Source organism: Synechococcus sp. MW101C3 (assembly GCF_002252635.1).
Taxonomy (GTDB): domain Bacteria; phylum Cyanobacteriota; class Cyanobacteriia; order PCC-6307; family Cyanobiaceae; genus MW101C3.
In genome coordinates, this window is record NZ_NQKX01000001.1 from 111,959 (window position 1) to 167,171 (window position 55,213).

At 64.5% G+C, this 55,213-nt stretch carries 56 protein-coding genes and 3 tRNA genes (2 of these 59 cut by a window edge); 32 read left to right on the plus strand and 27 right to left on the minus strand.

Features of this window, described 5'->3' with window-relative positions; genetic code table 11:
* Both CJZ80_RS00520 and CJZ80_RS00525 read right to left on the minus strand, forming a co-directional pair.
* Positions 1-1,428, minus strand: the 5' portion of a protein-coding gene (locus CJZ80_RS00520; protein WP_094510135.1) for a NuoF family protein. 222 nt of this gene lie to the left of the window's left edge; the window shows 1,428 of its 1,650 coding nt (coding positions 1-1,428); the start codon lies at positions 1,426-1,428; the stop codon falls past the left edge of the window.
* Positions 1,425-1,949, minus strand: a complete 525-nt coding sequence (locus CJZ80_RS00525; RefSeq protein WP_094510137.1) for an NAD(P)H-dependent oxidoreductase subunit E — start codon at positions 1,947-1,949, stop codon at positions 1,425-1,427. The genes CJZ80_RS00520 and CJZ80_RS00525 overlap by 4 nt, the downstream gene beginning before the upstream one ends.
* Before the next feature lie 244 nt (positions 1,950-2,193).
* Here CJZ80_RS00525 and CJZ80_RS00530 point away from each other — a divergent pair, with 244 nt between their 5' ends.
* Entirely contained in the window at positions 2,194-2,949 is a 756-nt protein-coding gene (locus CJZ80_RS00530; RefSeq protein ID WP_233132676.1) for an acyl-CoA desaturase, read from the plus strand.
* A 59-nt stretch (positions 2,950-3,008) separates the two neighbouring features.
* Here CJZ80_RS00530 and CJZ80_RS00535 read toward each other — a convergent pair.
* A tRNA-Arg gene (locus CJZ80_RS00535) sits at positions 3,009-3,082 on the minus strand.
* 40 nt (positions 3,083-3,122) lie between these two features.
* Here CJZ80_RS00535 and CJZ80_RS00540 point away from each other — a divergent pair.
* Positions 3,123-4,076 carry a hypothetical protein gene (locus CJZ80_RS00540; RefSeq protein WP_094510142.1) on the plus strand — a complete coding sequence of 318 codons (954 nt, stop codon included), beginning with the start codon at positions 3,123-3,125 and terminating at the stop codon, positions 4,074-4,076.
* Here CJZ80_RS00540 and CJZ80_RS00545 read toward each other — a convergent pair.
* The 6 genes from CJZ80_RS00545 to rseP all read right to left on the minus strand — a co-directional run bounded on the left by CJZ80_RS00545 (position 4,055) and on the right by rseP (position 9,729).
* Complete coding sequence (locus tag CJZ80_RS00545) at positions 4,055-4,297, minus strand: hypothetical protein (protein ID WP_094510144.1); 243 nt, start codon at positions 4,295-4,297, stop codon at positions 4,055-4,057. The two genes, CJZ80_RS00540 and CJZ80_RS00545, sit on opposite strands and share 22 nt — an antisense overlap.
* A 69-nt stretch (positions 4,298-4,366) precedes the next feature.
* Positions 4,367-5,293 carry a 16S rRNA (cytidine(1402)-2'-O)-methyltransferase gene (gene rsmI, locus CJZ80_RS00550; protein ID WP_094510147.1) on the minus strand — a complete coding sequence of 309 codons (927 nt, stop codon included), beginning with the start codon at positions 5,291-5,293 and terminating at the stop codon, positions 4,367-4,369.
* A 102-nt stretch (positions 5,294-5,395) separates the two neighbouring features.
* Positions 5,396-7,516 carry a polyribonucleotide nucleotidyltransferase gene (locus CJZ80_RS00555; protein ID WP_094510149.1) on the minus strand — a complete coding sequence of 707 codons (2,121 nt, stop codon included), beginning with the start codon at positions 7,514-7,516 and terminating at the stop codon, positions 5,396-5,398.
* 102 nt (positions 7,517-7,618) lie between these two features.
* Complete coding sequence (rpsN, locus tag CJZ80_RS00560) at positions 7,619-7,921, minus strand: 30S ribosomal protein S14 (protein WP_094510152.1); 303 nt, start codon at positions 7,919-7,921, stop codon at positions 7,619-7,621.
* Between the two features lie 34 nt (positions 7,922-7,955).
* Entirely contained in the window at positions 7,956-8,639 is a 684-nt protein-coding gene (nth, locus tag CJZ80_RS00565; protein ID WP_094510153.1) for an endonuclease III, read from the minus strand.
* Between the two features lies 1 nt (position 8,640).
* The gene (rseP, locus tag CJZ80_RS00570; protein WP_094510154.1) at positions 8,641-9,729 is read right to left on the minus strand and encodes an RIP metalloprotease RseP; all 1,089 of its coding nucleotides are present in this window, start codon (positions 9,727-9,729) and stop codon (positions 8,641-8,643) included.
* 427 nt (positions 9,730-10,156) lie between these two features.
* On the opposite strand from rseP, the gene CJZ80_RS14805 reads away from it, so the two are divergent.
* Genes CJZ80_RS14805 through CJZ80_RS00590 form a run of 5 tightly spaced genes read left to right on the plus strand, consistent with a single transcriptional unit; the run spans position 10,157 to position 16,495 of the window.
* The gene (locus CJZ80_RS14805) at positions 10,157-13,018 is read left to right on the plus strand and encodes a hypothetical protein (protein WP_144036860.1); all 2,862 of its coding nucleotides are present in this window, start codon (positions 10,157-10,159) and stop codon (positions 13,016-13,018) included.
* A gap of 4 nt (positions 13,019-13,022) precedes the next feature.
* The gene (locus CJZ80_RS00575; protein WP_144036861.1) at positions 13,023-13,655 is read left to right on the plus strand and encodes a hypothetical protein; all 633 of its coding nucleotides are present in this window, start codon (positions 13,023-13,025) and stop codon (positions 13,653-13,655) included.
* Positions 13,652-14,221 carry a Tfp pilus assembly protein FimT/FimU gene (locus tag CJZ80_RS00580; RefSeq protein WP_094510156.1) on the plus strand — a complete coding sequence of 190 codons (570 nt, stop codon included), beginning with the start codon at positions 13,652-13,654 and terminating at the stop codon, positions 14,219-14,221. The genes CJZ80_RS00575 and CJZ80_RS00580 overlap by 4 nt, the downstream gene beginning before the upstream one ends.
* A complete protein-coding gene (locus CJZ80_RS00585) occupies positions 14,218-14,844 on the plus strand; it encodes a hypothetical protein (protein WP_094510157.1) in 627 nt (208 codons plus the stop codon). Before CJZ80_RS00580 ends, CJZ80_RS00585 begins: the two co-directional genes overlap by 4 nt.
* A 1-nt stretch (position 14,845) precedes the next feature.
* Complete coding sequence (locus tag CJZ80_RS00590) at positions 14,846-16,495, plus strand: class I SAM-dependent methyltransferase (RefSeq protein ID WP_094510158.1); 1,650 nt, start codon at positions 14,846-14,848, stop codon at positions 16,493-16,495.
* On the opposite strand, the gene serS is transcribed toward CJZ80_RS00590, so the two are convergent.
* Complete coding sequence (gene serS, locus CJZ80_RS00595; RefSeq protein ID WP_094510159.1) at positions 16,437-17,723, minus strand: serine--tRNA ligase; 1,287 nt, start codon at positions 17,721-17,723, stop codon at positions 16,437-16,439. The genes CJZ80_RS00590 and serS overlap by 59 nt on opposite strands.
* A 48-nt stretch (positions 17,724-17,771) precedes the next feature.
* The gene (locus CJZ80_RS00600) at positions 17,772-18,053 is read right to left on the minus strand and encodes a NifU family protein (protein ID WP_094510160.1); all 282 of its coding nucleotides are present in this window, start codon (positions 18,051-18,053) and stop codon (positions 17,772-17,774) included.
* 141 nt (positions 18,054-18,194) lie between these two features.
* On the opposite strand from CJZ80_RS00600, the gene lepA reads away from it, so the two are divergent.
* Entirely contained in the window at positions 18,195-20,003 is a 1,809-nt protein-coding gene (gene lepA / locus CJZ80_RS00605; RefSeq protein ID WP_094510161.1) for a translation elongation factor 4, read from the plus strand.
* Position 20,004: 1 nt separating this feature from the next.
* On the opposite strand, the gene CJZ80_RS00610 is transcribed toward lepA, so the two are convergent.
* Complete coding sequence (locus CJZ80_RS00610; protein ID WP_094510162.1) at positions 20,005-21,594, minus strand: methyltransferase regulatory domain-containing protein; 1,590 nt, start codon at positions 21,592-21,594, stop codon at positions 20,005-20,007.
* Positions 21,595-21,801: 207 nt separating this feature from the next.
* On the opposite strand from CJZ80_RS00610, the gene CJZ80_RS00615 reads away from it, so the two are divergent.
* From CJZ80_RS00615 to CJZ80_RS00635, 5 genes are all read left to right on the plus strand, one after another.
* Entirely contained in the window at positions 21,802-22,242 is a 441-nt protein-coding gene (locus CJZ80_RS00615) for a hypothetical protein (protein ID WP_094510163.1), read from the plus strand.
* The gene (locus CJZ80_RS00620) at positions 22,239-22,676 is read left to right on the plus strand and encodes a hypothetical protein (RefSeq protein WP_094510164.1); all 438 of its coding nucleotides are present in this window, start codon (positions 22,239-22,241) and stop codon (positions 22,674-22,676) included. The genes CJZ80_RS00615 and CJZ80_RS00620 overlap by 4 nt, the downstream gene beginning before the upstream one ends.
* 40 nt (positions 22,677-22,716) lie before the next feature.
* On the plus strand, positions 22,717-23,193 hold the full coding sequence (locus tag CJZ80_RS00625; RefSeq protein WP_233132677.1) for a GspH/FimT family protein: 477 nt from the start codon (positions 22,717-22,719) through the stop codon (positions 23,191-23,193).
* A 5-nt stretch (positions 23,194-23,198) separates the two neighbouring features.
* Positions 23,199-23,891: a hypothetical protein gene (locus CJZ80_RS00630; RefSeq protein ID WP_144036862.1), complete on the plus strand. Its 693-nt coding sequence runs from the start codon at positions 23,199-23,201 to the stop codon at positions 23,889-23,891.
* Between the two features lie 148 nt (positions 23,892-24,039).
* Positions 24,040-24,393, plus strand: a complete 354-nt coding sequence (locus tag CJZ80_RS00635) for a PilZ domain-containing protein (RefSeq protein ID WP_233132678.1) — start codon at positions 24,040-24,042, stop codon at positions 24,391-24,393.
* A gap of 29 nt (positions 24,394-24,422) precedes the next feature.
* Here the strand turns inward: CJZ80_RS00635 and CJZ80_RS00640 are convergent, their stop codons facing one another.
* The gene (locus tag CJZ80_RS00640) at positions 24,423-25,007 is read right to left on the minus strand and encodes a hypothetical protein (RefSeq protein ID WP_094510168.1); all 585 of its coding nucleotides are present in this window, start codon (positions 25,005-25,007) and stop codon (positions 24,423-24,425) included.
* Positions 25,008-25,335: 328 nt separating this feature from the next.
* On the opposite strand from CJZ80_RS00640, the gene CJZ80_RS00645 reads away from it, so the two are divergent.
* On the plus strand, positions 25,336-26,805 hold the full coding sequence (locus CJZ80_RS00645; RefSeq protein ID WP_094510169.1) for a sensor histidine kinase KdpD: 1,470 nt from the start codon (positions 25,336-25,338) through the stop codon (positions 26,803-26,805).
* Here CJZ80_RS00645 and CJZ80_RS00650 read toward each other — a convergent pair.
* Positions 26,768-27,502, minus strand: coding sequence for a response regulator transcription factor (locus CJZ80_RS00650; protein ID WP_094510170.1), 735 nt, complete (start codon positions 27,500-27,502; stop codon positions 26,768-26,770). The two genes, CJZ80_RS00645 and CJZ80_RS00650, sit on opposite strands and share 38 nt — an antisense overlap.
* Before the next feature lie 272 nt (positions 27,503-27,774).
* Between CJZ80_RS00650 and CJZ80_RS00655 the strand changes: the two genes are divergently transcribed.
* The 3 genes from CJZ80_RS00655 to CJZ80_RS15855 all read left to right on the plus strand — a co-directional run bounded on the left by CJZ80_RS00655 (position 27,775) and on the right by CJZ80_RS15855 (position 29,377).
* A complete protein-coding gene (locus CJZ80_RS00655) occupies positions 27,775-28,581 on the plus strand; it encodes an ABC transporter permease (RefSeq protein WP_369802971.1) in 807 nt (268 codons plus the stop codon).
* 255 nt (positions 28,582-28,836) lie between these two features.
* Positions 28,837-29,271 (plus strand): type IV pilin protein, encoded by a 435-nt coding sequence (locus CJZ80_RS00660; RefSeq protein WP_094510172.1) that lies wholly within the window; start codon positions 28,837-28,839, stop codon positions 29,269-29,271.
* Positions 29,192-29,377 carry a pentapeptide repeat-containing protein gene (locus tag CJZ80_RS15855; RefSeq protein ID WP_158217391.1) on the plus strand — a complete coding sequence of 62 codons (186 nt, stop codon included), beginning with the start codon at positions 29,192-29,194 and terminating at the stop codon, positions 29,375-29,377. Before CJZ80_RS00660 ends, CJZ80_RS15855 begins: the two co-directional genes overlap by 80 nt.
* A gap of 14 nt (positions 29,378-29,391) precedes the next feature.
* Here the strand turns inward: CJZ80_RS15855 and CJZ80_RS00670 are convergent, their stop codons facing one another.
* Positions 29,392-30,918 (minus strand): tetratricopeptide repeat protein, encoded by a 1,527-nt coding sequence (locus CJZ80_RS00670; protein ID WP_094510173.1) that lies wholly within the window; start codon positions 30,916-30,918, stop codon positions 29,392-29,394.
* 319 nt (positions 30,919-31,237) lie between these two features.
* Here CJZ80_RS00670 and CJZ80_RS14810 point away from each other — a divergent pair, with 319 nt between their 5' ends.
* Positions 31,238-31,957 carry a hypothetical protein gene (locus CJZ80_RS14810; protein ID WP_144036863.1) on the plus strand — a complete coding sequence of 240 codons (720 nt, stop codon included), beginning with the start codon at positions 31,238-31,240 and terminating at the stop codon, positions 31,955-31,957.
* 174 nt (positions 31,958-32,131) lie between these two features.
* Here the strand turns inward: CJZ80_RS14810 and CJZ80_RS00675 are convergent, their stop codons facing one another.
* The gene (locus CJZ80_RS00675) at positions 32,132-33,589 is read right to left on the minus strand and encodes an FkbM family methyltransferase (protein WP_158217392.1); all 1,458 of its coding nucleotides are present in this window, start codon (positions 33,587-33,589) and stop codon (positions 32,132-32,134) included.
* A gap of 968 nt (positions 33,590-34,557) precedes the next feature.
* Here CJZ80_RS00675 and CJZ80_RS00680 point away from each other — a divergent pair.
* On the plus strand, positions 34,558-34,815 hold the full coding sequence (locus CJZ80_RS00680; RefSeq protein WP_094510175.1) for a hypothetical protein: 258 nt from the start codon (positions 34,558-34,560) through the stop codon (positions 34,813-34,815).
* Positions 34,816-34,851: 36 nt separating this feature from the next.
* Here the strand turns inward: CJZ80_RS00680 and trmH are convergent, their stop codons facing one another.
* Complete coding sequence (gene trmH / locus CJZ80_RS00685; RefSeq protein ID WP_094510176.1) at positions 34,852-35,541, minus strand: tRNA (guanosine(18)-2'-O)-methyltransferase TrmH; 690 nt, start codon at positions 35,539-35,541, stop codon at positions 34,852-34,854.
* Between the two features lie 252 nt (positions 35,542-35,793).
* On the opposite strand from trmH, the gene CJZ80_RS00690 reads away from it, so the two are divergent.
* A complete protein-coding gene (locus tag CJZ80_RS00690; RefSeq protein ID WP_094510177.1) occupies positions 35,794-36,219 on the plus strand; it encodes a type IV pilin protein in 426 nt (141 codons plus the stop codon).
* Between the two features lie 148 nt (positions 36,220-36,367).
* Here CJZ80_RS00690 and CJZ80_RS15535 read toward each other — a convergent pair whose 3' ends face one another.
* Both CJZ80_RS15535 and CJZ80_RS00700 read right to left on the minus strand, forming a co-directional pair.
* Positions 36,368-36,562, minus strand: a complete 195-nt coding sequence (locus CJZ80_RS15535) for a hypothetical protein (protein WP_233132680.1) — start codon at positions 36,560-36,562, stop codon at positions 36,368-36,370.
* Positions 36,563-36,594: 32 nt separating this feature from the next.
* The gene (locus CJZ80_RS00700; protein WP_094510179.1) at positions 36,595-37,734 is read right to left on the minus strand and encodes a S1C family serine protease; all 1,140 of its coding nucleotides are present in this window, start codon (positions 37,732-37,734) and stop codon (positions 36,595-36,597) included.
* Between the two features lie 167 nt (positions 37,735-37,901).
* On the opposite strand from CJZ80_RS00700, the gene CJZ80_RS00705 reads away from it, so the two are divergent.
* Positions 37,902-38,231 carry an MGMT family protein gene (locus tag CJZ80_RS00705; RefSeq protein WP_094510180.1) on the plus strand — a complete coding sequence of 110 codons (330 nt, stop codon included), beginning with the start codon at positions 37,902-37,904 and terminating at the stop codon, positions 38,229-38,231.
* Positions 38,228-39,565: a 16S rRNA (cytosine(967)-C(5))-methyltransferase gene (locus tag CJZ80_RS00710; protein WP_094510181.1), complete on the plus strand. Its 1,338-nt coding sequence runs from the start codon at positions 38,228-38,230 to the stop codon at positions 39,563-39,565. Before CJZ80_RS00705 ends, CJZ80_RS00710 begins: the two co-directional genes overlap by 4 nt.
* On the opposite strand, the gene CJZ80_RS00715 is transcribed toward CJZ80_RS00710, so the two are convergent.
* From CJZ80_RS00715 to CJZ80_RS00725, 3 genes are all read right to left on the minus strand, one after another.
* Positions 39,562-41,709: a transglycosylase domain-containing protein gene (locus CJZ80_RS00715; protein ID WP_094510182.1), complete on the minus strand. Its 2,148-nt coding sequence runs from the start codon at positions 41,707-41,709 to the stop codon at positions 39,562-39,564. The two genes, CJZ80_RS00710 and CJZ80_RS00715, sit on opposite strands and share 4 nt — an antisense overlap.
* Positions 41,706-42,632: a chlorophyll synthase ChlG gene (gene chlG, locus CJZ80_RS00720; RefSeq protein ID WP_233132732.1), complete on the minus strand. Its 927-nt coding sequence runs from the start codon at positions 42,630-42,632 to the stop codon at positions 41,706-41,708. The genes CJZ80_RS00715 and chlG overlap by 4 nt, the downstream gene beginning before the upstream one ends.
* A gap of 94 nt (positions 42,633-42,726) precedes the next feature.
* Positions 42,727-42,939: a DUF2862 domain-containing protein gene (locus CJZ80_RS00725; RefSeq protein WP_094510184.1), complete on the minus strand. Its 213-nt coding sequence runs from the start codon at positions 42,937-42,939 to the stop codon at positions 42,727-42,729.
* 112 nt (positions 42,940-43,051) lie between these two features.
* On the opposite strand from CJZ80_RS00725, the gene hisF reads away from it, so the two are divergent.
* The 9 genes from hisF (at position 43,052) to CJZ80_RS00770 (ending at position 51,583) form a co-directional block, all read left to right on the plus strand.
* The gene (hisF, locus tag CJZ80_RS00730; protein WP_094510185.1) at positions 43,052-43,897 is read left to right on the plus strand and encodes an imidazole glycerol phosphate synthase subunit HisF; all 846 of its coding nucleotides are present in this window, start codon (positions 43,052-43,054) and stop codon (positions 43,895-43,897) included.
* Between the two features lie 32 nt (positions 43,898-43,929).
* Positions 43,930-44,295: a hypothetical protein gene (locus tag CJZ80_RS00735; protein WP_233132681.1), complete on the plus strand. Its 366-nt coding sequence runs from the start codon at positions 43,930-43,932 to the stop codon at positions 44,293-44,295.
* Positions 44,296-44,319: 24 nt separating this feature from the next.
* Complete coding sequence (gene ubiE, locus CJZ80_RS00740; RefSeq protein ID WP_094510186.1) at positions 44,320-45,033, plus strand: bifunctional demethylmenaquinone methyltransferase/2-methoxy-6-polyprenyl-1,4-benzoquinol methylase UbiE; 714 nt, start codon at positions 44,320-44,322, stop codon at positions 45,031-45,033.
* An 89-nt stretch (positions 45,034-45,122) separates the two neighbouring features.
* Entirely contained in the window at positions 45,123-46,037 is a 915-nt protein-coding gene (gene glyQ, locus CJZ80_RS00745) for a glycine--tRNA ligase subunit alpha (protein WP_094510417.1), read from the plus strand.
* A gap of 3 nt (positions 46,038-46,040) precedes the next feature.
* Positions 46,041-46,223 (plus strand): hypothetical protein, encoded by a 183-nt coding sequence (locus tag CJZ80_RS00750; RefSeq protein ID WP_094510187.1) that lies wholly within the window; start codon positions 46,041-46,043, stop codon positions 46,221-46,223.
* Between the two features lie 66 nt (positions 46,224-46,289).
* Positions 46,290-48,374, plus strand: a complete 2,085-nt coding sequence (locus tag CJZ80_RS00755; protein ID WP_094510418.1) for a ComEC/Rec2 family competence protein — start codon at positions 46,290-46,292, stop codon at positions 48,372-48,374.
* A 129-nt stretch (positions 48,375-48,503) separates the two neighbouring features.
* A tRNA-Ser gene (locus CJZ80_RS00760) sits at positions 48,504-48,588 on the plus strand.
* Positions 48,589-48,993: 405 nt separating this feature from the next.
* Positions 48,994-51,267 carry an EAL domain-containing protein gene (locus CJZ80_RS00765; protein ID WP_094510188.1) on the plus strand — a complete coding sequence of 758 codons (2,274 nt, stop codon included), beginning with the start codon at positions 48,994-48,996 and terminating at the stop codon, positions 51,265-51,267.
* A gap of 1 nt (position 51,268) precedes the next feature.
* Positions 51,269-51,583: a YciI family protein gene (locus CJZ80_RS00770; RefSeq protein ID WP_094510189.1), complete on the plus strand. Its 315-nt coding sequence runs from the start codon at positions 51,269-51,271 to the stop codon at positions 51,581-51,583.
* 40 nt (positions 51,584-51,623) lie between these two features.
* On the opposite strand, the gene CJZ80_RS00775 is transcribed toward CJZ80_RS00770, so the two are convergent.
* From CJZ80_RS00775 to CJZ80_RS00785, 3 genes are all read right to left on the minus strand, one after another.
* On the minus strand, positions 51,624-51,944 hold the full coding sequence (locus tag CJZ80_RS00775) for a hypothetical protein (RefSeq protein ID WP_198948188.1): 321 nt from the start codon (positions 51,942-51,944) through the stop codon (positions 51,624-51,626).
* Between the two features lie 109 nt (positions 51,945-52,053).
* Entirely contained in the window at positions 52,054-52,917 is an 864-nt protein-coding gene (locus CJZ80_RS00780) for a fatty acid desaturase (protein ID WP_233132682.1), read from the minus strand.
* Between the two features lie 440 nt (positions 52,918-53,357).
* Positions 53,358-54,317 carry an orange carotenoid-binding protein gene (locus CJZ80_RS00785; RefSeq protein WP_094510192.1) on the minus strand — a complete coding sequence of 320 codons (960 nt, stop codon included), beginning with the start codon at positions 54,315-54,317 and terminating at the stop codon, positions 53,358-53,360.
* A gap of 248 nt (positions 54,318-54,565) precedes the next feature.
* Between CJZ80_RS00785 and CJZ80_RS00790 the strand changes: the two genes are divergently transcribed.
* On the plus strand, positions 54,566-54,790 hold the full coding sequence (locus CJZ80_RS00790; RefSeq protein WP_094510193.1) for a hypothetical protein: 225 nt from the start codon (positions 54,566-54,568) through the stop codon (positions 54,788-54,790).
* 49 nt (positions 54,791-54,839) lie between these two features.
* On the opposite strand, the gene CJZ80_RS00795 is transcribed toward CJZ80_RS00790, so the two are convergent.
* Both CJZ80_RS00795 and CJZ80_RS00800 read right to left on the minus strand, forming a co-directional pair.
* A tRNA-Ser gene (locus CJZ80_RS00795) sits at positions 54,840-54,924 on the minus strand.
* Between the two features lie 89 nt (positions 54,925-55,013).
* On the minus strand, positions 55,014-55,213 hold the final stretch of the coding sequence (locus tag CJZ80_RS00800) for a DUF1643 domain-containing protein (RefSeq protein WP_094510194.1). 268 nt of this gene lie beyond the right edge of the window; 200 of the gene's 468 nt are visible here — the last part of the coding sequence; its start codon lies beyond the right edge, outside the window; its stop codon occupies positions 55,014-55,016.

Genomic DNA, 55,213 nt, shown 5'->3' on the forward strand with positions numbered 1-55,213 from the left:
CAGCTGCACGGTGCCGGCGCGGCAGGGCACGCACTTGCCGCAGGATTCCTCGCGGCAGAAGGCCATGAAGAAGGCCGCCAGGGCCACCATGTCGGTGGCGTGATCGAGCACCACCATGCCGCCGGAGCCCATGATCGTGCCCAGTGCCTGCAGGCTCTCGTAATCCACCGGGGTGTCGAGATGGGCGGCGGGCACACAGCCGCCTGAGGGGCCGCCGGTCTGCACCGCCTTGATGCCTGCCCCGTCCGGGGTGCCCTCGCCCATCTCCACCACGATCGTGGCCAGGCTGGTGCCCATCGGTACCTCCACCAGCCCGCCGCGGCGCACGTTGCCGGTGAGGCTGAACACCTTGGTGCCCGAGCTGCCGGTCGTGCCGATGGCGGCGAACCAGTCGGCGCCTTCCCGCAGGATCGGCACCACGTTGGCGAAGGTCTCCACGTTGTTGATCAGCGTCGGCAGGCCGCCCACCCCCCGTTCAGCGGGGTAGGGGGGGCGGGGGCGGGGCGTGCCGCGTCCACCTTCGATCGAGCGGATCAGTGCCGTTTCCTCGCCGCACACATAGGCCCCGGCGCCCACCCGCAGCTCCACCGTGAAGCTGAAGCGGGTGCCAAAGAGCTGCTGGCCGAGCCGTTGCCACTGGTGGGCCTGCTCGATCGCCTGGCGCAGACGGGCAATCGCCAGCTGGTACTCGGCACGTACGTAGATGAACCCCTGATCTGCTCCCACCGCATGGGCCGCGATCGCCATTCCTTCCAGCACGCGGTGGGGGTCGCCTTCCAGCACGCTGCGGTCCATGAAGGCGCCGGGGTCGCCTTCATCGGCATTGCACACCACCACCTTGTGCTCGCCCGGCATGGCGGCCACCGTGGCCCACTTCAGCCCGGTGGGGTAGCCGGCGCCGCCGCGCCCGCGCAGGCCGCTGCGGCGCAGCGTGTCCACCACCTCGGCGGGGCTGAGGGTCTGCACCACGCGGCGCAGCTGGGTGTAGGCGCCGCAGGCGATCGCCGCCTCGATCCGCTCCGGGTCGATCCGGCCGCACTGCTCCAGCACGATGCGCCGCTGCCGCGCAAAGAAGGGGGCGCCCGTGTCGAGCCGTGCGCCGCGGGCCGGCTGCCACTGGAGCGGTCCGTCCTGTTCGGGTGCCGCCACCTGCGAGCGCCGGGCCAGGGCGACGATCAGCCCGTCGGCCTCAGCCGCCTCGACGCCGCTGAACAGGGCGCCCTCAGGGTCCACCGCCAGCAGCGGGCCTTGGCTGCACGGGCCCAGGCAGCCCACAGGGGTGATCACGAGCCGCTGCTCCAGGCCATGGCGGGCCACGGCCGCTTCCAGCGCCTCGCGCAAGGGGCCCGCCCCGCTCACCAGACAGCCGGCAGCGCTGCAGCAGCGCACCTGCTGCAGCGCTTCACCGCCGGGGCTGATGGCGCTCATGGCGTCAGCGCTTGCAGGGCCGTTAGGGCGCGGGCCGGGCTCTGGTGCGGCAACGCCACGCCATCGATCACCAGCACCGGCGCGGCGCCGCAGGTGCCCAGGCAGCGCACGCCCTCCAGGCTCACCAGCCCGTCGCCGCTGCGTCCACCGAGGCGGAGCCGCAGGGCGCCCTCCAAGGCCGCCACCAGCTCAGACGCGCCATTCACTTCACAGGCCGTACCGGTGCACACCACGCAGCTGTGACGCGCCGGGGGCTGGAAGCGGAACAGGTGGTAGAAGCTTGCGGTGCCGAACACCTGGCTGTCCGGCAACGCCAGGCTGCGGGCCACATGGCGCAGCAGCGGCTCGCTGAGGTGGCCGTAGATCTCCTGCGCCCAGTTCAGCACCTCGATCAGGCCACCGGCGCTGTGGTGATGGCGACGCAGCAGCGGCTCCAGCGCGGCGAACGGCTGCGGGGGCTGGTCGACTTGCCCTGAACCGGGTTCGAGCCGGTTGCCCTCAGGCCCGGGTGCTGGGCTCATGGGACCACCGCTCCGCCGGCTTCAACGTAGGCAGCCCCGGCCCGGTGGCCCACGGCTGGGGGATTTCTTCGCGAACAGCGCGCAAGGGCGCCCACTAGCTTGAAGCCAGCGCTCACCTTTCCTTCTGAACTCCGGCCTGCACCGTTCCCTGTACCTGCTGGGACCGATCTTCATTGTTTCCTTTCACATCGGTTGCCTGCTGCTGCTGGTCACGGGCCTGAGCCTCGGAGCCCTGCTCTGGGCGGTGGGGCTGTATCTGGTGCGCATGCTGGCGATCACGTCGGTGTATCACCGCCTGCTGGTGCACCGCAGCTACCGCGCCCCGCGTGCCGTGCTCTGGATCGGCTGCGCTGTGGCGGCTTCTGCCGGCCAGATGGGCCCGAGCTGGTGGAAGGCCCACCACCTGCAGCATCACAGCCACGTGGACACCGCCGCCGACCCCCACACCCCGCTGATGCCGCTGCAGGGCTGGCGGGGGCTGTGGAACTCCCAGGCCGGCTGGTTGCTGCGCTCGAGCTTCTTCCCCGATGAGCTGCCGGCGGACGTGGAAGCGGATCCGGTGCTGCGCGGCCTCGATCGGCTCCATTTCCTGCCCCTGCTGGCCCTGGCCGGGCTGTCGTATCTGGTGGGCGGCTGGATGTATCTGGGCGCCTTCTTCCTCAGCACCATCGTGCTGTTCCACGGCGTGGCCACGGTGAACTCGGTGGCGCATGTGTGGGGCGATCAGCCCTTCCGCACCGACGACCACAGCCGCAACAACGCCCTGGTGGCACTGATCACGCTCGGTGAGGGCTGGCACAACCTGCACCACGCCTTCCCCTTCGCGGTGCGTCAGGGCTACACCGTGCGCGACGGCCAGCTGCAGCTGCGGCCCGACCCCACCTTCCGCTTCATCCGGCTGCTGCAACGCTTCGGCCTCGCCGACCAGCTGCGCCAGCCTTCCGACGACACCCTGCTGCAGCGCGCCCGCGGCGGCGCTCCGCTGGCCGTTGCGACTTAAGCGCGACACACTGCTCGCCGTTGCCCCCTGAGCTCAGGAGTCGGCGAACGGCGGACAAACGGGCCGTGCTGGATTCGAACCAGCGACCGTGCGATTAGAAGTCGCATGCTCTATCCAACTGAGCTAACGGCCCACCGGCACAGCCTAAGGTGGTCTGCTGTGAAACCTTCCCAATGGCGTCCACCCGGCTCAGCGACGCTCATCGGCAGGAGCTCGTCGCCCGCTATCAGCAGGGGGACACTGCCCAGGCGCTGGCCGCTGCCTTCGGCTGCAGCGCCGCCACCGCCACCCGGGTGGTGAAGGCCGCCATCGGCGCCGAGCGCTACGAGCAGATCAAGCTGGAGCGCGGCAAGGGGCCGGCAATGCGCAGGGCCGCCATTGCTCACCCGCTCGACGCCACCGCGATCCCCGCCGGGCCCCTGTTCGAGCAGGCCGAGGTCCAGGCTGAAGGGCCAGCCGCAGAGCCTGCCGCCAGCGGCGACGCCGCAGACCAGGCCGGCGCCACTGCCTGCGTTGCGGACGCCGGGGATGTCCTTCCCCAAGCCTCAGATACTGCGGAGCCCGGCAGTGAGCCCCTTGCTCCCTTCGGCTCCGGATTCGCCCCTGCCACCCTTGGCGATCCCGCCGGGCAGGATCCGGCCGCCGACGGCGATGACGATGACGATGCCCAGGTGCTGGCGATTGACGATGCGGATGATTTCGGCGATGACGCCGACGACAACGATGCCGACAGCGACAGCGAAGACGCTGACGATGAGCCCGACCTGTTCACGCCCGTGCCGATCGGCGAAACCCTGCTCGACCGCCCTGCCGCCACCTGCCTGCCGTTCGAGGCGGCGCCCCTGCCTGACAGCCTCTACATGCTGGTCGACAAAACCGTGGAGCTGCAGGACCGGCCCCTCAGCGATTTCCCCGAACTCGGCCTGCTGCCGGAGGAGGAATCCCGGCGCCGTGCCCTGGTGGTGTTCAGCAACCCACGCCAGGCCAAACGCCACTGTGGCCGCACCCAGCGGGTGATCCAGGTGCCTGACAGCCAGGTGATCCGCCGCACCGCCCCCTACCTGCTGCGCAAGGGCATCACCCGTGTGGTGCTCGAAGGGGCGCTTTACTCCCTGCCCGGATCCTGATCATCGCCCGGCATCAGCAGCGCCGTGGCGGCCCCGCCGCTGATCACCCCCACCACCAGCGCCAGGCCCACCAGAAAGCCGCTGGGTAGCGGGGCGCTGCGTCCAAAGCCGAGCCGCAGCTGGGGCCGGTCGTTGAGGTTCTGCCCGCCCAGGCACAGCACCACAAGCAGCAGCAGGCCGCCGGCCACACTGCCGGCCAGGAGTCGAAGGCGCACCAGCATGGCGGCGGCGGTGGTTGAAAGGGTCGCCCCCTGAGTGTGACGCGCCGGCAGCCTGAGGGTCAGCAGCGCTCAGGCGTGCGAGCTCCCTTCGTGGTCGCCACTGGCGCTGTCGCGCTCCTCGGCTTCCGGTCCGTCGCGGTGCAGCAGGGCGTAGAGGTCGCGGCGGCTGTGACCGGTGCGTTCTGCCAGGTTGCGGGCGGCTTCCCGCTTGCTGAGCCCATCCACCAGCAGGCTCTCCAGCTCGGCCCGCAGCGCAGCCTCGTTCCAGGCGGGTTGCGCCGCTGGGGGCGCGCCGCCCAGCACCAAGGTGCACTCCCCGAGCGGGGGCACCCGGCGGAAGTGCTCGAGGGCGGCGGCCACCGTGGGCCCCACCTGCTGCTCATGCCGCTTGGTGAGCTCCCGTGCCACCCGCAGGGGGCGATCGCCCAGCAGCTCCAGCAGATCCTCCAGCAGGGCGATCAGCCGGTGGGGCGCCTCGAACAGCACCAGGGTGCGCGGCTCGGCCGCCAGTTCCTGCAGCTGACGCCGGCGCTGGCTGGGCTTGGCGGCCAGAAATCCCTCGAAGCAGAAGCGGCCACTGGGCAGGCCGCTGCTCACCAGCGCGGTGGTGACGGCGCAGGGGCCAGGAATGCACACCACCTCCAGCCCCGCCTGCCGCGCGGCGGCCACCAGCGGTTCGCCGGGATCGGAAATGCCTGGCAGGCCGGCGTCGCTGATCACTGCCAGCCGCTCACCGCGCTGCAGCGCCTGCAGCAGTTCGGGCAGGCGGGTGGCCTGGTTGTGCTGGTGAAAGCTCAGCAGCGGCCGGCGAATGCCAAGCCGCGCCAGCAACTGACCGCTGTGGCGGGTGTCTTCACAGGCGATGCGATCGACCTGCTCCAGCACCAGCCGGGCCCGGGGGGAGAGATCAGCGAGGTTGCCGATCGGCGTGCCCACCAGATAGAGCACGCCCGCCGCAGGTTCGGCGCCAAGCGCGCCCCTTGAGGATGCCGCCATTGCCTCAGGAGCGCCGAGAGGAAGCGGTTCATCACCCGATGGTGCGGCCATGGCTGGCGGTGGGTTGGGGGCAGTGGGCTGCCAGGGGCAGCCGCGTTGACCTCAGACCGCCACCGGTTCCTGGGACACGCCCCGCAGGGTGAGGTTGATGCGGCCGCGGTTGTCGATCTCACGCACGCGCACGGTGACGGGATCACCCACCTTCACCACGTCTTCGACCTTCTCGACCCGGGCTTCCGAGAGCTGGGAGATGTGGATCATGCCTTCCTTGCCGGGAAGGATCTCCACGAAGGCGCCGATCGGGATGATGCGGGTGACGGTGCCACTGAACTGCTCCCCTTCGCTGATGCGACGGGTGAGACCTTCCACGATGCGCTGGGCCTCTTCGGCGGCGGCGCCGTCATGGCTGGCGATCGTGACGATGCCGCCGTCCTCGATGTCGATCTTGGTGTTGGTGCGCTCGGTGATGCCCTTGATGGTGCGGCCGCCAGGACCGATCACGGTGCCGATCAGTTCCGGATCGATGCGGAAGCTGAGCAGGCGGGGCGCATGGGGCGACATGGTGTCGCGGGGCTTCTCGATCGCCTCCAGCATCTTCTCGAGGATGTGCAGACGGGCGGGGCGAGCCTGGTTCACGGCCTCGGCCACGGTGGTCACCGCCAGGCCGGTGATCTTCATGTCCATCTGCAGGGCGGTGATGCCCTTCTCGGTGCCGGCCACCTTGAAGTCCATGTCGCCGAGGAAATCCTCGATGCCCTGGATATCGGTGAGGATCCGCACCTCATCGCCTTCCTTGATCAGGCCCATGGCGGCGCCGCTCACGGGAGCCTGCAGCGGCACGCCGGCATCCATCAGCGCCAGGGTGCTGCCGCACACCGAGCCCATCGAGGTGGAGCCGTTGGAGCTGAGGCACTCCGACACCACCCGCAGCACGTACGGGAATTTCTCTTTCGGGGGCAGCACGGGGGTGATGGCCCGTTCCGCCAGGGCGCCATGGCCGATCTCGCGGCGACCGGGGGAGCGCATCGGCCGGGTCTCGCCCACCGAGTAGGGGGGGAAGTTGTAGTGGTGCAGGTAGGTCTTCTCGCTCGACGGGTTGAGGTCGTCGAGCTCCTGGGCATCGCTGGGGGTGCCGAGGGTGGCGCAGGAGAGCACCTGGGTGAGCCCACGCTGGAACAGGCCCGAGCCATGCACCCGCTTGGGCAGCACACCCACAGCGGCGGTGATCGGGCGCACCTCGTCGAGGTTGCGGCCATCCACCCGCTTGCCTTCGCTGAGAATCTGGGCGCGCATCAGCTTCTTGGTGATGCCCTTGTAGGTGTTGCCCAGGGCCTTGCCGGCGGCGGCCACGCGGATCGGGTCGTCGTCGCTGAGGGCGCCGATCTTGACGGCCACCTCCGCCTTGATGGCATCGAGATGGGCATCACGCTCCGCCTTGGTGAGCGTGAACTGCTTGAGCACCTCACCGATGCCCTTGCCGCATTCCTGCTCGAGGAAGGCCGGCAGGGCGGGATCTTCCACCTTCGGCTCGGGGATCACCTGCTCGATGCCCAGGTCGCTCAGCAGGGTGAGCTGGGCCTTGATCAATTCACCCACCGCTTCGTAGCCGAAGTCGATGGCCTCGATCACATCCTGTTCGGGCAGCTGGTTGGCGCCCGCTTCCACCATCACCACACCGGCAGGGGTGCCGGCCACCACCAGATCGAGGTCGCTGCGTTCGATCTCGCGGAAGCTGGGGTTCAGCACGAAATCGTCGCCCAGCAGGCCCACGCGCACAGCCGCCATCGGGCCGTAGAAGGGCATGCGCGCCAGCAGGGTGGCGATCGAAGCGCCCGTGACTGCCAGCACATCGGGCGGCACCCGCTCATCCAGCGAGAGGGTGGTGGCCACCACCTGAATGTCGTCGCGCAGCCAGGAGGGGAACAGGGGCCGCAGCGGGCGGTCGATCAGGCGGGTGGTGAGGATGGCCCGCTCGGGGGGGCGTGCTTCCCGGCGAAAGAAGCTGCCGGGGATGCGCCCGGCGGCATACAGCCGTTCTTCGTAATCGCAGGTGAGGGGCAGGAAATCGATGCCTTCGCGGCCTTTGGCGCGGGTGGCCGTGACCAGCACGGACGTATCACCGCATTCAATCAACACCGATCCCCCAGCTTGGGGGGCATACAGCCCTGTGGTCAGCCGGATCTCCCGACCATCGAAGGAGACCGACTGAATTTTTCCTGGCACGTCGTCTTATGTCCGTTTTGTTGTCGAAAGGCAGTCTCGCATCCGGCCCTCCCTTAACCCCGTGGAGCGGGGGTGCAGGAGAGCCGGCGCAGGTTCAGCGGCTCACCAGCTGGACTTGGTGACACCCGGCAGCAGGCCCTTGTGGGCGCGCTCGCGCAGCTGGTTGCGGCACAGGCCGAAATCGCGGTAGTAGCCGCGGGGCTTGCCGGTGGCCCAGCAGCGGTTGCGCACCCGGTTGGGGGCGCTGTTGCGGGGCAGGCCCTGGATCTGGCGGTGAATCTCCAGCCGTTCCATGGGATCGGCGGCGGCTTCAAACGCGGCCTTCAGAGCGGCGCGCTTGACAGCGAAACGAGCCACGATTTTTTTGCGCTTCACGTCACGCGCGATCATCGACTTCTTCGCCATGCGGCTGCTTTGCTGTTGCGGATGAGGACCAACCCTACCCTGCGGCAGGAACGGTGCGTCTGCCGCCCGGTCCGTGGTCGGGATGGCTGGGGCAGAGATCAGCCATCGGGCAGCTGCCGCAGCCGGGGTTGCGGGCCCGGCACACGGCGCGGCCATGGAAGATCAGCCGGATTGAGAGGTTTTCCCACTCCGGTTGCGGAAACAGCTTCATCAAGTCGGGCTCGATCTTCACCGGTTCGCTCTGGCGGGTGAGGCCGAGCCGGTTGCTGAGGCGCCGCACATGGGTGTCCACCGTGACGCCGGCGTGAATGCCGAAGGCATGGGCCAGCACCACGTTGGCCGTCTTACGGGCCACGCCCGGCAGCTCCAGCAGCTCCGGCATCGAGGCCGGCACCTGGCCGCCGTGGCGTTCCAGCAGCAGCCGGGAGGCGGCCACGATGTTCTTGGCCTTGTTGCGGAAGAAGCCGGTGGATTTCACGTAGGGCTCCACCGCCTCGCTGTCCACGGCTGCAGCGGCGGCCGCGTCGGGGAAGCGCTCAAACAAGGCCGGCGTCACCTTGTTGACTCGCTCGTCGGTGCACTGGGCCGAGAGCATGGTGGCCACCAGCAGCTCCCAGGGGGTGCGCCAGTCGAGCGAGCAGGTGGCTTCCGGGTAAAGCGTGGCCAGGCGCTCCAGGATCAGTGGCGCCCGCTGGCGGGCGGTGGGGAAGCGGGGCACGTCAGCGGCCCAGCAGCTGCTGCACCGCGGAGAGCTGGCTGGTGTCCTTGACGATCAGCACCAGGCTGAGGCCTACCAGCAGCAGGAAGCCCGACTGCATGAAGGCCAGTTGCAGGCGCTGCGGCAGCGGCCGGCCGCGCAGGCCCTCCAGCAGCAGCAGCACGAACTGGCCGCCATCGAGCAGGGGCAGCGGCAGGGCGTTGAGCACGGCCAGGTTGATCGAGATCAGCGCCGTGAACAGAAAAAGGCTGCCGCCGCCGTCGCGGGCGAGGGAGGCGCCCATCTCCACGATCTTCACCGGCCCCGATACCTGGGGTGCCGTCTCACCGAAGTGGGTGACGAGGGAAACGAAGCCATCCACGGTGCGGCGGATCAGCTTGAGGCAGGTGCGGTTGGCATGGCCGATCACCTCCAGCGGGCTGCGGGCAGGCCGGAAGGCCTCGCTGCCGCTGGGTTGCAGTTGGGCGCCGATGCGCCCGATGCCGTTCTGGGCATCGGGCGTGAGCGTGAGCGTCACGGTGCTGCCGGCGCGTTCAGCCACCAGCTGCAGCGAGCGCTGTGGAGCGGCCTTGATGTCGGCCACCAGGCCCTCCACGGCGCTCTGGCCGCCGCCCAGGGAGGTGCCCGCCAGGCTGAGGATGCGGTCGCCGGGGCGCAGGCCGGAGGCCGCCGCCGGCAGGCCGGGTTGCACCGCCGCCACCACCACACCGGGGGTGGCGCTGAAGCCGGCGGGGATGCCGACCACGGCCCCCTGGGCCACCAGCACGGCCCAGGCCACCAGCAGGTTGGCCAGCACGCCGGCGGCGATCACCAGGGCCCGCTGCGGCAGCGGGCGGTTGCGCAGCAGATCCGGATCGTCGGCCGGGATGTCACTGTCTTCGTCGTCGTCGGGAAAGGCCACGTAGCCGCCCAGGGGGATGGCCCGCAGGGCGAACTGCACGCCACGGCGTCGCCGCTCCACCAGCACCGGGCCGAAGCCGATCGAGAAGCCGCTGACCCTGATCCCTTGCCAGGTGGCTGCAAAGAAGTGCCCCGCTTCGTGGACGACGATCAGGCCGGCAAGGATGGCCAGGGCCGCGAGGACACCCATTCCGTTGGCTTCAGGCAATTTGTCCATTGTGCGGGGTGCGCCGGGCTGCGTGCGTGCCGGAAACCCCTCCCCCGGCTCCCCCCACACCCTCTTGATCCCCTACGCCTGCCCACCAGTTCCAAGGCGGCTGTCGGGCTTGTGGACCAGGGAACAGACTGTGTTGCGGGCGATCTTATGAAATGGTGAGAGATCCCCCAGAGCTTTGCTAGAGTTTTTCGATTGAGTCGGTCGTTACGGGATGCCAGGTAGGAATTCGCGCTGCGGCGTGCGTACTGTCATCCCCCCCCATGCTCGGGTTCTCAAGGCCCGCTTGCTGTTTCATCTCCTCAGTGGCTCCGCCCGGGCGGAGAGGCAAACGGGCTCCGTCATGGTGGCGGGGATGCTTGTGATCCTGGCGCTTATGGTGGGTTCGCTGGGTCTTGTGGCGGTGGTCACCGGCTCCAATCTGGCGTCATTGGGGAGTGGTGAAAGCCGAGATGCCCAGCAGGTGGCGGAGGCAGGCGCCGATCAGATCATTGCCACCTTCAACCAACCGGAAAACCGTCAGTTGCTGGTGGCGGGGAGCACGCCTCCGAACCAATGGACCACAACCAACGCGGCCCTTCAAAGCCCCTGCATCTCCACCAGCAATGCGCGCCCCGGTGGCACCGGCTTTCCCTCTGCCCGAGCGGTTGGATTGGCCAATGGCCAGTTCCGCAACCTTGAAGACCTTGCCCAGGTGAATCAGGGCAATCGCCGCTTTGCCCTTCAGTCGGTTCGTTACTCCGCTGGTAACGCTGGCAGCACCGACCGCCGCGGCGTTTTCCGCACATTCACCGCCAATGGAACGGCCTTGAGCCAAGGCGGAATCATTCCTGCGGGAACCACCTTCAACTCTTTGTTGAATCTGGATGATCCCGATGGGGGCGGCGCACTGCGGCCGGGAACGAACACGGGTTTCATTGCGGTGACAGTGGAAGGCCGTTTGTACCGTCCAGATGGCACTTTTTCCACCTCTACCATCACAAAAGAGTTTGAGGTGGTGCCGAAGTGCTGCGGGGGGTCGTTCGGGAGCAATGCCTCCGGCGGATCCACATCAGGCACGGCTACGCCAGGCGACCTTGGTGCGGATAGCCGCTTCTGTGGCATTGATTTCGGCATGATTACTGGAATCAACAATGGCAGGATCTACTCCTATGCCGCTAACGATCGCTACACCAGGAGAAATCTGCAAGGACAAGTGGTTGATATCAGGTCAATTTTGGGGGTAATCAATGATCAGAGCTATGTTTGGGACCGCACTACTAATCGAGTCGTTGGCGGTATACAAGTGGGGTGCCGCACAATCCCCAGCGCTTGTAATACCGATACAGAATTGGAACCCCAGACTGCAAACAGCCTAAGGGGGCAATATCTTTCACTTGGCACCCCGCAAGCATGCTTGGGAGGAAACGGCGACGCTGCTTCGATTGCGGGCAGAGCTGCCTCATGCGTTCCGATCGTCCCGCTCTTCCTTTCCACAGGGCTCCCTAGTATTGCAAGTAGATACACTTATAATTGGACATCAGGGCAAAATACGGACACGGTCAGTAAGCAGACTGTTTCTTCAGGGAATGAACAAGGTTATCCAATCATCCGTGCTTCATCGGGAGAGAATGTTAATGTTTGGCTTCGCGCAAATGGGGCTACGGGAGTTAACCAAGTTACGACTGGGCCATTTCTGGAGTACTGCAACACACGCTATCTGCCTGGCAATGTCTGCGGATCAGTGTTCAATGGATCGCAGATCCATACATGGGCAGTGGTATCTGAGCCCGGCCCTGTAACCGGGGGAATTGGCGATGATTTCTCGCAATATGCAAATTTCTCCCAATTCACCACGAGGGGTGGCTTTAGGCCAAATAGCACTCCTCGATGGCCGTCACTCTGGACGACATCAGGAAGTTCCGGTACCATAGAACGTATATCCACTGGACCAGCCACTGGACGGATAAGATTTTTCCACCCCGGCAACGGCAATGCCAACTGGGGCAATGGGCTTGAAAATGCTCCGGCCGTCGCAAGGGCTGTCAATCTTCATGCACTGAAAAATCCAGTCTTGGAGTTTCAGTTCACCAGAAATCTCCGAAACGGTGCTACCGCAGGCAATAGCCCTGCCCTGGCTCTTGATTATAGTTTCGCTGCTGGCGTTACCACCGACGCAGCAGTTGGAACCAATGGTGGTGATTGGACTCGGCTATCAACAATTTCAGCCAATGGAGTTGTAACTGCTCTTTCCGGCGGTGCGACTGGTCTCAATTGCGAGCCAAATACACCGACAACAGGGGTCTATAGATGTCGCATCGGCTTCCCTCCCGGTGCGTATGGCTCTTCCAATAGGTTTAATCATTACGTTAAATTCAGGCTAAAGGCTAATAGTAACTTCAGCAACAATACAAATGCCAATGCGATTCAGGACGTTACCTTGAACAACGTCTCGATCCTCTCTGGTCAAGCAACCCCACCTACTAATCCATCAACGGCTGCTGCTAGCGCTCCCGAATACCTGAATACGTGCGAGTACAGCGGAACCTTTCCGGCTACGGCCTCGTTTACTGGCGGGTTCCATTGCTTGGGCCCCACCGTTGATATGCGTGGGCTCGGCAACAATCTCTGGATTGACACTACCGATCATTCCGTCACCTTTTACTACAACCGCTCAACGGACTCACGGGGTATAAGTATTAACAGTCCATTGATCAATCTGACTCAAGGTGGGTTGATGGCCAACGTGTCTTGCCCAAGAGGTGCGAATCCCCTGGGCACGGTGCCAGCGGAAAACTGCAAGACCCTAGTATCAGAAAACATCTTTAATCCTGTAGGCGAATACGATCGTTTCAATATCTTCGGAAGGGATACTACTCCTGCGAATACATGCTTTGATTCCGGTCTAAGCAACCAGCCTTGCAATCAGTTCATTGCGATTGGCGCTGACGCATCCGCTACGGCCGCCAATCGTTCCCGTATTGCGGGTGCATGGTTCTACTTGCCTTGGGGCTATGTTTCCATCTGCGCCAATGGTTGCGGGGACATTCCAAATGCCGGTTTCGATATTAGCCAGAATGACAGTTGGAACTTTGGTGGGCGCATTTGGGTTAGAACCATTCATAACGGTGGCCAAACCCATTTCAGAGTTCCACCTTCGACATCATCAACCCTGACCCAATTGGTTGGAGCGGCGAACTCGGCTGAAGTTTCTTACATCGGCTGGGAAGGAGTCGACTGGGTGGCGCGTTCCTCAACGGCTGCACGCAAAGGATCCCTGGATTGAGCTGATGCGCAAACTACTCAATCACAGAGGCCATCGCCCAAGCCATGGCCCTTCATCTGCAGCACAGGGATCCGCCATCGTGGAGGTGTTGGTTTTCACCGTGATGATCACGATTGTGTTGGTCTCCACGGGTGCCATCTTCAACGGCATCAGCCGCAGAACCGTTTCCACGCGGCAGCAGGTGGTGATGCAATCGAGAATCGACGACAACCTGCGTGAAATCAAGACATTGGCCCGTCGCTACACCTGCTGTTCTGGTGTTTGCACCACGACCTCCCCCACCACCTTTGGGGTGATCTCGGGAGTGACCCAGCCCTGTGCCACCAACAATCCTTTGGATGATCGTTACTACTTCCCTCAGGTTGATCTCGCTTCCACCACCGCAAACTTTCCGAATACCACTACCCCTTCTGAACCCATCGCTGTGGAGCAGCTCTGTGCGGCGAACAACAACACAGCCTTCTTGACCCCGTTTCAAACGGCGGTGAACGCTCTGCCGCAGCCTGCTAACGCCACCCGCACCACATCCATCCAACCCGAGCGCATCTTGCGGGTTACCTTTACAGATAACAACCTCAACAACCGCGTTGTTCGTGTTGAAAACATCATCCCCCAGATGGCGTATTTCTGCCCATGAAGTTCAACGTTGCTGGTTCCCACCGTAAATCCCGCAGGCAGGCCTTTACGCTCGCCGAGCTGATGATCACCGTGGCAGTGATCGGTGTGATCGCCTTGGGTGGTGTGTATGCCTCCTCCCAGGTGATCGCCCGCCGGGATTTTGCCAACACAGCCGCCGCAGAGTTGGTTGGCTGGTTGGAGGCCATTTCTGCACGCTCGGGATCCGTTGGGCCCTGCCGCGTGCAATTCACAACGGGCAATGCGCTAGAACCAGGAGCCACGTTTGCTTCCCTACAGACCAGCGATGCCAGGTGCACCCCAGAGCCGAACCTGAGGCTTCCCTCCGTCTACGGCAATCGCGTCTACGACGTTGCCGTTACCTACACTCCCGTAGGCACAACATCGTTAGCCTTCACTTCCAGGGGTGGGGTTGTGGCCGGCAATGTGGAAGCCACCGTGAAGATCGCTGTGAGCAATCAATTGCCCTTGCGTTGTGTAAGGATTTCATTCGGCTCGATCAGCACCGGCATCAACAACGCCACAGGCAATGTAGCTCAAACCTGCACCGTTTGGGAGCGCACATGATCAGATCTGCAGCTGCCAAACCCAGGCACGCGAATGGCTTCACCCTGGTTGAACTGCTGATCGGAGGGGTGCTTTCCATCCTGGCGATGGGATCGGTGGCCTTCCTCGCTGTCCAACAGATCCGCATCGCTGACAACGTCTATGCCTCCTCCACCATCGATCGCAGCTTCAGGCGCGTATCCGATCTGTTGAAAGTGGAGGTGGGTGAAGCCTGCCTTCTGCGCGGCGGGGCCAATCCACGCACAACGGCCACCCTGCCCGATACCCCCTGCAAACCTCAGAATCCTTCTGTGTGCGCGCCTGCTGCGGCCGCTGCGGATCTCCGTCTGCTGGTTCCGGTTCAGGCCCCAGGCTCTAACGCCATCACCTACACCGTGATCAGGTATTACCGCACCGGAACCGAGTTGCTTCGCGATGGCCCCCAGGTGGGAGCCAATGGCCTGCTAACGGCAACAGCCGCCACTGGCAGCCGGGTTCTTACCAACGTTTCCGCTTTCTCAGCCACCGTTTCAGCTGACTGCACCTGGGTGAGGTTGAACGTAGGGCTCACCGTGCCGGGTTCTGCAAACGTGGTCACACGCACGCTCGATCTCTATTCTGGAGCCTCCCTGAGCATTCACTGAATTGGCTCAAGCTGGCTGGGATCACGGCTATCACTCCTCAAGTTCTTATACGAGTGTGTTTTACCGTGAGCTAACGCCAAGTTGGCTTGATTTTGCAGCCTTGCTCAAGGGCCACTTGCCGCCCAGAGAATCTGAAGGTGAGCCCTTCGTTTTTCTCGATCTAGGTTGCGGCACAGGATTCTCCCTGGTGGTGCTGGCCTCGCTTTATCCAGAAGGCCGCTTTTTTGGGGTGGATTTTCATCCTGATCATGTGGCCCACGGCCTGGATCTGGCCCGCCGCGCCGGGCTGAAGAACGTGGAGATCATCGAAGCTGATTTTCTGGGCTTGGCTGCTCCAGGTGCGCTCCTTCCTTGGTCTGTTGGAGGCTGCCATTACGTGGTAGCCCATGGCATCGCCACCTGGGTCACCGAGCCCGTTCAACAGGCCCTGCTGGCTGTGGCGGCCGCTTCTTTGCGTTCTGGCGGGTTGTTTTATTGCTCTTACAACACCTATCCCGGCTGGCTGGCAAGGAGCAGTTTTCAGCAGCTTCTTACGCTCGAGGTTCCTGCAGCGCACCAGGGGGGCAAAGGGCTCCACTTCCATGCAGCAGCGCGCGTGCTCACCCAACTGCTTGGCGATGAATCGCAACCTTCCCAGTTAGGCGCCTCGTATCCAAACCTGAGAAGAGAGCTGCAATCCGTTGAGTTTGCACCTGTCGACTATCTCTTTGGTGAGTATGCCAATGCGGGTTGGTCTCCGCTGTATTTCACGCAGATGAGTGCGCGGTGCAAGCAGCACAAGTTGTCTTTTCTGGGTTCGGCCACCTATTCCGAATCGTTCATTGAACTGCTGCCAGCTCCGATGCGCGAGGTGGTGATGAAGGAGCCAAGAACAGAGGCCCGTGAATTGCTGGCTGATCTCGCCACCAATAAGGCATTCCGCAGGGATCTCTTCACCAAGGGCCATGTTCGGCTCACGCCACAGGAATGGAGCCAGCGCCTCGGCACGCTGTCGTTTCGTCTGCTGCAGCCGCCGGAGGGGTGGTTGACGCACCCGCTGGAGGCCCTGCGCTTCAGAGCCTGCTTTGGCGAGATCCAGGGAGATCCGCAGGCTTACGGACCCGTTCTCTCCGCTCTCTCGGCTTCACCGGCATCGATTGAGTCCCTCTTGCCCATCTGCCAGCAACCACACGGTGAGCTCGTCGTGATGCTTTCGCTCTTGCTTGAGGCCGGAGCCATCGGCTTCGAGCGTGGGCCCGCCGGTGCCAAGGCTGCTGCGCAGGTTCAGCGCCTCAATCTGTTGCTGCTGGGTCGCATGCAGGAGGGGCGTTCCTACACGCAGCTGGCCTTGCCCGCCGTGGGTTCCGCCGTTCCCTTTTCCGTGCTGGAGGCCTTGATCTACCGGGCCCAGCGCGAACAGCTTCAGGAGCCCATGCTCAGCAGCTGTGTGCTCCTGGGGCTCAAGGATCTCGATGTGCAGTTGCTTGGCCGTGATCATCAGGTGGTTGTGGAAACACCCGCTCAGATCGCGAGGATCCAAGAGATCGCTGCCGTGGTGATGGGCAGCAAAGTGCCCCTGCTCCAGCGTTTGGGTGGCCTGCCAACCGCGCCGCTCACGGCTTCCCGATCCACTCGGAGCCGAAGTAAGGCACCAACGCGTAAGGAATCCTGACGCTGCCGTCGCTCTGCTGTCCCGCCTCCAGGAGCGCGGCCATGGTGCGTCCCACGGCCAGGCCGCTGCCATTGAGGGTGTGCAGCAGGCGCGTGTGCTTGCCCTCCCGGTAGCGGATCGAGGCGCGGCGCGCCTGGAAATCACCGCAGGTGCTGCAGCTGGAAATTTCGCGGTAGGTGCCGGCTCCCGCCAGCCACACTTCCAGGTCGTAGGTGCGGGCGGCCGAAAAGCCCAGATCGCCACTGCACAGTTCCAGGCGCCGGTAAGGCAGCTCCAGCGCTTCCAGAATCGCCTCGGCATCCCGGGTGAGCTGCTCGTGGGCCTGCTCTGATTGCTCGGGCAGGCAAAACCAGTAGAGCTCCACCTTGTTGAACTGGTGCAGGCGGATCAGTCCACGCGTGTCGCGGCCGTAGGAGCCGGCCTCCCGGCGGAAGCAGGGGGTGTAAGCCGCATACTTCAGCGGCAACTGCTCGGCGTTGATCACCTCGCTGCGATGCAGGGAGGTGATGGGCACTTCAGCTGTGGGAGTGAGCCAGAGGTCGTCCTCTGCGCAGCGGAAGCTTTCCTCGGCGAACTTCGGCAGCTGGCCGGAGCCGGTGAGGCTGGCCGTGTTCACCAGGATCGGCGGCAACACTTCGGTGTAACCCCTGGAGGAGTGGCGATCCAGCATGAAGCTGATCAGCGCCCGCTCCAGCCGCGCACCCTGGCCCATCAGAGTCACAAAGCGGCTCTGGGCAATCCGCACCGAGCGTTCGGTGTCAACGATGCCGAGCCGTTCGGCAATCTGCCAGTGCTCTTCGAGCTGCTCTCCCTCGGCGGCCAGCCGCGGGGTGCCCCAGCGCTTCACCTCCACGTTGTCGGCCTCGCTGCAGCCCGTTGGGCAGAGGGGCGAGGGCAGGTTGGGCAGCACCATCAGCTGCTGCATCAACTGCGCTTCGAGGCCCTTCTCCTGCTCCTCGATCTCCCCCACCCGCTGCTTGATCTGCGCGCCCTGCTGGCGCAGCTCCTTCACCTCCGCGCCGCCGGGGGCGGCGCCGGCCTTGATCAGCTCTCCCACCTCACGGCCGATGCGGTTGCCGTCTGCTTGCAGCTCACTGCGTTGCTGTTCCAGATCACGCGTTTCAAGGGCGAGCTGGTGGCAGCCATCGAGATCAGCCACCGCGCCCCGGCGGCTAAGGCCTTCGGCGATCTGCGCAGGGTTGTCGCGCAGGAGGCGCTGATCCAGCACGGCGGGGATTGCAGATGGGGCGCAGGTTAGTTCTGCGCGGTCCCCCGCTCAGAGCACCTGCACCACTTCGCTCACCTCGGGAATCGATTCGCGCAGCTTGCGCTCGATGCCCATCTTGAGCGTCATGGTGCTGCTGGGGCAGGAGCCGCAGGCGCCCTGCAGGCGCACCTTCACGATCGGCCCGTCGATTTCCACGATTTCCACGTTGCCGCCATCGGCCATCAGGTAAGGGCGCAGCTCATCGAGCACACGCTCCACGTTCTCGACCGTGAGGGCTCGGGGATCGGCGGCTGGGGCCTCAGCGGTGGGGGCGGTGGTTTCGCTGGACATGGATCGGGTTCGAGGATGCGATCAGCTTAGGCAGGGCAGCCGAAGGCAGGGCTGTTCGGCACGGCCGGCGTGGTGTCCCGGCGACGCAGGGACCGCTTTCTAAGATTCGGACACTTCCTCTGAACGGGCTGACCCGCTGCGATGACCGACGTTCCCGTTCAGCGGATCCGCAACTTCTGCATCATTGCCCACATCGACCACGGCAAATCCACCCTGGCCGACCGCCTGCTGCAGGAAACCGGAACGGTGGCGGAGCGCGACATGCAGGCCCAGTTCCTCGACAACATGGAGCTGGAGCGGGAACGGGGCATCACGATCAAGCTGCAGGCGGCGCGGATGGAGTTCCGTGCGGCCGATGGCGAGCTCTACATCCTCAACCTGATCGACACGCCGGGGCACGTCGACTTCTCCTACGAGGTGAGCCGCAGCCTGCAGGCCTGCGAAGGGGCCCTGCTGGTGGTGGATGCCAGCCAGGGGGTGGAGGCCCAGACCCTGGCCAACGTGTACCTGGCCCTGGAGAACGATCTCGAGATCATCCCGGTGCTCAACAAGATCGACCTGCCCGGCGCCGATCCCGCCCGGATCAAGGAGGAGATCGAGGCGATCATCGGCCTCGACACCTCCAAGGCGATCGACTGCTCCGCGAAGACCGGCCTGGGAGTGCCCGACATCCTGCAGGCGGTGGTGGACCGGGTGCCGGCGCCGGCCGACCGGGTGAGCGAGCCGCTGCGGGCGTTGATCTTCGACTCCTACTACGACCCCTACCGGGGCGTGATCGTGTACTTCCGGGTGATCAGCGGCGTGATCGCCCGCAAGGACAAGGTGCTGCTGATGGCCAGCGGCAAGACGGTGGAGCTCGATGAGGTGGGCGTGATGGCGCCCGACCAGCGGCAGGTGGACAGCCTCCACGCCGGCGAGGTGGGCTACATGGCGGCCTCGATCAAGGCGGTGGCCGATGCGCGCGTGGGCGACACGATCACCCTGGCGGCCAATCCAGCCGCCGAGCCGCTGCCTGGCTATGCCGAGGCCAAGCCGATGGTGTTCTGCGGCCTCTTCCCCACCGATGCCGATCAATACCCGGATCTGCGGGAAGCGCTCGACAAGCTGCAGCTCTCCGATGCGGCCTTGAAGTACGAGCCGGAAACCAGCAGCGCCATGGGCTTCGGTTTCCGCTGCGGCTTTCTGGGGCTGCTGCACATGGAGATCGTGCAGGAGCGCCTCGAGCGCGAATACGACCTCGACCTGATCGTGACGGCGCCCTCGGTGATCTATCAGGTGAACATGGTGGACGGCAGTGTTCAGATGGTGGACAATCCCGCCACCCTGCCGGATCCGCAGAAACGGGAATCGATCGAGGAGCCCTACGTGAAGCTGGAGATTTACACCCCCAACAGCTTCAACGGCGCCCTGATGGAGCTGTGCCAGGAGCGGCGCGGTGAGTTCATCGACATGAAGTACATCACCACCGATCGGGTCACCCTGCACTACGAAATGCCGCTGGCTGAGGTGGTGACGGATTTCTTCGATGTGATGAAGAGCCGCACCAAGGGCTACGCCTCGATGGAATACAGCCTGATCGGCTACCGCAAGAACGAGCTGGTGCGCCTCGATGTGCTGATCAACAGTGAGAAGGCCGATCCGCTCACCACGATCGTGCACCGCGACAAGGCCTACAACGTGGGCAAGGGGCTGGTGGAGAAGCTCAAGGAGCTGATTCCACGCCAGCAGTTCAAGATTCCGATCCAGGCCTCGATCGGTAGCCGCATCATTGCCAGCGAAAGCATCAGCGCCATCCGCAAGGATGTGCTGGCCAAGTGCTACGGCGGTGACATCTCTCGCAAGAAGAAGCTGCTCAAGAAGCAGGCCAAGGGCAAGAAACGCATGAAGGCGATGGGCCGCGTGGACGTGCCCCAGGAGGCCTTCATGGCGGTGCTCAAGCTCAATCAGTAGCTCAGGTCATCACCCCGAGGCGGCGCAGCATCGGCAGCACGGTGGTCTGAAGATCCGCGGCCAGCTTCTGGAAGGCCTCCAGCTGGGCGGCAGGATCTTCCAGAAGCTGGCCTTTGGCATCCTTGATATCAGCGGCGCCCATGGAGGCCAGGCCCGCCTGCACGCACATCGCGAGCAATTCTCCTTCCATGCCTTGCTCCAGGCCTTGGGTCGCCATGGCCTGGATGGTGGTGAAGCTCACGGCGTTGCCGAGCAGCGGGCTTGCAAGGTTGGCGAGCTGGGCGCCTTCCAGCATCAGTTCAATCACCGCCACATTGAACGGCTGGCAGCTGGCGCGGGCGGCCTCGCAGGCGGCCCCTCGGTGCAGGCCGATGCGGTTGGCATGCAGCAGCAGTGTCACCACTCGGATGGCTTCCTCTGGCGGCAGGTTGGTGCTTGTTGCGAGGTCTTCCAGACTGCAGGGGCCAGCTTCGGTCAGGCGCGCCTCCATGCCGGCGCAGGAGGCATGGCTGGCGGTGAGGGTGCCGAAGCTGGTGGTGAAGGTGTAGTCGTCCATGGGAGGCGCGGCCTGCAGCGTCAAGAACAAGCGGCCAAGGGCCTGGTGGCGCTGGGCCCGGTTGAGGTGGAGCTGGCCGTTCACGAAGATGTCACGGCGGAAGGATTTGTTGCTGCCCAGATCCAGAAGCGTTTCGCGCACCAGCGGATCCTGCTCGGCCTTCACCACGGCCTGAAGCGGCGCGGGCAGTAGATCGTCGAACAGTTCCGGCAGGGTGGCGCTGGCCAGGGGCCGCAGCTTGTGCGCCATCAGGCGCTGATGCATGTCGGCCACATAGAGCGGTTGCCAGCCGTCGTTGGCGTACTCGTGGGGGAGATAACGCTGATCCTGTTTGATCGCTTGCTCCACTTCCGCCCGCAAAGTGGGCAAGGCCATTCCCAGAACAGCGGGGTCGTTTGCCGGGCCCACCAGGGCGAGTAGGCGTTGGCTAGCACGTTGCATCGCGCCCTTCGCATCGCAGCCAGCCCCCTGCTTGAGCTCCACTTTGAGTAACTGATGGAAGGCTAGGCGTGGTAACCAGCCAGGAAAGGTGTTGTAGGAGCAATAGAACAGGCCGCCGGGCCGCAGTGCCGCCGCCGCCACTGCGAACAGTGCCTGCTGCACCGGTTCGATCACCCAGGTGGCGATGCCATGGGCGGCCACATAGTGGAACTGGGCCGCTCCCCCTGGGGTGGTGGCTGCCGTAGCGGGGGGGCGCAGCGCGGAGGGATCGCGCTGGAGATCAAGGAAATCGGTTTCCAGGAAGGTGATGTTGGCGAGCCCCAGGCGGCGGGCCAACCACTGGCCGTGGGCGATGTGATCGGGCAGGAAATCCACGCCGGTGAACTCCCCTTCGGGATAGAGCGCCGCCAGGATGCAGAGCCCAAAGCCCATGCCGCAACCGAGATCCAGATAGCTGAAGGGTTCGCCCTCCACGGAGCGGGGCGGGCGGTGCCCTTTCACGAGCGCAGCGAAATCGAGCCAGTTCGGCGCCATCTCCCGGTAGTAGCCGATGGTGTAGTAATCACTGGAGTAGTAGCCCTGATCCCAGCCCATTCGGTGGCGCCCGGTTGCGTGATTGTTGGGTAGCGGGCGAAGCCTACCGGGTGTTTCCTGCGCTGCCGGGGAGCAAATCAGCCACGGCCGGGAACACTCCCAGGGTCGTGATCATCCATGCCCATGGAGCCGAGGAGAACACGCTGCGGCAGACGGCAACTGACGCTGCAACGGGCCCAGCGGCGCGCACCCTCGCAGGGCTTTCTGATGCCGTTCAGCTTTGCCGCCTCGTTGGTGCTGCTGCTCAGCGGTCTGTCGGTGCAGACGGCTGCGCTGCAGGCGCGGGCAAGGCTGGAGGCCGACCTCAAGCGCGACCGGGCCGAAGATGCCCTGGCTTCCGCCGCCCAGCAGGTGGTGGCCCAGCTCAGCGGGCCGTTTGCCTGCCTGCTCCACCTGCCCTCGGAGCGCTGGTCGGGGCAGGTGTGCGCTGAAGGTGTCACAACCTCTGCGCTCGTGGCCGGATCGGTGGCGGGGCTGTCCTATCGGGTGGTGGCCTGGAAACCCGCCGCTGCTGCGGAGCCCGCCCAGCTGCTGCTGCAGCTCGTCGGCGAGCAGGGTGCCGATGGCCTGCAACGTCGTTTTGCCGTGAGCCTGGCCGAGGAGGCCGGCGCGGCTCCGATCAGCGCCGTGCGGGGCATGGGGCTGTGACGCTCACCGAAGCGATCATGGCTGTGGCGGTGTTCAGCCTTTCTGCCACCAGCTCGGTGCGGCTATGGGGCTCCAGTGCCGTCTGGAGCCAGGCCGCCGCCGCACGCGAGGCCTTGGCCAGCGGCATCGAGGCGGATCTGCTGCGACGCACCCACCACCTGCGGGCGAGCGTGGCGCGCGACCAGCCCGCTCCCGCCTCTTGCGAAGTGGCGGCGGCATGGATGGTCTCCCGCCTGGCGAGCGGCGCCTCATCCCTGCCGCAGGGCGTGCGCAAGCAGCTGGAGCTGGTTCCGGATGGCGGTGCCGTGTGGCTGATCTACACCGCTGCCGAGGGGCAGTTGGAACGGCGGCGGTTGTTCAGTGCCGCAGCCCATGGCCTTTGCCCGGTGGTTCCCGAGCTGCCAGCGATGACGGATCTGGAGGTGGGGGCATGACCCCGCAACGGCCGCAGGGGGGGACACGGTGCTGGAGGGGGTGATCACGGCGCTGATCCTCGCTCTGCTGGCGGCGCTGGCCCTGCGCGACAGCGGCGAAACGCTGGCCCGCCAGCGGCTGGAGGCGGCGACCCGGCGGATCGCCCTGGCGATCGAGCACGGCCGGGCGGCTGCTGAGGCCAGCGGCCAACCCTGTGCTCTGGAGCTGGGCGAGCTGGGCTGGCAGGCGCCCACGGGGGGCGAGCTGCCCGGTTGCGCGCAGCCGATCACGGGCCTCGATGACGGTGGGCAAGCGGCCGGTGTGGAGCTGAGCCACAACCTGCCCGCCGCCCTGCGCTTCAGCAGCACCGGGCTGGTGCTCGATGGGGGAACGGTGGTGCTGAGCAGCGAGGGCACGGAGTTGCGTCGCTGCCTGGTGATTGCCCTTCCCCTGGGGTTCGTGCGCCTTGGCCGTTATGTGGGCCCGGGCCAGGCCCCTCCCGACAGTGCCGCCTGCGGCCCCGACCCCACGCTTTGAGCCCAATGACGCTGCGTTTGACTCTCTCCTGCGCCCGCCGCCCTGCCGCGACGCGCAGGGGGTTCGGGCTGGTGGAGATGCTGCTGGCGATGACCCTGGGCCTGGGCTTCTGCGGGGTGGTGATCCAGGCCCTGGTGGGAGAAGGGCGCCATGCCCAGCAGTTCACCCGTGCCCTGCGCGAACGCGGCAACCAACAGCGGGCGCTGGCGTTGATCCGCAGCGACCTCGTGCGGGCCCTCTCGGTTGCCGACGACCCTGCCAAGGGCACCAGCCGTTGTGGCCTGGCTGGACGTACCGCAGTGTTGCGTCTGCACACGCCCGAGGGCACGATTGATTACAGCGTGGGAGCCGCGCCGAGTGGCATCTGGCAGGGGCGGGTGCTGGTGCGCTGCGGACCCGCCTATGGCCTCCATGGCCAGGTGAACCCCGGCAGCGTGTTCCAGAGCCGAGTGGTGCTCGACCGTCTTGCTGCTGAAGCCACGCCATGGAAGGGATGCGCCGCCCTGCTGGGGAGACCGGCGGCGCCAGCCGGGGGCCTCCATCCCCACGACCTTGCCGGTTCTTCGCGGTTGCCGTTCTCTGCCTGCCTGGATCGCGAGAGCGAGGTGGTTGGCCTGCGGCTGGAGCAGAGCTTTCCGGGCGGAGCGGGGCGCAGCGAGCAGCGCCTGAGCACGGAGGCGGCGGCCGGAGCGGGGTGATTGATCTAATGTTGCGGTATTAATAGCCGGCAATGCTGTGGGAGGAGACAGCAACAATCCTCTCCACAGCGAGTCTGCTGGCGAGGGGCTTTCCGACCAGGTGCCACCTCCCCAGCCAGAGGGGTATCTCCCGTCTGACCGCGCCAATGTGCGCCGCGTCTTGCCGGAGCCATTGAGCGCCATCATCAGCTTCCCGTCCCTGGAGGGCCAGCCCTGGTTCAACGTGGATGTGCTGGATTTGAGCGAAGGTGGCCTGCGCCTTCAGATCGCCCTGCCTCCTGGCCTCAACCTCGAGAAAGGCCAAGAGGGCGTTATCAGCCTGATCCTTCGGCGTTCAGACCCACCGTGCATTTCCAATTTCACAGTGCGCTGGGTCGAGATCAATTCGCTGATCTCGGTGGCAGGTGTGGCCTTTGAGCAGCCGTTGACCCTGCCGGTCTTGCCCTCAGGGGGCAGCGGCGAAGCGATCCCTGCGGCGAAGCTCTCTGAGCAAACACCCTGAGCCCCGGCCGGGTTCATGGGCCACTCGCTTCAGCGGCAACCCGTAGCTGCATCGGGAATCAGGTTCACCACCCTTGACATCATGGTGACGCCGTCCACCGAGACCGTATAGGTCCACTGCAGTCGGTTGAGGTCGGTGTCGGAGACGGTGGGGCCCGTGCGGGTGAGGGAAACACCCGGCGGGGCGGTGGGCGGCTCCGGGAAGGCAGCAATCATGCGTTCCGCCATGCCCCCGTCCGGGCAGGCGTCGCGCTGGTTTTCGGCCGCTGCAAGGGCGGCGCTGCGGCAGGCGCCAGGGGTACCGCCGGGAATGGCCGCCTCGCCACACTCCTCGCCACAGCAGCTGAAGCGACTGTTGAGCTCGCGGATCAAGGCCAGATCCTGAGCGATGAGGCGCTCCAGCTCATCAGCGTTGTCTATGGGGCGACCAGAGCGGTTGTTCGCCATCAACGTGACGGTGGTGCCGCTGACCACGATGGTGATCAGAATGGCTGCCAGCAGAAACTCCATCAGGCTGAAGCCTTCGTTGGCGGTGTCCGCTCCATGACCTGCCGCGTCAATGAGCCGCTGGCGCCGCATCCTCAGGAGCCGCAACCGCAGGAGGTCTGTGGTCATACCGGGCCGAAACGTATGAACCTGAAAGATCGGGAAGAAAGGCGGCAGGAGGGGAGCAGAGATTGGAAATAGCTGAGAGTTGGGCATTGAATGGCTAAGCCCTCCTCAACATAAGCGCGAAAACTTGGTGATGTGTTCAGCTTGATGTGTTCCGGACACGCAAGCCATCGTGCGCTGATGACGTTGTCGGGCCGGCTTGGATGCCACCAGAATCCTGGCGTCTTCCTTGCTGAGCGCCATAGCGGGCCCGTAGAGGGACACTTACACTCTCTTCATACTTGGCAGCTAGGCCCGTCCGGCATGAGACGCCCCTCGCCCGGTCCGCGCGTTGGCTGAGAACCCAGCACCAAGGCGGCGGCGCTCGCGGGCCTCGATCCGCCGCCAGCTGCAGATCACAAGCCTGCTCGCCATCCTGGTGGGGTACGCGGTGTTGGTTTTTTCCAACGGGCTGATCGCCAGCAAGGTACGGCGTGACCGCCACCGCCAGACGGTGTTTGAAGTGCATCAGGCGCTGCTGCGCGCGCCGGTGCCCCGCAGTGCGGCCGAGATCCAGGCGCGGCTGGATCAGTTGCTCACACCAGGACTGCTGATCTGGGTGGAGACGGCCGCCGGAAAGCCCTACAAAGTGACGCAGCGCGAGAACACCTTCGGGCTGGGCCCACTTGGGCCCTTGGCGGCCCAGCTGGCGCTCATCGCTCGGGGGAAGCCCAATGCGATGACGTTGCGGCTGAGCGGCAACACCTTTCTGCTCTCCACCCAGCCGGTGCGCCTGTCTGGCGGTGGCGCCCTGCTGCGCTACATGGAGGATTTCACCGCCGATGTGAGGCGGCAGATCAATGCCCAGGACCTGCTGATCGCGGTGGCGGTGCTCACGGCTCTGCTCACCAGTGCGCTGATGCGGCTGGCGTTGGATCGGGGCCTCAGCCCGCTGGGCCGGCTCAGCGCCCGGCTGGAAGACGTGACGTTGCCGAACCAGAGCCTCTCGGCGGAGGGCCTGAAGGTGGACGAGCAACCTCGGGAACTGCAGCAGATCGCCGCCTCCTTCAACGACCTGCTCGACCGGCTGGCCACCTCCTGGGAGCGGCAGACCTCGTTTGCAGATGGCGTGGCTCACGAATTGCGCACGCCGATCACGCTGATCAGTGGGTATGCGCAGCGTCTGCGGCGCCAGATCCCTACCAGCGCCCCGGAGAGCCGGCCTCTGGCTTTGATCGAGAGCGAATCCGCCCGCATGGGACGCCTGGTGACCGACCTGCTCGACATCGCCAGAGACGATGCCGGCCGTTTGGATCTGGCCTTGCGGGAACTGGATCTCGACCAGGAGCTGTTGGAAGCCTATGAACGCCTCACCCTCTACACCACCGGTCGCCTGCGGCTGATCCCCTCAGAAGAGCGGGAGCCGCTGCGGGCCTGGGGTGACGCCGATCGGCTGCAGCAGTGCCTCACCAACCTGGTGGAGAACGCGCTCAAGCACACACCGGTGGGCTGCCCGATCGAGCTGTTCGCCGACGGCAGCCAGCGCGAGGTGGTGGTGCATGTGCGCGACCACGGCCCGGGGGTGCATCCCGGCGACCGACGCCGCATCTTCGATCGGTTCGTGCGAGGGGCACCGGCGAGCGGAGTGCCAGCCAACCTGGTGGGCAGCGGCAGTGGCCTGGGACTCTCGGTGGTGAAGCTGCTGATGGAACGCATGGACGGCACAGCGCGGGTGGCGGAAACCCCGGGCGGCGGCGCCGATTTTCAGCTGAAGTTGCGGCGGATCAGCCCGCACCTGCAGGAGGACCCTCCTTCAGCATGAACCCCACACCTCGCACCGTCTGAATCAAGGTGGGCTGGCCCTCCTGCTCAAGCTTGCGACGCAGGTAACGGATGTAGACGTCGAGCAGGTTGTCGTCGCCGTAGTGGTTGTCGCCCCACACGGTCTGCAGGATCGTTTCGCGCTTGAGCACGCGGTTGGGCTCCGAGAGCAGGCAGAGCAACAGGTCGTACTCACGAACGGTGAGGTTGATCGGGATGCCGTTGCGGGACACCTCGCGGCTGCCGGTGTCGACGCTGAGGTTGCCGAGGCTCACCACCGCGGCGTCGTCGTTGGTGGCTTCTTCGTTGGGGATGGAACGGCGGATCAGGGCCCGCACCCGGGCGAGCAGTTCCTCAAGCGAAAATGGCTTGGTGACGTAGTCGTCGGCGCCGGAATCGAGCGCCTCCACCCGCTCGCGCACGTCATCGCGGGCGGTGAGCATCAGCACGGGGGTTTTGATGCCGCTGCGGCGGATGCGACGGCACACCTCCACGCCTGAAAAATCTGGCAGGGTCCAGTCGAGCATCACCAGATCGAACACCTGGTCGCGAAGCAGCGAGAGGGCGTTCTGACCGCTGTCGGCCTGCTCGAGGCTATAGCCCTCCACCTTCAGCTCCTGGCTGAGAAAGCGGCGCAGTTCGGGATCGTCATCGACGATCAGGACACGATGGTTTTTGGGGTCCACCAGGTCGGTCATCGCAAACAATCCCGTGTTGGTCAGTGTGCCCTGCAAAGGCCTGGCCGGGAGCTCGGCGCTCCACCACGGAAACGTAATGGGTAGCGGCCGCTGCAGTTTGCCGCTGACCGGTGGCTCTCACCCCTTCCTCACCCTATACTCAGTGCATCTTCTCAGTCAGATGCCCTGGCGCTTGTGCTGCTGCTGCCGATGAGCCGGTTGTGATCCCCCTCTCCTTCCCACCCTTGAGCCTGCGGCTGTTCAACGGGCGGCCAGCCGGGCTGTCGGGGCGCATTGCCCGCTGGGGCCTGGTGGTGGTGCTGGCGTACGCGCTCGTGGCCTTGCTCACGCCGCTGCTGGTGCAGGCGGGGATGCTGCCGGATCCAAACGCCGGCCTGGAGAACCCGATCTATGCGGGCCCTTCCCTGGCCCATTGGTGTGGCACCGACCGCCTCGGCCGCGATGTGTGCAGCCGCACCCTGGCAGGCAGCGGCGTGGCCCTGCAGGTGGTGCTGCTGGCGCTGGTGGTGGCGCTCACGATCGGTGTGCCGCTGGGCATGGTGAGCGGCTATCTGGGTGGCCCGATCGATCGGCTGCTGGTGCTGCTGATGGACACGCTCTACACCCTGCCGGTGCTGTTGCTCTCGGTGGTGCTGGCTTTTCTGCTGGGCCGCGGCCTGCCCAATGCAGCGGCGGCGTTGTGTGTGGTGTATGTGCCGCAGTATTTCCGTGTGGTGCGCAACCAAACGGCCCAGGTGAAAGCCGAGCTGTATGTGGAGGCGGCGCGTTCGCTGGGGGCTGGCCCGTTATGGATCCTGCGCCACTATCTGCTGCGCAATGTGATCACCTCGGTGCCGGTGTTGCTCACCCTCAATGCAGCCGATGCAGTGCTGGTGCTGGGCGGGCTTGGATTTCTTGGCCTGGGGTTGCCCGAATCCATTCCCGAGTGGGGCGGTGATCTGCAGCAGGCACTCACTGCAGTGCCTACAGGGATCTGGTGGACGGCGCTTTACCCCGGCTTGGCAATGTTTTTGCTGGTGCTGGGCTTGTCGTTTCTGGGTGAAGGGCTGGAGAGCTGGTTGAGCGGCGAAACCGCCTGATTTTTCCAGTTGTCATCGCCATTTGATGGCGATCAAGGTTTCAGCTCATCCAGGCAAGTTTGAGGGGCAGGACACAGCTGAAACTCTGCAGATCGTGGGCCTGCCTGCTTCGTGTCATGCTGGCATTTTCTGGGGTGTTCCTTCGTGTGAAGATCTCCACATCAAGCCACCAGCCCTCTGCAAGACTCCCCTTTTGGTCGATCCTTTGCTAAGATAAGCATGGTTATTCACCAGCTCAACGCCCCATCCAGGCCCATGAAACTCTCTTCCAAAACCCAGCTTCAGCTGATCCGCTCCCTCAATACCCGCCGCGGCATCGCTCGCGCCTTCACGCTCGTTGAGCTGATGATTGTTGTGGCGATCGTGGGCATTCTTTCCGCGGTGGCTCTGCCTACCTATCTGAACGCCCGGAACGCCGCTGCCGCCGGCGCCCGCATCGGCGAAGCCATCGGCATTGCCAAGGAATGTGCCACTGCTGCAGCCTCTGATATTGAAACTGGTGTTACAACTCCTAGCTCTGCAGTGACCCTTGTACAGACTTCAGGATGCACCGGCGGTGGTTCCGTCACAGCCAGTTTTACCGCTGGCGCTGCAGGTATCAGCTGCTTGGATGACACTTCTGACAGTAAGAGTGCCTCAGCCAAGATCACAGTTTCACCAGCAGGCGCAATCAGCTGCACCTTCACTTGATGATCAACAGGCCTGCTTACACCAGGCCTGCTTACACCAGGCCTGCTTACACCAGGCCTGCTTACACCAGGCCTGCTTACACCAGGCCTGCTTACACCAGGCCTGATTTCTTCTCTTGCTCTACCCCGCCTTTGGTGGGGTTTTTCTTTGGAGACGTTCTGCCAGAGCAGCATGCACCTCGCAGACTACTCCGTCCCAGGAATTGATTGTTTGCTGACGAAAGAGCCGTGCAGTGGGGTAGAATGGGGAATAGGAAATGTTGCAATGCCAATACCAGATCAGGCCACGGCCTGCGGGCAAGAGCACCCAGCATTCCTTGCCTAGAGCGCAGGCCAGATGGGCTGTCACATTGCTGATCGTGATCACCAGATCGCAACAATCGATCACACTCGCAAGGGAATTGATGTCCTGGCGCTTGTTGATCGCTGGGTCAATCATCGGGAGAACAGCCTGCTTGTTGAAGCCCTCAATCTCTTCAGCGGTTGTATCGTATTGAAGGTTGATGAGCTGAAGGCGAGAATCTCTCGCCATAGGCAGAAACAGCGAAAGCTCGATGGATTTGAAAGCACCTACACGTGGCCGGATGCTTTTCCATGCCAATCCAATGCGTAGCGGTGAAAGGCCTGCGCTAGAGGAGGTGAGCTGGTGCGCGAATCTGGCCGTAGTGGCAGGTTCGCTCTGCAGATAGCGGGGGGGGAATGCTGGTGTGCTGCGGTACGCGCCTACGAATTCGCCAAGAGAGCCCATCGGCAACGCGTGGGTCACGCCGAAATCGTTGGGCGACTCACCCAGGGGGATAATGATGGCTCCAGGTAGGCTGCGACGGCATAGTGCTAATAATCTTGGCTCCACTTCGGCCACGAAGGGCTGCCCGGTGGCCATCAGGCAGCGAAGCCAGCCGAAGTAGAGAATCTCATCGCCTAGGCCCTGTTCTCGCCAGATCAATACAGGTGTCGAGATCGGCTCGCCAGTCCAGAGTGGCAAATCCTGATGGCGCTCAACGTCTCCAGTGTCACTAGCAAATCGCCAGGCAAAATCTTGCCATGCCTCTTGATAGTACATGCAGGCTAACTTCGCCATGCCGCGATAGGCAAGTTGGTTGGCATTGGAGGGATCCAACCGAAGCCCGTCTGTGAAGGCGGTGATGGCATCACCCATGCGTCCAAGCTGAGCTAGCACTAAGCCGTGAATTTCGTGGGTGCGCGGCTGCTGGGGATCCTGCTGTACCGCACGCTCCGCGTGCAAGAGTGCTTCATTCATGCGGCCTTGGTCACTCAAAGCCTGTGCAAGGCCTACCAATCCGTTGCTGAGCTCTGGGGCTAAGGTGATCACCTGGGAATACGCTGCTTCGGCGGAATCAGGTTCACCTGCTTTGATCAATAGATCACCCAAGCGGATCAACATGGAGATATTGGTGCCATCCAGCAGCACTGCAAACTGCATGGATTCGATGGCCCGATCCAGTTGTCCCTTGGCTTCCAACAAGTGGGACATGGCCACGAGCAAATCAGGAGTGGCCCCACTTGCAGCCAACTGAGCATCTAGGGCCACAAGTGTTGCATCGATCTGCTCAGGATCGGTTAGATCAACATCAATCTTGTGCGTGTATTCAATGGAGGGATCTACTTGGTACTGGGGAGAACTCATCGTGTAGTGGCTGCTGTGAAGCGATTGTACTTGTCGTGTCCTGATCTGATGGCTGATGCTGGAACGGTGCTCCCCGCTCTGTGTAGAGAGCCTCCAAGCCGCATGCCACTCAAAAGTACTGCTGCAGGGACTCTCAAAATCTCATTCTTGCTCTGGATGCTCTCTTCGCATCCAATCAGGCAACGAAGGCACATTGATAGGCTGTAACCTGATTTGTCTGATTGCCCCATCTTGGTCTTGCTGGCCAACAGCCTGGAATTGTTGAGGGCATCAAGAGGTAACCAGATAGTGACGCCAGCTTGGCTGAAAGGTCGCTGGCGTGACACCTAAGATCGCTGCACCATTATTGAATGGCCACTGCGAGTATGTTGTAGGATCATTAGAGGTTGTGATTTCTGGCGTGGCAACAGACAAGCAGCTTGAGCTTACTGCCATGTATGCGGTGATGGCGCGTGAAGGAGTTAACCGCGGGCAAGGGGCCGGCATCGCTAGTGACTTTTCCTTGATGAATATCCGCTTGTTCAAGGAGATGGTCGCTCCTTTGTTCCTGCAGCATCGAATCAAATCTGTCTTGGATTATGGGTCCGGGAATACGAGTTGGGATGCGGAGGGATTCAGCGGTAACCAATCAGCTAAAGAATTCTTTGGCGTTGAAACGGTGTGGCGTTTTGAGCCGGGTCTTGGCGTGGATGAACGGCAGCCAGCAGAAGCGGTGGTTTGTTTCGATGTTTTAGAGCATGTTTTCTTGGCTGATGTCTCGAGCGTAGTGTGGGATCTTTTCTCCTATGCGCAGAAGCTCCTTGTTGTGAATGTTGCTTGCTATTCTGCTCGATCGCTACTTCCCAACGGTGAGAATACTCACATCACAGTACGGCCTCCGCTTTGGTGGAAGGGTGTGTTTGATGCGGTTGCGCCAGCATTCCCAGATGTGGTTGTGTGTTTGTATGCATCAACTGAATTCGCAAAGGCTCAGCTTTTCGCGCCCGCTTCGCCGGCTGATTGGCTTTCAGCGCCAGGGTTTACGAGGCCGCTTTCTTAGTGGGGAATGGCGATTATCTTTTCGATGAGTTTAGAATGTGGATGTCTATTCTGCTGTGGCGATGATGAGGAAGCTTTCAGTGATTACAACGTAGATCGATGCCATGCCCATCTCTGCATCCGTGCAACGTTGCTATTTCCGATTTTCGTTCAAATAGCTCCATTGCATCGAGTCTTACTTGGTCAGGCGAATATTGTTGATCAGCAAGTTTCGTTCGGGGCTCCCATCCCGTATCGGTTCCACTCCGTGAAAGGAAGAGTCGGTTTTAGGAATGAGAACAAGGCGATTTGGAATGTAATCGATAGTTGCAACTCGCTCAAAGTCATCATGGCTGTGGTGCTTAAGTCCAGAGCAAGACATTCCTTCGTATTTTGGCTTATAGAGAGACGTTCCGAGATGACGCATTGAATCATCACTCGGAAGGTAGAAGAGGAATGATATCAGCCTGTGAGGTGCATCTGTGTGAGGACCAATCGCGTAGCTTGTTTGATCTGAAACAATCAGTGCATCGCTACTAAGTAGCACCGAGCTTTGTGTTTCGGTATAAAGTGCCTCAAGCCGGGGGCGCACGTAAGGCTCTAGATAGTCAATGGATGAACTGATGAATTCCGGATGATAGAGCCATGCAGCAAACTCGCTCCAGAAGTCAAACTGCTTCTGGCTTAGCCGTGAGAATCCCAGTTTGTTAAACAGCACGATATGCCTCTTTTCGTAAGATCCACCTATTGTTCTTCCCGTAGAAGACAGTGGTATTAGTTGCTCTGGCAGTGGAAAGTTGTTGAGGATTTCTTGGTAGTAATCTTCTGGAAACACGTTGTCAACAATGCTAACTGGAAAGGGATCGGTCTTAATGTTAGTGAGCCTAATCTGCTTTAGCACATACTCCCTCACCTGTTTGCCACGGTTGGTTTGGGTGCATAGAACTGGCGCTTCATCGACAGTTTGGATTAACTGCTGAATGTGAACACTCTCCTTGCTTCGAGTGAAGATCCATTCGCCAACCCCCTGAAAAGGCCCTTCCTTTCGGCTGGCCTGCTTCACCTGCGCTTCGTCGATTTCAAAGCCAAGCGCTGAGAGAGCAAAAACAATTTCCAGATGTTCTGGGAGATTTGGATTGATCTCAACGATCAACGAACGAACACTGGAATCGTTGAGTGTTTTTGAAGCTCCTAGTAGAACTTTGTGTTCAAACCCATCAACGTCAATCTTAATGTGATTAGGTGTGGGGATGGCGCCTGATTCGACTGCCTGATCGATGGTTATCGCATAGGCGCCTTGGGTAAAGCCTGACTGTCTTGGTCGCAGGTCAAACCCAACTTCTTCTCCGAGTGAGTGGCAGGAGCCGCCAGTCTCAAATCTTGAAAGATAGAGCGGATTGAACCCACTTTGATCCGAGCAGGCGAGACAATAGGCTTGAATGCGATCGCTTGCTTGATTTTCGAAGATGTTCCAGTTTAGCAATGCGTAATTCTGTGATTCAGGCTCAAATGAGTAGACTCTGGCTTCTTGGTAAATCGCAGCAAACAATGAATACATTCCAATGTTTGCCCCAACATCAAACAAAATCTCATTCTGTTTTATCTGGCAAAGCCACTTGATCGTGGAAGGCTCTTTGGATAAGAGCGTATTCACTCTCCAGAGCGCTGTGGCATTGGGAGTGCAGTATCTGATCGTTTTGCCTTGCCATGTGAACGTTTCAACTCGTTGGGCTGTCTCTAATGGTGTTGGCCCCATTGTGTGATCGCGATTCTTTGCTTATATCTTAGCAATGCCCCGTTGATTTGAGTAATTTGCCTGGCCGCTCCTAGGCTCATCTTCCGTGCTGTGCTGTGCTATCCGCAGGCCCAGTCTCACCATGAAACATGGCTGCTCTGTTCCTTGCAGTGTTTCGGCGATGTCTTCGTCCTTCTTGGTGTTCTTCAGGATGAAGGCGTTGCGAGGTGTGCCCCCTTCGCACTTCCTTGGTGTGTGATCAATGAGCATAGTTGAAATCAGTTGAAGGTCTTTGCTGTTGTGCTAGTAAAACTAGCCTACGGAATTAGGCGAAGAGAGGCATGGTTGCTGCAATGTGGCTGGTTCGCTCAAGTGCTCCTTTCTGTTGTCGTCTTACGTTCACTTGGATGATCTGCCTAGGTAACTTCTTCGCCTTCGTGCGAAACTGAATGGCGTTTGCGTGATCGGCGCAGAGTTGATCGATCTTCTGTTTGGGAATGGGCAGAGGACTTGCCTGGCTGGGGTGCTCAGGCTCAGCCTAGGTTGTGGATTGCTCGTGAGCCTTCACTGCATCGCTTTAGGTGTATTGGTGGGTTGTGTATTCTCTTGCCTCCCAGATCGAGGGCTTGGTTGTTTCAGTGTGTTTGCCACTTTCCGAGGTCTCTTTCACGAGAAGCGTGGATTCCTTGGGCAAGGATGCAGGTTATGGCTTGCACGCCCCAGCCTTCGATTCGGCCATCAAGTTGAGCGCCATTGGATGCTTAGAGCCTGCCCGTCGTAGTGGACGGCCAACTCAGTGGGAGTGCTCTGGGTTGTGTTCACTGGCTGACGGTCAGTGCGTAAGCGCTTTCCAGCCTTAAACTTAACCATTGCTTAGCCCGCTGCCTGTGCCCGTCTGGCTCACCCTGCTCCTGCTCTCCGTGTCCGCCATCCTCTGGCTGTCGGGTTCCGGCAACCGCGACGACGTGATCGGTCTGCTGGAGCGGATCCTTTCGGTGGCCGCCCTGTTGGTGGTGGTGATGGTGGGCCGTGGGGTGCCTTTGGAGATCGCCGGTGTGATGCTGGCCATCTGGCTGCCCCGTGCCCGTGCCGACCAGGCGCCGCCGCCGATCCCCCACCGCGACGATGTGCTGATTCCGTTCTGATGCCCTGCTGAACCCATCGCTCAGCACGTAACGCGCTCAATGGCGCATCTTCACGGTGCGCGGCAAAGCTTCGGTGATGGTGCCCTCGGCATCGAGCGGGGGATAGGGCCGCCCCTGCTGCCGGCACCAGTGCGCCACCTCCGGGTAGGCCCACTCGAACAGCAACTCCCGGCGCCGCTCCGCCGGCACCCCTTCGCCGGCCGTGGGCAGCAGCCCGGCCGCCTGCCGCTGGCGCAGCGCCTCGAACAGCAGCACCGCCGCCGCCACCGACACGTTCAGTGACTGCACCATGCCGCCCATCGGCACGAACAGTGCCTGGTCGACCGCCGCCGCCGTGGCCTCGCCCAGGCCCCATTTCTCCGCCCCCAGCGCGAAGGCCGTGGGGCCGGTGAAGTCGCAGCTGCGGTAATCCACCGCATTCACCCCCAGGTGAGTGCCGTACACCTTGAAGCCCTGCTGTTGCAACGCTGCCACGGCATCGGCGCCGCTGGCATGCGGGCGCAGGGCCACCCACTTCTGGCTGCCGCGGGCGGTGTCGTTGAAGGTGCGGGTGCGGCCCGCCAGGCTCACCGCATGGGCCTCCAGCACCCCCACGGCATCACAAGTGCGCAGCACCGCCGAAAGGTTGTGCGGTTTGTCCACCGCCTCCAGCAGCACCGTGAGGTCCGCCATGCGGCGGTTCAGCACGGCCTGGAGCCGTTCGAAGCGTCGGGGGAGCAGGGGCATGGGCGACGGCTGTTACCGCTTCAGTTCAGCATCCGATTGAGGCGGCTGGCCTCTGCGGACTACTGCCTCCCATGAAGGTGCCGGCCAGTTGAGGTCTGAAGGGTGACAGGCCCGCTCCTGATGGCATGGACATTCAGATGGACAATGGAGCTTGGTGAAGAATTGCATTTCGGATCAACCTGCTATCTCACTATGTGTAGAGCCCGATAGACTGCTAGCGTTCAGGTGCTGGGTAGGCCGGCATGGGGTCTGATGAGCCTTTCCTTTGGAGCCAAGCTTGAGCTGAAAGCCTCTCTCCGGGCCCGGGATGGCATCGCTACAGCCTTCACGCTCGTTGAGTTGATGATTGTTGTGTCCATTGTGGGCGTCTTTTCTGCTGTGGCACTGCCCACTTACATCAATGCCAGAAATGCCACTGCCGCCGGCGCCGTGGTGGGTGAAGCCGTCGGCTTCGCCAAAGAATGTGCCACAACTGCCGCTTCTGATGTGGACACTGGCATTACACCGGGATCAACGAATGTCACCGTGGCTTGCACCACGGCTGGAGGCACTGTCACCGCCATGTTCACACCGGGCGCTGCCGGCATTCAGTGCCTTTCCTCCAGTTCTGCTGCAACCGACGGCACCGCTACGATCACGATCTCCGAGCGAGGCGTGATGACCTGCGCCTTCTCCTGATTGAATTCACTTGGCGTTTTCATCATCTGCACAAGCCACTCATCGAATGGTGGTATGGGTTGTTTCCTAAGCAGGGCCCATCGTTAACCTTTGCGGCGGGGAACTACCCCTGAGAAGGGGCTGCCGCCCATGTGCAAACGCCGAATCCTTAGCCCGAGTTCAAGGCCAGGGTCGCGATGCAGTGATCCGTGGTCGCAAGACACTCGAGGAGATCACGGTCATTCACTCCATGCACCCCGGCGGCGCCGCGGTTGTGCGCCTGCAGCGCCACCCACCTCTGGCTGCCCTTGGCGGCGTCGTTGAAGGTGCGCAGCACTGCCGGGAGGTTGTGGGGTTTGTCCACCACCTCCAACAGCAACGTGCCCCGGCCTCGCTTCAGTTCAGCACCGGGTCCAGCCCCGGAATCACGGCGATCGCGTCGCTGCTGCTGCGTACCGCCACCCCGTCTCGCAACACGCGGAAGCGGCCGGCGTCCTGCATGCGGCGGCCATCGGCGCTGCGCGCTTCGATCGCCACCCGCCCATCGCCGAAGAAGGCATAGGCGCTGCGGGCGCCATCAGCCCAGGCGAGCTGGTAGAAGGTTTGCCCTTCGGCGGTTTCGCCTCGGCTCAGCTGGCACGGGATGGAGGCAGCTGCCTCCTCGTCGGGCCGTTTGAACAGGCAGAGCGTGGCGTCGCCAGCGTCATCCGGGGCCTGGGCGATCGGCGGCCTTGAAGGTGCCGGCTCCGCTGCCGAGGCGGGCGGCAGGTCTGCCAGGAATTCCCGCACCACCGCTGCGGAGATCGCGAAGTTGAGGCCCTCGCTGTCCCTGTACTTGAAGGTCGCCACCCCCGCCACGCAGTTGCCGGCATTCAGCACCGGACCGCCGGAGTTGCCTGGGTTGATGGCGGCATCCACCTGCAGGATCTCGTCGCTGTCGCGCAGGCTGCTCACCACGCCGCGGCTGAGGCTGAACTCCAGGCCTTTTGGGGCGCCGATCACGAACACCTCCTGCCCCACCGCCGACGGCTGGTCGGCGATGCGCAGCGGCTCACCCCGGGTGCCCTGCACCGCCAACAGGGCCAGATCGCTGCTGGGCGTGTCACCCCGACCGCGCGCCACCACCCGCGCCCCGTCGCTCTTGCCATCCACCCACTTCAGCCGCACCGTTTCGGTGCCGCGCACCACGTGGGCGTTGGTGATCAGGAACGTCTGGCCATCCTTATGGGCCACCACGAAGGCGCTGCCGATGCCGTCGCCGCGCGTCACCACGGCCACCCCCTGCTTGGCGCTGTTGAACACCTGCTCGGCGCTCTGGGTGCTGCTGCTGCAGCTCTGCCCCGCTGGGCCTGGGGCCGTGGCCGCCGCCGCCAGCTTTGGCGTGGGCGCGGTGGCATTGCTGCGCACCGCCGCGCAGCTGGAGAGCAGCAGCGCCAGGCCGGCGGCGCCCGCCGCCGCGGCGCTCCAGGAGCGGCGGCGAGGGGTCGGGGGCTGGTGCTGCTTCTGGTTGGGTGAGGGTTGGTGGGGGAAGGTCATCGGGGCTGTCGTCAGGAGACGATCCAGGTCATGACTTCGTCCTACGCCGCCTGATTCCCCTGTCTCTCACTGGCCTCCGCACGCCTGATGACAGGATCTTCCCCTGCTGGCCTGCGGGGGGATCCTGTCACTGTTCGGCCCGGCTGGGCCGGTCAGAATCTCTGGCCATGGCGAACCCGTTCGATCAACGCGTCTGGGCTGAGGTGGAGCGCATCCCCCATGGGCGGCTGGCCACCTACGGGCAGATCGCCGATCGGATCGGTGCCTATGGCTGTGCTCGGCAGGTCGGCTGGGCGCTGCGGCGGCTGCCGCTGCCGTCGGCGGTGCCCTGGCACCGGGTGGTGAACGCCCAGGGGCGCATCAGCATGAGCCTGGGCCGGGAAGGCAGCGACTGGATCCAGCGCGACCTGCTGCTCGCAGAAGGCATCCCGGTGGCGGACGACGGACGCCTGCCGTTGCGGCGCTATCTGTGGGTTCCACCGCTGCCTGCCGATTGAGCGCCGCCACTCCCGCTTCCACCCCGCCCGCCAGCGCGCCGGCACCGGGTCTTGATGCCCGGCGGGTGGCCTGGCGGGTGCTGCTGGCGGTGGCTTCGGGGGCCTATGCCGATCTGGCACTGGAGCGGGAGTTGCGCCGCCTGCCGCTGGCCTCCCAGGACCGGGGTCTTGCCACCGAGCTCGCCTACGGGGCGATCCGCCAGCGCCGCCTGCTCGACGCCTGGCTGGATCAGCTCGGCAAGGTGCCCGCCGTGCAGCAGCCACCGCCGCTGCGCTGGTTGCTGCACCTGGGCCTCTACCAGTTGCTGTTCTCCCAGCGGGTGCCGGCCTCGGCAGCGGTGAGCACGGCGGTGGAGCTGGCCAAACGCGACGGCCTTGCCCGGCTGGCGCCGGTGGTGAACGGTCTGCTGCGCGCCTTCCTGCGCCGCAGCGCCCCCTTGCCGCTGCCGGCGGATCCCGCCGCCGCCTTTGCGTTGCGCCATTCCCTGCCCGACTGGCTGGCGGCGGATCTGCAGGTCTGGCTGCCGGAGGAGCAGGCCGAGGCGTTCGCTCTGGCGGCCAACCAGGCGCCGCCGCTGGATCTGCGTGTGAATGTGCTGCGCAGCAGCCGCGCTGCCGTGCTGGCCGCCTTCGAGGCCGCAGGGGTGTCCGCCGAGCCGCTCGCCGATCTGCCCGCCGGCCTCACGCTCAGCGCCCGCAGCAGCGATCTGCGTGCCCTGCCCGGCTACGCGGAAGGGCACTGGTGTGTGCAGGACCGCGCCGCCCAGACGATCGTCCCCCTGCTGGAGGCGCAGCCGGGTGAGCGGATCCTTGATGCCTGCGCCGCCCCCGGCGGCAAGAGCACCCACATCGCTGAGCTGATCGGCGATGTGGGCACCGTGGTGGCTGTTGATCGCTCCAGCGGCCGCTTGCAGCGCGTGCGTGACAACGCCGAGCGGCTTGGGCTGCGGGCGATCCAGCCGGTTCAGGGTGATGCGGCGGCGTTGGGAGCGGATCTGGGCGAGGCGCCGTTCGATCGTGTGCTGCTGGATGCCCCCTGCTCGGGCCTCGGCACCCTTGCCCGCCACGCCGATGCCCGCTGGCGCCTCACCCCCGAGGCCATCGACACGCTGGTGGAGCTGCAGCAGAGCCTGCTGGCCGGTGTGGCACCGTTGCTGCGGCCCGGCGGTCGCCTGGTGTACGCCACCTGCACCGTGCATCCCCGCGAGAACCAGCAGCAGATCGGCGCTTTTCTGGAGGCCCACCCTGGCTGGCAGCTGCGCTTCGAGCAGCAGCTCTGGCCCCGGCCCCAAGGCGGCGATGGCTTCTATGCCGCCGTTCTCGAGGCGGCTTAAGGCGGCGGCGGCGCTACGGGAGCTGGCGCCGGCGGTGGTGCCACGGGCGGGGGCGGGGCCGGTGGTGCGCTCACCGGCGGCGGAGGGGCCGCTGGCGGCGGGGGCTGGCTGGGCGAATTGGGCCGCGACGGCACCGTGGGGATAGAGGGTGCAGGCGCTTCGCTGGGGCCCGATGGGGCGGAGGGGCCCGGCGGTTCGCCCTGGAAGCGGCTGTCGTCGCCAAGGCCTTCCTCCGGGCTGGCGGGCGCGGGCTCCCACGGCCGGTTGGATTCCGCGCCCCGATCACTGGAGCTGGGCGGCGCCTGCGGCTTGACGCCCCGCACGTTGAAGGTGGAGGTGAGCGTGGGCTTGGGCGGGAACTGACGCACCGGCAGATCCTTCGTGATCACGGCCATGTAGCGGCCCCAGGCGGCTGCCGCCGCGCCGCTGTCGCTGTTGGTCTTGCGGTTGTTGTCGTAGCCGAGCCAGACGCCGGTGGTGAGCTGGGGAATCGAGCCCACGAACCACAGATCCCGGGCACCCTCGGAGGTGCCGGTCTTGCCGGCCACCGGCCGGTTCGGCAAGGACGCTGCGCCGCCGGTTCCGCCGGTCACCACCCGCTGCAGCATCCACACCATGGCGTCGGCCACATCGGAGCTCACCACGCGACGGCCGCGATCGCCCTGCACCCGGCGGCTCCACAGCAGCTGCCCCTCTGGCCCGCTGATCTCCTCGAACGGGGTGGGTGGCACGAAGATGCCGCGGTTGACCACCCCGGCGTAGGCGGCGGTCATGTCAAGCACGGTCTGCTCGTAGGCGCCGATGCCCATCGGGTAGAAGCGGCCCAGCGGGCGGGTGATGCCCAGGCCCTGGGCCACGGAGATCACCTTGTCGAAGCCCACCTGCTGCAGCAGGCTCACCGCCACCACATTCAGGGAGTTCTGCAGGGCCGTGGCGATGGAAACCCGGCCCATGTAGCGGTCGCCGAAGTTCTTCGGGCAATAGCCGGCAAAGCAGCGCGGCGCATCCAGCACCGTGTCTTCCGGTTTCATGCCGGCCTTGAGCGCCGCCAGATACACGAACAGTTTGAAGGTGGAGCCCGGTGAGCGCAGCGCCTGGGTGGCGCGGTTGAACTGGCTTTCGTTGTAGTCCTTGCCGCCCACCATCGCCCGCACCAGTCCAGTGCCGGGTTCGATCGTGACCAGGGCTCCCTCCATGCCCCCGTAGGCGCTGCCCTCGATCACCTGTTCGGCTTCCTTCTGCCAGGCGAGGTTGAGGCTGCTGCGGATCGTGAGCCCACCCACTTCAAGCTGCTCCGGGGTCAGCACCTTCGGCAGTTCCTGCGCCACCCAGCTGGTGAAGTGAGGCGCTCGGCTGGTCCAGTACTTGGGCTCTGCCGGCTTGAGTGCCAGCGGCGCCGCATTGGCTTCGGCCTCCTCGCTGGCGTCGATGAAACCGGCCTCACGCATGCGGCGCAGCACCACCGCCCGGCGCCGCTGGGCCAGCTCCGGATTCACCAGGGGCGAATACACCGACGGCGCCGGCGGCAGGCCGGCGATCAGCGCCGCTTCCGGCAGCGTCAGCTGTTCCGGGGTCTTGGAGAAGTAGATCCAGGCGGCGTCCGCCACCCCGTAGGCGCTGGAGCCCAGATACACATAGTTCAGATACTGCTCAAGGATCTGGTCCTTGCTGAGCTCACGCTCCAGCTTTCCCGCCAGCAGCGCTTCCTGCAGCTTGCGCACCAGCGTGGGGTCCTGGCTGAGGAACACCAGCCGCGCCAGCTGCTGCGTGATCGTGCTGGCCCCTTCCTCCACGGCGCCTCGCTGCACGTTGCGCCACAGGGCCCGGCCGATGCCCCAGGCGTCGATGCCGTTGTGCTCATAGAAGCGGCGGTCTTCGGCGGCGATGAAAGCCTGCTGCACCAGCTCAGGCATCTGGCCGCCCACCAGCTTTTCGCGCGTGGCCGGGCCCAGCTTCTGCAGCACCTGGCCATCGGCCGAAAGGATCGTGACGGTGCCAGGCCGGTTGAAGGTGCTGATGCGGCTGACATCAGGCAGGGTCTTGTCGAGGGTGCGCACCACGAACACCTGACCCACGGCCACAATCCCGCCGGCACCGGCAGCCAGCAGCGCCGTGACCAGAAGCTGGCGCTGGCGGCGCCTCACATTCCCACCGTCAGCGGGCTGTGCCCGATCGCAAGGGCGGTGACCAGCATGCCGAGCACCAGAAAGGGCTGGGCGCTGGCCTGATATTTCACATCGAAGGCCACAGGATCGCGCAGCAGCCAGATGTCCTGGAAGGTGATCTGCGGCACGATCAGCAGCACGAGCAGCACGGCCGCAAAATGCTGGCCGATGGCGATCAGCACGCCCACCATCGCCAGTTGGAAGAGATCGATCATCGCGGCACTGATCCAGCTGGCCCGCTCGATCCCGAACACCACCGGCAGCGATTGCAGGCCCAGGGTGCGGTCGCCTTCCACGCTTTTGAAATCATTCACCACCGCGATGCCGAGACCCGCGAGGCTGTAGGCCAGGGTGAGCAGGGCGGTGGGCCAGGTGAGCTGTCCGAACAGGGCCTGACCGGCCCACCAGGGCAGGGCGATGTAGCTGGCGCCGAGGGCGTAGTTGCCAAGCCAGCCGTTCTGCTTGAGCTTGAGCGGCGGAGCGGAATAGATAAAGCTCACGAAGGAGCCGCCCAGCGCCAGCAGCAGCAGCACCGGGGTGGTGTGACCGGCCCAGCGATCAAGGCCCCAGGCCACCGCCAGCCCCGCCAGCAGCAACACCCAGATCTGCGTTTTCACCTGCGGCAGCGAAATGGCACCCGACGGGATCGGCCGGTAGGGCTCGTTGATCGCGTCGATCTCGCGGTCGTAGTAGTCGTTGATGGTCTGGGTGTAGCCGGCCAGCAGGGGGCCGCTCATCAGCATGCAGGCGAAGGAGGCCAGCACGTTCGGCAGAGTCCATTCAAAACGTCCCGACGCCGCCGCGCCGCAGATCACCCCCCAGATCAGCGGGATCCAGGTGACCGGCTTCATCAGCTGCAGCCGCAGCTTCCAGAGGCTGCTGGTGCCACTCGCACCCTTCATGCCAAGCAGCTGGCGGGCGCTGCCGGACGCCTCGGCGGCCTTGCTGGCGTTGGGATCGGGGGTGTCGCTCAAGTGAGAGAGGCGAAGGGGACGCTCAGGCCGGGGTGATTTCGTCGTCGAAGAACCAGCCGGTGCTGCCGTTGCTCAGCTCCACCACCACGCCGATGCCGCTGCCATCCGTCATCTTGAACTCTTTGACCACGCCCGAGGCATCGCTCTGCAGCAGGCCCACCATCTCGGCAGGGATGCGGTCACGCACCCGATGAATCCGCACTTTCGAGCCGATCGTGATGGCGTTCTGCGACATGAAGCCGGGCCAAAAAAGCCCTGAAACATTACCAGCGCCCTCGCGGCACGCGGCGGACTGAAACTGGAGCCATCACCCCCCGCTCCCTGACGGCCCTGCGCCGCCGCCCGCCATGGTTGCCAAACGCATCATTCCCTGCCTCGACGTGGCCGATGGCCGGGTGGTGAAGGGGGTGAACTTCGTGGGCCTGCGGGATGCCGGCGACCCGGTGGAGCTCGCCTGCCGTTACGACGCCGCCGGCGCCGACGAGCTGGTCTTCCTCGACATCGCCGCCAGCCATCAGGGGCGCACCACCCTGGTGGATCTGGTGCGCCACACCGCCGAGGCGGTGACCATTCCCTTCACCGTCGGCGGCGGCATCGGCTCCGTGGAGGGCATCACCGAACTGCTGCGTGCCGGCGCCGACAAGGTGAGCCTCAACTCTTCGGCCGTGCGCACGCCCGAGCTGGTGACCGCGGGCGCCCGCCGCTTCGGCTCCCAGTGCATCGTGGTGGCGATCGACGCGCGCCGCCGCCAGCTGCCGGAGGGGGCCACGCCCGCCTGGGATGTGTACGTGAAGGGGGGACGCGAGAACACCGGGCTCGACGCCGTGGCCTGGGCCCGCCAGGTGGTGGCGCTGGGCGCCGGCGAGATCCTGCTCACTTCTATGGACGGTGACGGCACCCAGGCGGGCTACGACCTGGCACTCACCCGTGCGGTGGTGGAGGCGGTGGAGGTGCCGGTGATCGCCTCCGGTGGTGCCGGCTGCATCGACCACATCGCCGCGGCGCTGAGCGAGGGCAAGGCGGCGGCAGCCCTGCTGGCCTCCCTCCTGCACGACGGCGTGCTCACGGTGGAGGCGATCAAGGCCGATCTGCTTGGCCGGGGGCTCGTGCTGCGCCCGCCCGCTCCGCCGCTGGACGGACTGATGGAGGGTGAGCCGGAGCCGGAAGCGGAAACCGGGCTCGGGGCGCTGTAAAGGGTCGTTACATTAAGGAGATTCCTCTTCGCTTGCCGGTCACCCGTTTGCGTTTCGCCGTGCCGGTCGTTCTGTCTCCCTTCACCACCGTGATCTGCCTGGTGATGGTGCTGGCCGTGGTCGGCCTCGTGGCCTGGGCGCTTCAGCTGATGGAGGCGGCCAACGCACGCCGAGAATTTTCGTTGATGCTCGCCGGCTGCATGGTGTGCTCCGCTGCCGTTGGTCTGGCCACGGTGATGGTGATCACCCTCACCAGCCCTGAGCGCTTCCCCGCTGCCGGAGTGGCGCGCAGCGAGGCCGACGCCGGCATCAGCCTCAACGCCGTGGCCCTGCCCTTCGACGACTCCCTGGACTGCCTGGTGGATGCCCGCTTCTGCGCCCCCCTGCCATCCTCCTGAGCAGCCAACACAGCGCGGTTCGCTTTGAAGCCCGGTGATCCCCAGGCGGTGCGTGAGCTCTTTGACAGCATCGCCCCCCGCTACGACCAGCTCAACGACCTGCTCAGCCTTGGCCTGCATCGCGTCTGGAAGCGTCAGGCCGTGCGCTGGCTGGAGCCGGCTCCGGGCCAGCAGCTGATCGATCTCTGCTGCGGCACCGGCGACCTTGCCCTGCTGCTGGCCGCAAAGCTGCGGCCCGGAGGCCGCGTGCTCGGCCTCGATGCGGCCGCCACGCCTCTGGCGATCGCCCAGCGGCGCAGCGCCCGCCAGCCTTGGTTGCCCGTGTGCTGGCAGCAGGGCGATGCCCTCGCCACTGGCCTGGCCAGCGGCCGCTTCGACGGGGCGGTGATGGCCTACGGCCTGCGCAACCTCAACGCCCCAGGGCCGGGCCTGCAGGAGCTGCGGCGGCTGCTGCGGCCCGGTGGCCGCGCTGCCGTGCTGGATTTCAACCGCCCCGATCCCGCCACCCCGGCCGGTGCCGCCGCCGCCAGCTTCCAGCAGCTCTACCTCCGCCGCCTGGTGGTTCCTGCGGCCCGCCGCTTCGGCCTGCCCGAGCAGTACGCCTATCTGGAGGCCAGCCTGGAGCAGTTCCCCAGGGCGGCGGATCAGGAGGCAATGGCCCGCCGCGCCGGCTTCACGCAGGTGCGCCACCGGCCGCTGATGGGCGGCCTGATGGGCCTGCTGCAGCTGGTGGCGTGAGGCAGCGCACGGCTGCCTTCTGACAGGATCGGTGGCCGGTGCTCTGCCCGCGCCTCTTCACGCTTCGCCCCGCACCCCAGAACCCGGCCATGCTTTTTCAGGACATCATCTCCACCCTGAACCAGTTCTGGGCGGCGCAGGGATGTCTGCTGCTTCAGCCCTATGACACCGAGAAGGGCGCCGGCACGATGAGCCCCCACACGGTGCTGCGGGCGATCGGGCCGGAGCCCTGGGCCGTGGCCTACCCCGAGCCCTGCCGCCGCCCCACCGACGGCCGCTACGGCGACAACCCCAACCGGGCCCAGCACTACTTCCAGTACCAGGTGCTGATCAAGCCGTCACCGGACGGCATCCAGGAAACCTATCTGGCTTCGCTCGAAGCGCTCGGCATCCGCGCCGCTGACCACGACATCCGCTTCGTGGAGGACAACTGGGAATCGCCCACCCTCGGCGCCTGGGGCGTGGGCTGGGAGGTGTGGCTCGACGGCATGGAGGTGACCCAGTTCACCTACTTCCAGCAGTGCGGCGGCCTCGATTGCCGGCCGGTGTCGATCGAGATCACCTACGGCCTTGAGCGGCTCGCCATGTATCTCCAGGATGTGGAGAGCATCTGGGAGCTGCGCTGGAACGAGCAGCGCTCCTACGGCGAGATCTGGCTGCCGTTCGAGAAGGGCCAGTGCGCTTACAACTTCGAGGCCTCCAACCCCGAGCGGCTGCAGCAGCTGTTCGCGCTCTACGAGGCTGAAGCCACGGATCTGGTGGCCCGCAAACTGCCGGCCCCAGCCCTCGACTTCGTGCTCAAGTGCAGCCACACCTTCAACCTGCTGGAGGCCCGCGGCGTGATCTCGGTCACGGAACGCACTGCCACGATCGGCCGCATCCGCCACCTGGCTCGCCAGGTGGCCCAGGCCTGGCTGGAGGAACGGGAGGCTCTGGGCTTTCCCTTGCTGGCCGGATCGGCCGCGCCGCCCCTGCCGGCGGCGGCTGGCACCGCCTCGCGCTGAGCCTTGAAGCGCACGTTGCTGGTGGTGGTGCTGCTGGCCGGCAGCTTCCAGGCTGGCCGGCTCACCGAACGGGCGATCTGGCCCTGCCGGCTGCGGCCGGTGGCCGCCCTGGTGGCGCCCCTGCTGGGCCAGACGATGCCGAGTGAGCAGGTCTGCGATCTGATCCAGCGGCTGCCCAGCTTCTGAAGACCCGCCGCAACCAGGCAAAAGCGGGGAACCCTGAGCGCACACAGGCGATCAGGAGTGGCCGGCATGCCCTTCGTGGTGGTGAGCGTGGCCCTGGCGGCACTGGCGCTCGGCTTCTGGTCGCACGGCTGGCTGGGCGCGATCCCTCTGGCCGCGGTGGCCTGGTGGTGGCTGGCGCGGCAGGGCGCCGCGCTGCACACCCGGCTGCTGGTGCTGGCGCTGCTGCCCCTGCTGATGCTCTGGGTGCAGCTGCGTCTGCCCCAGCCAGGCCCGGCCGATCCGGTGCGGCTGCTGGGGACTGAGCTGTCACGTCCGGCCGAACTGAGCGGACGCCTGCTGGCCGACCCCCGCGCCAGGGGAGAGGGGGGCGGCTGCAGCGTCATGCTGGCCAGCGCCGGCGGGAACACCGAGCTGCGTCTGCCCTCCTGCCTGCCCTTGCAGGAAGGCTGGCGGGTGAGCGTCCGTGGGGTGCTCAGCCGCCCCGCCCCACCGGCCCACCCCCTGCTGGGCAGTGGCGCTGAGCGCCTTGCCCGGCAGGGAGTGTGGAGCCGGCTCACGGTGGCGGCCAGCCCCGATGCGGTGCGGGTGCTCGCCCGTCCGGCCACCCCGGCCGCGGATCTGCGTCGGCGCATGGCCGCCGCGCTGTTGAAGCAGGACGGCCCGGAACGGGGTGGGGTGCAGGCCGCCCTGGTGCTGGGCAGCGCCGTGGTGCCCTTGCCGGCCGCGGTGCGGGAGTCGTTCCGCGTGGCGGGGCTTTCGCATGCGCTGGCAGCCTCCGGCTTTCACCTCACGGTGCTGCTGGGCGCGGTGATGGCCGTGGGCCGGCGGCTGCCGCGCCTGCCCCGTTGCCTGCTGGCGGCCGGCGCCATGCTGCTGTTCCTGCTGCTGGCCGGCCCCCAGCCCTCGGTGGTGCGGGCGGTGTTGATGGGGGCCGTGGCCTTTGCCGTGCTGGAGAGCGGCCAGCGCAGCCGCCCACTGGGTGTCCTGCTGGCCTCGGTGCTGCTGATGCTGCTGGCCCAGCCCGGCTGGTTGCTCGATATCGGCTTCCAGCTGTCGGTGGCCGCCTGCGCCGGCCTGATGCTCACGGCCCGGGATCTGGAGCAGGCGCTGGCTCATCGCCTGCCGGGCTGGGCCGCTGCAGGGGTGGCAGTACCGCTGGCCGCCTCGCTCTGGACCCTGCCGCTGCAGCTGCTGCATTTCGGCACGGTGCCGCTCTGGGCCGTGCCCGCCAACCTGGCGGTGGCGCCGCTGCTCACCCCGCTCACGCTCGGGTCGATGGCGGCGGCCGTGGTGGCCGTCACGGTGCCGCCGCTGCTGCCGCTGTTCGCCTGGCCCCTCGGGCAGCTCACGGCCCTGCTGCTCTGGCTGGCCCAGGCCTTCGCCGCCCTGCCGATGGCGCAGTGGCAGGTGGGACGCTCCCAGCCGCTGCTGGTCGCCCTGTTCACGCTGGGGCTGCTGCCCTGGTTGGTGCCAGCACTGGGGCGGCGCCTGCGGGGCTGGGCCCGCCCGCTGGGCCTGGGCGCCATGGTGCTCACCATGGGCGTGCATCTGGCGGCACTGGCGGGGGATCAGCTGCTGGTGGTGCACCAATGGGGCGGCGATCTGCTGATCGCGCGCCATCAGGGCCGGGCCGCCCTGCTCAGCAGCCGCGCCGATGGGATGAGCTGCGCCAGCGCCGCCCGGCTGGCGGTGGGCCTGGGGGTGCAGCGCTTCGACTGGATCCAGCTGCTGGATCCGGTGGCCACAGCGGATCGGGAGTGCTGGCGGGGGCTGAGTGCCCTGGTGCTGGATGCCGGGGATGGCAGTACCTCGCTGCAACCCGGGCAGCGGCTGGAGATCCGCGGCTTGCGTCTGGCGCCGCTCACCGCCAGCAGCGCCGCCCATGTGCTCACGGTGGGCCGCCACCCCTGGTTGCTGCTGCCCGACCGCCAATCGGTGTGGGCCTGGCAGCAGCAGCTGGCGGAGGGCCATCCAGCGCTGCCGCGCCATCTGGCCGGTCTGTGGCTCGGTTTTGCGCCACAGCACGCTGAACGACAGGCCCTGGAGGTGGTGGGGACAGCCAGGCGCTGGGTGAGCGGTGCCTGGGCGTCCCCACCGGCGGGCTGGAGGGCCAGCGGTTCCAGTGGTTTCCTCGCTGGGGCTGCCGGCTGACCGCTTCGTAAGCTGGGTCGATGCAGATCGCGGCTCCCACCGGAGTGGCAGCTCTGCATTCCCTGGATCCCTGCCTCTTCCGGCGCCTTCGTTGGCATGGGGAGGGCCATCGGTTCCCTGGAACCACCTGGAGAGGTGGCTGAGTGGTCGAAAGCGAACGACTCGAAATCGTTTGAAGGGAAACCTTCCGTGGGTTCGAATCCCACCCTCTCCGTTCTATCCCTCGGCTCAGGGTTGCCATTCCTCCCCGGCGGCATCAAGCGGGGTCAATGCGTAGCGCGCGGGGCTAATGATTCTCACTTGTGCATGGCACGATGGCGTTGTCTCGCCTCATGGTCGAATCCTGATCTTCCCTGCTGCTGCATGGTGATGAGGCACCCAGAACGTGCACCTCTGCCTGAACGTCCTCGTACCTGAAAGCCTGCAGGCTTGCGTGCCGCATTTAGCTTTTTCTCATTCAGGAGAACCACGGCTTCTGGCTTGCTTTGGGACGGTTCTCGGGCACAATTGAACCCATCACCCAGCGGAGCGCTTGTTCCTCTCTGTGCCTCGAAGCCTGAGCAGAGCGCACACCGTTCTGGGCAATGTCCTGGGCAGCATCAGCAAGGGCTGGTCGGGATTGTCCGTTGAGGATTCGCGCACGATCACTACCGATGCCTTCGGGCTTGTTGCCACCGGCGCCTGTGTGTTGGTGGTGTCCACCATCCTTTTCATGGATGGCCAGGCACAGCAGGCGCAACGCAGTTGGCATGCGGAAAGCAATCTGTTGCAGTTGCGCGTGCAATGGCACAAGCTCATGGCCAAGGAATGGGGCCGAAACGATCAGATCAACGCCGCTGTTGCTGGTGGTCCGGCGGATGCCCTGAAGGAAAGGCTGGCCGGTTCAGAGATTCTCCAAGGCGGCCAGAACATGCTGATCGCCGATGCGGATGGCCGGATCCTGTTCGATTCGTTGTCAGGCCCCAGGGGAGAGGCCATGGGTCCGGCGGCCCGTCAGGAGTTGCACCGGTGCGTTGCCCAGAAGCTCAGCAGGGTGATCGCGCTCCGTCGCTTTGAGCCTGCCACCGCCTATGGCTGGATCTGTCTGGATGCTCACGTGTTTGCGATCGGAGCTGTTGCGGGTGTGCTCGATCAAGGCGCGCAGAACTCGCCAAAGGGCTGGTTCTTCCACTTCGGACAGGTGATGGTCAACGATGACGACCCGAACCTTCGCGGCGCCTTCGGCAAGATCCGCGACAACCTTTCCGTCGCGGTCGACGCGGTGCCACTGCTGGGCTCCGGGGTTGAGGGGCTGCGTATCTCCTCTGCCCCAGTGTTTGCGATCAGCGATCTTGAGCCGTCCTCCGCGCCGTGGCGCCTCCAACAGACCGTCCCCTGGAGGCAGTTGCTGGTGGGCTATGGGCTGGATGTGCTCGTCCCCTGGTTCACCCTCTGCCTCGGGCTCGGTGTGGTGGGTCTGTTGCGTCTGAGATCCCTGCGCAGCAGCTCCCACCGCAAGCGGCGGGGGCTGCTCACAGCCCCGCGTGCCTTCCGTGTCGCGCGGCCGAAGGGCCTGCCGCACACCCTGCAGCCCAGCTCGGATCTTGCCGATGCCCTGCCCCTGCTGCCCGCGCTGGTGAAAGCCCACCCCCTGCCCCTGCTGGTGGTGCTCTCCCCTCTGATTCGCGCCTTCGACGGCTCTGTGCCCAGCGGTCTGGAGGCTCTGAACCGCACCCTGGTGCTGCTGGAAGAAGGGTTTAGCGTCGCATTTCCGGCAGCGCTGCTGTGCAGGAGCCAGGAGCTCGCCCTGGTGGCGGTGGTGCCGCTGCCGGAAGCGCTGGACCGCCACCTGGCAGCCACCCGGGAGGAGCTGGTGGCGCAGGTGCAGGCCATCATCGATCGGGCGACCGACAACGTCCACGCGGTCATCCGGGCGGATGTGAATTCCAACCTGACGTGGCTGAAGCCTGATCGCATCGCAGAACAGATTCTGGATCTCATTTCCATGAATCGGCAGATGAAGCATCACTTTCCGCCAGCTTTCCTGGATGCCGATGCTGCTGAGCAGCCCGCTTTACTGCGATACCAGAGCAGCCAGGATTTTAAAGTTGTGCAGTTGGCAGAGAGTTTCATTGACCATCATTACAGGTTGGAGAATGTGATTCTTTTTGATGGCCATCAGCAGCGCATTGCCTATCGCGAAATGCTTTTCTCGCCCTCCAGGAATCAGCACCCCGATGTGCCGCTCCAGGATTTGATTCGTTCGCTGGAGCGAACGTCAGCCATTCATCTGATCGATCGCTCCATGTTGCGCAAGGCCCTCTCCTTCAGCGCTGAAGCTGTCAAGGATGTGCCCCTGACGGGGGAGTGCCAGTTGCCGGTTGAGTCTCGGCAGCGTGGTGAGGTGGGGCTGGTGCGTATGCCAGGGCCGGAGGCTCAGTCTTTGCCGCTGATCGCCACCAACCTTTCTGCGCTCACTATCCAATCGGAGCTGCACCGCAACGGAATCCTCGACATCCTTGAGGCCGCCCCTGCCCCAGTCCGTCAGACCATCGTGATGGAAATCACGGAAACGGCGTTGTTGGGTGAGGAGTCTGTGTGGCTGGATTTCTTCTGCCGCCTCCGCCGCTTGGGGGTGCGGGTGGCGATCGACGACTTCGGTTGTGGCTATGCCGCCCTCTCCTATCTGTTCCGCTACCCGGCCGACTTCATCAAGGTGGACCTGCACTATGCCCGGCTCACCTGCGACCGGCGCGTGAATGCCATGGTGGAGTTTCTGCTGAGTTTTGAGGTGGGCTATCCCACCCGCGTGATCATGGAAGGAATCGAAACGCAGAGCCAGCTCAGCCACTGGCGGCAGAAAGGTGTCACCCATTTTCAGGGCTACCTGTTCGCTTCACCACCACAGAGTTGACATGCGCTGGTTTGTGAAGCTGGAAGAGGGCACGGTGGATCGCCGCCATTTCGACCAGCACCTTCAGGCGCATCTCGCCTGGGTGCGGGAACTGAAGGTCCGTGGCCACTGTCCCAGCACCGGCTATTGGCAGGAGTGCAAAGGCCAACCTGGGGCAGGAGGCATGTTGCTGTTCCAGGCGGGTAGCTGGGAGGAAGCGGAAGCCATCGTGCGAAGCGATCCACTCATTCAGGCCGGCAGCGTGAGCTGGATCCTGCACGAGTGGCATGTGGTGGCTGGAGCTCTGGGGACCGCCGGGGATCCCGGATTCAGCTGACCGCTGCCGGAACCAGGCCAGGCTCTGTAGCCATAGGGGCTCAGAATCGGGCCAAGGCGGAGATCTTCACGAGCTTTTCTTTCTCGATGCCTTCAAGTTCACCCACATGGAGAAGCCCATCTTTCACGAGGGTGGCAAACATGAAGATAAGGGAGGAATCTCTGAGGTCAAACTTGCCATCCATCTCGTGACGTTTAGCACTCAGAAAATCATGCAAGCTCCACACGTCGTTGGGACTGGCTGCCTGCTCCACGCGATTCTGGAGAGTGGCGATCAACGCAGCCACTTCGCGTTGATAGGCCAACTCCACTGCTTTCTGGGCTGCTTCTCTTTCCTCGGGCGTCCAGCCGGAGTGGCTCACTTCCACCTTTCTTCAGAATTGACTTTGTGTTATTGAGACCCTAACACATCAAAAATCCGACTGAGAGGCGCTCGGCGGAGGCTACTTTGCTCGTAGGTGCTAGGTAAAATTACTCACCCTGTAGCCGTGGGTGACCGTTGTGCGACCAGTGTCTGCGATGCAGGCGAGGCAGCTCGTACCAGGCAGCCTCTGGATGTTGATGATGCTCCCAGTGAAAGCCGAAGTGATAACAACTCACCAGGGAGATCAATGCAGGCAGCGGCAGGCTTTCCACCCTGTGAGTGACACCATCACCCGCCTGGCCGTGGCGGTGAGGAAGATAGGTGCCGAACACAAACAACTGCACAGAACTGAGCACCAATGGCACGACCCAGAACACAACGATGTTGAGTTGAATTGCTGGAGCTGCTGATGGCATCACTGCTGCAGTACAGATCCAGGCAGCCGCCAGGCTGACAATCTGGGGCATTGAAAGGTATCCCCGCATGAAGTGCAGGTACCAACTGACAGGATGGGAACGGATACCGTCGTGGAAGTCGGGATCGCCTGGGCTCCCGGGAGCCTGGTGATGCTGGCGGTGCTTCCTGAGGCAGTCGCCGTAGGGAAGGCAGGCGTAGAGCGTCAGCGCCAAACGGCCCAGGCGGTGGTTCAAGCGTGGGCGCGCCGGTATCAGGCTGCCGTGCATGGCGTCGTGGGCGACGATGAACAGCCCGGTCTGCAGAAAGGTGCGCACCAGAATCTCGGTGCCCACCCCAGCCGCCGCGATCCAGGTGTGCGGCAGGCGCCAGTGGGCCAGCTCCTGGGCTGGAGTGTGGCGGCCCGTGGCCAGCAGGGCAGTGAGATCTACCTGCAGCAGCAGCAAGAGGCTGGCCAGCCAGGCGACCACGATCAGTGCCGCTAGGGCGAGCCCCACCCACGACCGCTGCTCGGCGCCCATGGACGGCGGGACCGAAACCGAGGCATCGGTTCCCATGACGATCGGCCGAAACAAGCGCACTTGAGGATCCTCGCTGGTTGTTGTGAGGCCAGCGCGCCGTTGCGATGAGGCTTGATGGTGTGATGTGACAAGCCGTTGGCCTGTCCGTCGGTGCGGCTGCCGCTTTGGAGCAGCAGCTGCTCTCAGGTGCTTCCGGATGGAAGCTGCAGCGTGGTCAACACGGCACGTGCGTTTGTACCACCACCCCTCTGCTTGGAGGCAGTTCCATGGCGGCGGTGATGGCCACCTTGGAAAGGCACCGGCCTAAAAGCTTCAGCCCCCGTGGTGTAGCCAGGGGCATTTCAGAGAGCGCAGGCTTGGCAGCGTGGACCGAGGCTGTTTCTGGCCTGATCAAGGAGCGGTGCACCGATGAACAGCCTCCGGGCAGGGCCCAGGAGGCTGTTCGGTGGTATCAGGCGGAGTGCTCCGCGACGGGCTCAGCGGATGAAATTGAGCAGCTCTTTGGGGGAGGCCAGCAGATCAATCGCCACGAAGAAGATTTTCCCCTGAGGATCGATCAGGAAGCGCCAGGCCACGTTCATCCCCACGCCGGCGCCGAACCAGGGGGTCTGCACCCGACCCGTCACCTTGATCTGGGTGTAACCATCGGCAGCGGGCTCAGTGACGCCTTGCTCAGGCAGCAGCTTGAGGTTCTGGCAATCTTCCTTGAAGAAGCGCAGCACAGCTGCCTTGCCCACGATGGGCCTTTGGAAGGGGGGCTGAAGAGCACCGTCGGGAAGGAACAGCTCAATCAACGCGTCGAAATCGTTGGCATTGAGCAGGTTCATGTAGGAGAGCACAGTGGTGTTGCTCACTCCCTTGATGCTCACTTCGCTGCGCTGGGCGGGCTCGGTGGGGGGCACCACCGGCTCGGCGATCCGCTCGGCATCTTCGATCTTGTTCGGGTCGAAGCCCATGTCGACCACGGCGTTGCGCAGCACGGTGATCTGCTGACCGCCTTCCAGACCCTTGATGGCATTGAGGATGGCGGCGGCGTTCGCCGACAGCTGATACCCCTGGGGAATCGGGGCCACGGTGCCCTGCTCCATCCATTCGCCGAGGCGATACCAGAAGCCAAGCTTGATGTTCGGCGACCAGATCGAATAGGTGCGGGAGATCGGAGTATCCACGCGGTTGGCCAGATCGCACATCACCTGCGACTGATCCTGGAAGCTGAGTTGACGGATCTGGTTGAGGGTGGGCTCGGCGAACTGCATCCGAGCGGCACCGGGAGCCGCAATGGTGATTGTTTTTCCCATTTCCAGATAGGCGTACCAGATCAGAGCGAGCTGATCTTCAGCGCTCAGCTGGTTGAATCGCGCAATCGTGGCTGGCACGACATCCGCTGAAAGCGTTGTTGGAAAAATGCCGCGAGCGTCTTCAAGCGTGATGGCCATGGGAATCCTTCGCTGCAGGGATTGTGACTATCGTAACAGTCTTCCTCGCTCTCCCTTTTTCCTCCCAAACAGCTGCGGCGCAAGGGGTGTGAGCCGACGCCGCGCCTGAGGCCTGCTCCGTGCTGGCGACGCCTGTGGCCCCGCGCGCGACACGCCGCTTCGCACCCCCAGGCTCCACCGCTGGGCAGATCTGCGCTCGCGTTTGTGGGCTGGGCTCGTCCAGAGTTGGAGCAATCCGTGGTTCGGCGATGCTTCCCAACCCCTTCTGCCCGCTCAGGGGTGCTGCCGTGCTGAGCCTCAAGGCCACGGTGCTGCTGTTGCTCACCCTGTTGATCAAGGCGCGCATCCAGATCCGTTTCTTTTCTGCCCTCGGCGTGCTGTTGCTGCTTCTGCAGACGCTCGCCTTTCTGGCCGCTGGCGGGCTGCTCAGCCTGGCGGGGCTGGGCGTGATGGCCACGGGCCGGCGGCGCTGAGCCGGGCACGACCGGCGGGGACCTGCGCCAGGCCAGGAGCTTTTGGAAACGGAGAGGGTGGGATTCGAACCCACGGAGGCTTTCGCCTCGCTGGTTTTCAAGACCAGAGCCATCAACCACTCGACCACCTCTCCAGGTGCCCCGCAGGGGTGGTCAGATTTTCTCATGCCCGCCCTGCCCCCGCCCCGCCGGCCGGTTGAGCCCACCACCTGCCTTGCACCACTCAACGGCCTGGCCAGGGCAGTGGCCGCAGCTGGGCGGGCAGATAGAGCGGATGCATGGGGCAGCCCTGGCGGCTGAGCCGGAGGCAGTGCAACGCCGGCAGCAGGCTTCGGACAGCCTGATCACGACTGGCAAAGCGGCCCTTCACGCCCCAGGCCGCCACCACCAGAGCGGCGCCTTCGGCTTGCTGCTGCAGCCAGC

Coding starts and splice junctions, on each gene's coding strand:
- CJZ80_RS00525 (WP_094510137.1), bottom strand. CDS start 1,949: ATGAGCCCAGCACCCGGGCCTGAGGGCAACCGGCTCGAACCCGGTTCA.
- CJZ80_RS00540 (WP_094510142.1), top strand. CDS start 3,123: ATGGCGTCCACCCGGCTCAGCGACGCTCATCGGCAGGAGCTCGTCGCC.
- CJZ80_RS00545 (WP_094510144.1), bottom strand. CDS start 4,297: ATGCTGGTGCGCCTTCGACTCCTGGCCGGCAGTGTGGCCGGCGGCCTG.
- rsmI (WP_094510147.1), bottom strand. CDS start 5,293: ATGGCGGCATCCTCAAGGGGCGCGCTTGGCGCCGAACCTGCGGCGGGC.
- rpsN (WP_094510152.1), bottom strand. CDS start 7,921: ATGGCGAAGAAGTCGATGATCGCGCGTGACGTGAAGCGCAAAAAAATC.
- rseP (WP_094510154.1), bottom strand. CDS start 9,729: ATGGGTGTCCTCGCGGCCCTGGCCATCCTTGCCGGCCTGATCGTCGTC.
- CJZ80_RS00575 (WP_144036861.1), top strand. CDS start 13,023: ATGCGCAAACTACTCAATCACAGAGGCCATCGCCCAAGCCATGGCCCT.
- CJZ80_RS00580 (WP_094510156.1), top strand. CDS start 13,652: ATGAAGTTCAACGTTGCTGGTTCCCACCGTAAATCCCGCAGGCAGGCC.
- CJZ80_RS00585 (WP_094510157.1), top strand. CDS start 14,218: ATGATCAGATCTGCAGCTGCCAAACCCAGGCACGCGAATGGCTTCACC.
- CJZ80_RS00600 (WP_094510160.1), bottom strand. CDS start 18,053: ATGTCCAGCGAAACCACCGCCCCCACCGCTGAGGCCCCAGCCGCCGAT.
- lepA (WP_094510161.1), top strand. CDS start 18,195: ATGACCGACGTTCCCGTTCAGCGGATCCGCAACTTCTGCATCATTGCC.
- CJZ80_RS00610 (WP_094510162.1), bottom strand. CDS start 21,594: ATGGGCTGGGATCAGGGCTACTACTCCAGTGATTACTACACCATCGGC.
- CJZ80_RS00615 (WP_094510163.1), top strand. CDS start 21,802: ATGCCGTTCAGCTTTGCCGCCTCGTTGGTGCTGCTGCTCAGCGGTCTG.
- CJZ80_RS00630 (WP_144036862.1), top strand. CDS start 23,199: ATGACGCTGCGTTTGACTCTCTCCTGCGCCCGCCGCCCTGCCGCGACG.
- CJZ80_RS00640 (WP_094510168.1), bottom strand. CDS start 25,007: ATGACCACAGACCTCCTGCGGTTGCGGCTCCTGAGGATGCGGCGCCAG.
- CJZ80_RS00650 (WP_094510170.1), bottom strand. CDS start 27,502: ATGACCGACCTGGTGGACCCCAAAAACCATCGTGTCCTGATCGTCGAT.
- CJZ80_RS00660 (WP_094510172.1), top strand. CDS start 28,837: ATGAAACTCTCTTCCAAAACCCAGCTTCAGCTGATCCGCTCCCTCAAT.
- CJZ80_RS15855 (WP_158217391.1), top strand. CDS start 29,192: ATGACACTTCTGACAGTAAGAGTGCCTCAGCCAAGATCACAGTTTCAC.
- CJZ80_RS00670 (WP_094510173.1), bottom strand. CDS start 30,918: ATGAGTTCTCCCCAGTACCAAGTAGATCCCTCCATTGAATACACGCAC.
- trmH (WP_094510176.1), bottom strand. CDS start 35,541: ATGCCCCTGCTCCCCCGACGCTTCGAACGGCTCCAGGCCGTGCTGAAC.
- CJZ80_RS00690 (WP_094510177.1), top strand. CDS start 35,794: ATGAGCCTTTCCTTTGGAGCCAAGCTTGAGCTGAAAGCCTCTCTCCGG.
- CJZ80_RS00700 (WP_094510179.1), bottom strand. CDS start 37,734: ATGACCTTCCCCCACCAACCCTCACCCAACCAGAAGCAGCACCAGCCC.
- CJZ80_RS00705 (WP_094510180.1), top strand. CDS start 37,902: ATGGCGAACCCGTTCGATCAACGCGTCTGGGCTGAGGTGGAGCGCATC.
- chlG (WP_233132732.1), bottom strand. CDS start 42,632: ATGAAGGGTGCGAGTGGCACCAGCAGCCTCTGGAAGCTGCGGCTGCAG.
- CJZ80_RS00725 (WP_094510184.1), bottom strand. CDS start 42,939: ATGTCGCAGAACGCCATCACGATCGGCTCGAAAGTGCGGATTCATCGG.
- hisF (WP_094510185.1), top strand. CDS start 43,052: ATGGTTGCCAAACGCATCATTCCCTGCCTCGACGTGGCCGATGGCCGG.
- glyQ (WP_094510417.1), top strand. CDS start 45,123: ATGCTTTTTCAGGACATCATCTCCACCCTGAACCAGTTCTGGGCGGCG.
- CJZ80_RS00755 (WP_094510418.1), top strand. CDS start 46,290: ATGCCCTTCGTGGTGGTGAGCGTGGCCCTGGCGGCACTGGCGCTCGGC.
- CJZ80_RS00770 (WP_094510189.1), top strand. CDS start 51,269: ATGCGCTGGTTTGTGAAGCTGGAAGAGGGCACGGTGGATCGCCGCCAT.
- CJZ80_RS00780 (WP_233132682.1), bottom strand. CDS start 52,917: ATGGGAACCGATGCCTCGGTTTCGGTCCCGCCGTCCATGGGCGCCGAG.
- CJZ80_RS00785 (WP_094510192.1), bottom strand. CDS start 54,317: ATGGCCATCACGCTTGAAGACGCTCGCGGCATTTTTCCAACAACGCTT.
- CJZ80_RS00790 (WP_094510193.1), top strand. CDS start 54,566: ATGCTTCCCAACCCCTTCTGCCCGCTCAGGGGTGCTGCCGTGCTGAGC.